The 57,671-nt window shown below is 37.6% G+C and carries 61 protein-coding genes (2 of these 61 cut by a window edge); 31 read left to right on the top strand and 30 right to left on the bottom strand.

Features of this window, described 5'->3' with window-relative positions; all coding sequences use genetic code 11:
- The 16 genes from gspI to ACLBWE_RS00495 all read right to left on the bottom strand — a co-directional run.
- A protein-coding gene (gspI, locus tag ACLBWE_RS00570; RefSeq protein ID WP_447600496.1) for a type II secretion system minor pseudopilin GspI crosses the window boundary here: on the bottom strand, positions 1-176 show its 5' end (the start). 205 nt of this gene lie to the left of the window's left edge; 176 of the gene's 381 nt are visible here — the first part of the coding sequence; the start codon lies at positions 174-176; its stop codon lies beyond the left edge, outside the window.
- Positions 166-720 (bottom strand): type II secretion system protein, encoded by a 555-nt coding sequence (locus ACLBWE_RS00565; protein ID WP_447600494.1) that lies wholly within the window; start codon positions 718-720, stop codon positions 166-168. Before ACLBWE_RS00565 ends, gspI begins: the two co-directional genes overlap by 11 nt.
- 9 nt (positions 721-729) lie before the next feature.
- Positions 730-1,338: a TetR/AcrR family transcriptional regulator gene (locus tag ACLBWE_RS00560; protein ID WP_447600958.1), complete on the bottom strand. Its 609-nt coding sequence runs from the start codon at positions 1,336-1,338 to the stop codon at positions 730-732.
- 36 nt (positions 1,339-1,374) lie between these two features.
- Positions 1,375-2,148: a TatD family hydrolase gene (locus ACLBWE_RS00555; RefSeq protein WP_003651468.1), complete on the bottom strand. Its 774-nt coding sequence runs from the start codon at positions 2,146-2,148 to the stop codon at positions 1,375-1,377.
- Between the two features lie 17 nt (positions 2,149-2,165).
- Entirely contained in the window at positions 2,166-2,507 is a 342-nt protein-coding gene (locus ACLBWE_RS00550; RefSeq protein ID WP_003651467.1) for a PilZ domain-containing protein, read from the bottom strand.
- A 10-nt stretch (positions 2,508-2,517) separates the two neighbouring features.
- Positions 2,518-3,498, bottom strand: a complete 981-nt coding sequence (locus ACLBWE_RS00545) for a DNA polymerase III, delta' subunit (protein WP_005041101.1) — start codon at positions 3,496-3,498, stop codon at positions 2,518-2,520.
- Positions 3,499-3,511: 13 nt separating this feature from the next.
- The gene (kdsB, locus tag ACLBWE_RS00540) at positions 3,512-4,273 is read right to left on the bottom strand and encodes a 3-deoxy-manno-octulosonate cytidylyltransferase (protein WP_017390561.1); all 762 of its coding nucleotides are present in this window, start codon (positions 4,271-4,273) and stop codon (positions 3,512-3,514) included.
- 9 nt (positions 4,274-4,282) lie between these two features.
- Positions 4,283-5,293, bottom strand: coding sequence for a tetraacyldisaccharide 4'-kinase (gene lpxK, locus ACLBWE_RS00535; protein ID WP_447600490.1), 1,011 nt, complete (start codon positions 5,291-5,293; stop codon positions 4,283-4,285).
- A 2-nt stretch (positions 5,294-5,295) separates the two neighbouring features.
- On the bottom strand, positions 5,296-7,023 hold the full coding sequence (msbA, locus tag ACLBWE_RS00530; protein ID WP_447600488.1) for a lipid A export permease/ATP-binding protein MsbA: 1,728 nt from the start codon (positions 7,021-7,023) through the stop codon (positions 5,296-5,298).
- Positions 7,020-7,448: an ExbD/TolR family protein gene (locus tag ACLBWE_RS00525; protein WP_031948167.1), complete on the bottom strand. Its 429-nt coding sequence runs from the start codon at positions 7,446-7,448 to the stop codon at positions 7,020-7,022. Before ACLBWE_RS00525 ends, msbA begins: the two co-directional genes overlap by 4 nt.
- 14 nt (positions 7,449-7,462) lie before the next feature.
- The gene (locus ACLBWE_RS00520; RefSeq protein ID WP_005041113.1) at positions 7,463-8,098 is read right to left on the bottom strand and encodes a MotA/TolQ/ExbB proton channel family protein; all 636 of its coding nucleotides are present in this window, start codon (positions 8,096-8,098) and stop codon (positions 7,463-7,465) included.
- A 50-nt stretch (positions 8,099-8,148) separates the two neighbouring features.
- Positions 8,149-9,036, bottom strand: a complete 888-nt coding sequence (locus ACLBWE_RS00515) for a ParB/RepB/Spo0J family partition protein (RefSeq protein ID WP_016138313.1) — start codon at positions 9,034-9,036, stop codon at positions 8,149-8,151.
- Complete coding sequence (locus ACLBWE_RS00510) at positions 9,033-9,815, bottom strand: ParA family protein (RefSeq protein ID WP_003651453.1); 783 nt, start codon at positions 9,813-9,815, stop codon at positions 9,033-9,035. Before ACLBWE_RS00510 ends, ACLBWE_RS00515 begins: the two co-directional genes overlap by 4 nt.
- 21 nt (positions 9,816-9,836) lie before the next feature.
- Complete coding sequence (gene rsmG, locus ACLBWE_RS00505; protein WP_003651451.1) at positions 9,837-10,469, bottom strand: 16S rRNA (guanine(527)-N(7))-methyltransferase RsmG; 633 nt, start codon at positions 10,467-10,469, stop codon at positions 9,837-9,839.
- 87 nt (positions 10,470-10,556) lie between these two features.
- A complete protein-coding gene (gene murU, locus ACLBWE_RS00500) occupies positions 10,557-11,246 on the bottom strand; it encodes an N-acetylmuramate alpha-1-phosphate uridylyltransferase MurU (protein WP_447600484.1) in 690 nt (229 codons plus the stop codon).
- Positions 11,246-12,259, bottom strand: coding sequence for an aminoglycoside phosphotransferase family protein (locus ACLBWE_RS00495; protein WP_447600482.1), 1,014 nt, complete (start codon positions 12,257-12,259; stop codon positions 11,246-11,248). The genes murU and ACLBWE_RS00495 overlap by 1 nt, the downstream gene beginning before the upstream one ends.
- A 120-nt stretch (positions 12,260-12,379) precedes the next feature.
- Here ACLBWE_RS00495 and ACLBWE_RS00490 point away from each other — a divergent pair, with 120 nt between their 5' ends.
- Complete coding sequence (locus ACLBWE_RS00490) at positions 12,380-14,821, top strand: LPS-assembly protein LptD (RefSeq protein WP_447600480.1); 2,442 nt, start codon at positions 12,380-12,382, stop codon at positions 14,819-14,821.
- The gene (locus ACLBWE_RS00485; RefSeq protein WP_447600478.1) at positions 14,821-16,131 is read left to right on the top strand and encodes a peptidylprolyl isomerase; all 1,311 of its coding nucleotides are present in this window, start codon (positions 14,821-14,823) and stop codon (positions 16,129-16,131) included. The genes ACLBWE_RS00490 and ACLBWE_RS00485 overlap by 1 nt, the downstream gene beginning before the upstream one ends.
- Positions 16,132-16,249: 118 nt before the next feature.
- On the opposite strand, the gene fba is transcribed toward ACLBWE_RS00485, so the two are convergent.
- The 3 genes from fba to ACLBWE_RS00470 form a co-directional block, all read right to left on the bottom strand.
- Positions 16,250-17,287, bottom strand: a complete 1,038-nt coding sequence (gene fba / locus ACLBWE_RS00480) for a class II fructose-bisphosphate aldolase (protein ID WP_005304678.1) — start codon at positions 17,285-17,287, stop codon at positions 16,250-16,252.
- 121 nt (positions 17,288-17,408) lie between these two features.
- On the bottom strand, positions 17,409-17,654 hold the full coding sequence (locus ACLBWE_RS00475) for a hypothetical protein (RefSeq protein ID WP_447600476.1): 246 nt from the start codon (positions 17,652-17,654) through the stop codon (positions 17,409-17,411).
- Positions 17,655-17,779: 125 nt separating this feature from the next.
- Positions 17,780-18,967, bottom strand: coding sequence for a phosphoglycerate kinase (locus ACLBWE_RS00470; protein ID WP_005041130.1), 1,188 nt, complete (start codon positions 18,965-18,967; stop codon positions 17,780-17,782).
- 138 nt (positions 18,968-19,105) lie between these two features.
- On the opposite strand from ACLBWE_RS00470, the gene ACLBWE_RS00465 reads away from it, so the two are divergent.
- From ACLBWE_RS00465 to putP, 14 genes are all read left to right on the top strand, one after another.
- Positions 19,106-19,489, top strand: a complete 384-nt coding sequence (locus ACLBWE_RS00465) for a DUF2237 family protein (protein ID WP_003651438.1) — start codon at positions 19,106-19,108, stop codon at positions 19,487-19,489.
- Positions 19,489-20,082: a Maf family protein gene (locus tag ACLBWE_RS00460; protein WP_447600473.1), complete on the top strand. Its 594-nt coding sequence runs from the start codon at positions 19,489-19,491 to the stop codon at positions 20,080-20,082. Before ACLBWE_RS00465 ends, ACLBWE_RS00460 begins: the two co-directional genes overlap by 1 nt.
- Before the next feature lie 31 nt (positions 20,083-20,113).
- Positions 20,114-21,277, top strand: coding sequence for a ribosomal protein uL16 3-hydroxylase (locus ACLBWE_RS00455; RefSeq protein ID WP_447600471.1), 1,164 nt, complete (start codon positions 20,114-20,116; stop codon positions 21,275-21,277).
- Positions 21,278-21,650: 373 nt separating this feature from the next.
- The gene (locus ACLBWE_RS00450; RefSeq protein ID WP_003651435.1) at positions 21,651-22,214 is read left to right on the top strand and encodes a TetR/AcrR family transcriptional regulator; all 564 of its coding nucleotides are present in this window, start codon (positions 21,651-21,653) and stop codon (positions 22,212-22,214) included.
- Between the two features lie 466 nt (positions 22,215-22,680).
- Positions 22,681-22,992 carry an ArsR/SmtB family transcription factor gene (locus ACLBWE_RS00445; protein ID WP_002121379.1) on the top strand — a complete coding sequence of 104 codons (312 nt, stop codon included), beginning with the start codon at positions 22,681-22,683 and terminating at the stop codon, positions 22,990-22,992.
- Between the two features lie 410 nt (positions 22,993-23,402).
- Positions 23,403-24,605, top strand: coding sequence for a serine/threonine transporter SstT (gene sstT, locus ACLBWE_RS00440; protein WP_092705585.1), 1,203 nt, complete (start codon positions 23,403-23,405; stop codon positions 24,603-24,605).
- Positions 24,606-24,610: 5 nt separating this feature from the next.
- Entirely contained in the window at positions 24,611-25,291 is a 681-nt protein-coding gene (locus ACLBWE_RS00435) for a YoaK family protein (RefSeq protein ID WP_003651433.1), read from the top strand.
- Positions 25,292-25,294: 3 nt separating this feature from the next.
- Positions 25,295-25,831, top strand: a complete 537-nt coding sequence (locus ACLBWE_RS00430) for a DUF2058 domain-containing protein (protein ID WP_447600467.1) — start codon at positions 25,295-25,297, stop codon at positions 25,829-25,831.
- Positions 25,832-26,197: 366 nt separating this feature from the next.
- Positions 26,198-28,045, top strand: a complete 1,848-nt coding sequence (locus ACLBWE_RS00425) for an ABC transporter ATP-binding protein (protein WP_447600465.1) — start codon at positions 26,198-26,200, stop codon at positions 28,043-28,045.
- The gene (locus ACLBWE_RS00420; RefSeq protein WP_199990628.1) at positions 28,045-28,485 is read left to right on the top strand and encodes a MaoC family dehydratase; all 441 of its coding nucleotides are present in this window, start codon (positions 28,045-28,047) and stop codon (positions 28,483-28,485) included. Before ACLBWE_RS00425 ends, ACLBWE_RS00420 begins: the two co-directional genes overlap by 1 nt.
- A gap of 107 nt (positions 28,486-28,592) precedes the next feature.
- Entirely contained in the window at positions 28,593-29,618 is a 1,026-nt protein-coding gene (locus ACLBWE_RS00415) for an AraC family transcriptional regulator (protein ID WP_004642603.1), read from the top strand.
- 37 nt (positions 29,619-29,655) lie between these two features.
- A complete protein-coding gene (gene gcvH, locus ACLBWE_RS00410) occupies positions 29,656-30,030 on the top strand; it encodes a glycine cleavage system protein GcvH (protein WP_003651425.1) in 375 nt (124 codons plus the stop codon).
- Between the two features lie 99 nt (positions 30,031-30,129).
- Positions 30,130-30,837: an SIR2 family NAD-dependent protein deacylase gene (locus tag ACLBWE_RS00405; RefSeq protein ID WP_348949480.1), complete on the top strand. Its 708-nt coding sequence runs from the start codon at positions 30,130-30,132 to the stop codon at positions 30,835-30,837.
- Positions 30,838-31,246: 409 nt separating this feature from the next.
- On the top strand, positions 31,247-32,737 hold the full coding sequence (gene putP, locus ACLBWE_RS00400; RefSeq protein ID WP_045432757.1) for a sodium/proline symporter PutP: 1,491 nt from the start codon (positions 31,247-31,249) through the stop codon (positions 32,735-32,737).
- Positions 32,738-32,770: 33 nt separating this feature from the next.
- Here the strand turns inward: putP and ACLBWE_RS00395 are convergent, their stop codons facing one another.
- Entirely contained in the window at positions 32,771-33,259 is a 489-nt protein-coding gene (locus ACLBWE_RS00395) for an Lrp/AsnC ligand binding domain-containing protein (protein ID WP_003651419.1), read from the bottom strand.
- A gap of 125 nt (positions 33,260-33,384) precedes the next feature.
- Here ACLBWE_RS00395 and putA point away from each other — a divergent pair, with 125 nt between their 5' ends.
- From putA to ACLBWE_RS00375, 4 genes are all read left to right on the top strand, one after another.
- Positions 33,385-37,137: a trifunctional transcriptional regulator/proline dehydrogenase/L-glutamate gamma-semialdehyde dehydrogenase gene (gene putA, locus ACLBWE_RS00390; RefSeq protein WP_447600460.1), complete on the top strand. Its 3,753-nt coding sequence runs from the start codon at positions 33,385-33,387 to the stop codon at positions 37,135-37,137.
- A gap of 104 nt (positions 37,138-37,241) precedes the next feature.
- Positions 37,242-37,721, top strand: a complete 480-nt coding sequence (locus ACLBWE_RS00385) for a GrpB family protein (RefSeq protein ID WP_447600458.1) — start codon at positions 37,242-37,244, stop codon at positions 37,719-37,721.
- A gap of 98 nt (positions 37,722-37,819) precedes the next feature.
- A complete protein-coding gene (gene trmA / locus ACLBWE_RS00380) occupies positions 37,820-38,905 on the top strand; it encodes a tRNA (uridine(54)-C5)-methyltransferase TrmA (RefSeq protein WP_003651414.1) in 1,086 nt (361 codons plus the stop codon).
- A 249-nt stretch (positions 38,906-39,154) separates the two neighbouring features.
- Entirely contained in the window at positions 39,155-39,385 is a 231-nt protein-coding gene (locus tag ACLBWE_RS00375) for a hypothetical protein (RefSeq protein WP_003651412.1), read from the top strand.
- A 35-nt stretch (positions 39,386-39,420) separates the two neighbouring features.
- Here ACLBWE_RS00375 and ACLBWE_RS00370 read toward each other — a convergent pair whose 3' ends face one another.
- Positions 39,421-40,167, bottom strand: coding sequence for a phosphodiester glycosidase family protein (locus ACLBWE_RS00370; protein ID WP_447600455.1), 747 nt, complete (start codon positions 40,165-40,167; stop codon positions 39,421-39,423).
- 194 nt (positions 40,168-40,361) lie between these two features.
- Here ACLBWE_RS00370 and ACLBWE_RS00365 point away from each other — a divergent pair, with 194 nt between their 5' ends.
- Positions 40,362-40,952, top strand: a complete 591-nt coding sequence (locus ACLBWE_RS00365; protein ID WP_004642591.1) for a lecithin retinol acyltransferase family protein — start codon at positions 40,362-40,364, stop codon at positions 40,950-40,952.
- A 43-nt stretch (positions 40,953-40,995) separates the two neighbouring features.
- Here ACLBWE_RS00365 and ACLBWE_RS00360 read toward each other — a convergent pair whose 3' ends face one another.
- Positions 40,996-41,577, bottom strand: coding sequence for a YceI family protein (locus ACLBWE_RS00360; RefSeq protein ID WP_005041161.1), 582 nt, complete (start codon positions 41,575-41,577; stop codon positions 40,996-40,998).
- A gap of 218 nt (positions 41,578-41,795) precedes the next feature.
- On the opposite strand from ACLBWE_RS00360, the gene ACLBWE_RS00355 reads away from it, so the two are divergent.
- Positions 41,796-42,203 carry an OsmC family protein gene (locus ACLBWE_RS00355; RefSeq protein WP_017389479.1) on the top strand — a complete coding sequence of 136 codons (408 nt, stop codon included), beginning with the start codon at positions 41,796-41,798 and terminating at the stop codon, positions 42,201-42,203.
- Between the two features lie 58 nt (positions 42,204-42,261).
- On the opposite strand, the gene tkt is transcribed toward ACLBWE_RS00355, so the two are convergent.
- The gene (gene tkt / locus ACLBWE_RS00350; RefSeq protein WP_133746192.1) at positions 42,262-44,250 is read right to left on the bottom strand and encodes a transketolase; all 1,989 of its coding nucleotides are present in this window, start codon (positions 44,248-44,250) and stop codon (positions 42,262-42,264) included.
- Positions 44,251-44,787: 537 nt separating this feature from the next.
- Here tkt and metK point away from each other — a divergent pair.
- On the top strand, positions 44,788-45,954 hold the full coding sequence (metK, locus tag ACLBWE_RS00345) for a methionine adenosyltransferase (protein ID WP_016138342.1): 1,167 nt from the start codon (positions 44,788-44,790) through the stop codon (positions 45,952-45,954).
- 123 nt (positions 45,955-46,077) lie between these two features.
- Here metK and ACLBWE_RS00340 read toward each other — a convergent pair whose 3' ends face one another.
- Positions 46,078-46,326, bottom strand: coding sequence for a hypothetical protein (locus tag ACLBWE_RS00340; RefSeq protein ID WP_005041172.1), 249 nt, complete (start codon positions 46,324-46,326; stop codon positions 46,078-46,080).
- 258 nt (positions 46,327-46,584) lie between these two features.
- On the opposite strand from ACLBWE_RS00340, the gene ACLBWE_RS00335 reads away from it, so the two are divergent.
- Entirely contained in the window at positions 46,585-46,779 is a 195-nt protein-coding gene (locus ACLBWE_RS00335) for a hypothetical protein (RefSeq protein ID WP_080026927.1), read from the top strand.
- Between the two features lie 61 nt (positions 46,780-46,840).
- Here the strand turns inward: ACLBWE_RS00335 and ACLBWE_RS00330 are convergent, their stop codons facing one another.
- Positions 46,841-47,404 (bottom strand): FxsA family protein, encoded by a 564-nt coding sequence (locus ACLBWE_RS00330; RefSeq protein WP_017390537.1) that lies wholly within the window; start codon positions 47,402-47,404, stop codon positions 46,841-46,843.
- Positions 47,405-47,900: 496 nt separating this feature from the next.
- Here ACLBWE_RS00330 and blaOXA point away from each other — a divergent pair, with 496 nt between their 5' ends.
- On the top strand, positions 47,901-48,722 hold the full coding sequence (blaOXA, locus tag ACLBWE_RS00325) for an OXA-213 family carbapenem-hydrolyzing class D beta-lactamase (RefSeq protein WP_348949495.1): 822 nt from the start codon (positions 47,901-47,903) through the stop codon (positions 48,720-48,722).
- A 65-nt stretch (positions 48,723-48,787) separates the two neighbouring features.
- Here blaOXA and ACLBWE_RS00320 read toward each other — a convergent pair whose 3' ends face one another.
- Positions 48,788-49,333 (bottom strand): N-acetyltransferase family protein, encoded by a 546-nt coding sequence (locus ACLBWE_RS00320; RefSeq protein ID WP_447600450.1) that lies wholly within the window; start codon positions 49,331-49,333, stop codon positions 48,788-48,790.
- Complete coding sequence (locus ACLBWE_RS00315; RefSeq protein ID WP_447600448.1) at positions 49,330-49,923, bottom strand: helix-turn-helix domain-containing protein; 594 nt, start codon at positions 49,921-49,923, stop codon at positions 49,330-49,332. Before ACLBWE_RS00315 ends, ACLBWE_RS00320 begins: the two co-directional genes overlap by 4 nt.
- Positions 49,924-50,160: 237 nt before the next feature.
- Here ACLBWE_RS00315 and ruvC point away from each other — a divergent pair, with 237 nt between their 5' ends.
- A complete protein-coding gene (gene ruvC, locus ACLBWE_RS00310; protein ID WP_003651385.1) occupies positions 50,161-50,706 on the top strand; it encodes a crossover junction endodeoxyribonuclease RuvC in 546 nt (181 codons plus the stop codon).
- 7 nt (positions 50,707-50,713) lie between these two features.
- On the opposite strand, the gene ACLBWE_RS00305 is transcribed toward ruvC, so the two are convergent.
- Complete coding sequence (locus tag ACLBWE_RS00305) at positions 50,714-52,171, bottom strand: NAD(P)H-hydrate dehydratase (protein ID WP_447600445.1); 1,458 nt, start codon at positions 52,169-52,171, stop codon at positions 50,714-50,716.
- Positions 52,172-52,197: 26 nt separating this feature from the next.
- Between ACLBWE_RS00305 and queG the strand changes: the two genes are divergently transcribed.
- Together queG and bioB are read left to right on the top strand one after the other, a co-directional pair.
- Entirely contained in the window at positions 52,198-53,292 is a 1,095-nt protein-coding gene (queG, locus tag ACLBWE_RS00300) for a tRNA epoxyqueuosine(34) reductase QueG (RefSeq protein WP_447600956.1), read from the top strand.
- A 93-nt stretch (positions 53,293-53,385) separates the two neighbouring features.
- A complete protein-coding gene (gene bioB, locus ACLBWE_RS00295; RefSeq protein ID WP_209733422.1) occupies positions 53,386-54,375 on the top strand; it encodes a biotin synthase BioB in 990 nt (329 codons plus the stop codon).
- Between the two features lie 48 nt (positions 54,376-54,423).
- On the opposite strand, the gene ACLBWE_RS00290 is transcribed toward bioB, so the two are convergent.
- Positions 54,424-54,636, bottom strand: a complete 213-nt coding sequence (locus tag ACLBWE_RS00290) for a hypothetical protein (protein WP_447600443.1) — start codon at positions 54,634-54,636, stop codon at positions 54,424-54,426.
- 63 nt (positions 54,637-54,699) lie between these two features.
- Positions 54,700-55,050: a hypothetical protein gene (locus tag ACLBWE_RS00285; protein WP_003651376.1), complete on the bottom strand. Its 351-nt coding sequence runs from the start codon at positions 55,048-55,050 to the stop codon at positions 54,700-54,702.
- 445 nt (positions 55,051-55,495) lie between these two features.
- Between ACLBWE_RS00285 and ACLBWE_RS00280 the strand changes: the two genes are divergently transcribed.
- The 3 genes from ACLBWE_RS00280 to ACLBWE_RS00270 all read left to right on the top strand — a co-directional run.
- Positions 55,496-56,032: a fimbrial protein gene (locus tag ACLBWE_RS00280; protein WP_426453516.1), complete on the top strand. Its 537-nt coding sequence runs from the start codon at positions 55,496-55,498 to the stop codon at positions 56,030-56,032.
- A gap of 73 nt (positions 56,033-56,105) precedes the next feature.
- Complete coding sequence (locus tag ACLBWE_RS00275) at positions 56,106-56,849, top strand: fimbrial biogenesis chaperone (protein WP_447600440.1); 744 nt, start codon at positions 56,106-56,108, stop codon at positions 56,847-56,849.
- A 140-nt stretch (positions 56,850-56,989) separates the two neighbouring features.
- Positions 56,990-57,671, top strand: partial view of a fimbria/pilus outer membrane usher protein gene (locus tag ACLBWE_RS00270; RefSeq protein ID WP_447600954.1) — the beginning only. Its footprint extends 1,775 nt past the window's final position; only the first 682 of its 2,457 coding nucleotides appear in the window; the start codon lies at positions 56,990-56,992; the stop codon falls past the right edge of the window.

Below are 57,671 nucleotides of genomic sequence, written 5' to 3'. Positions count from 1 at the left end.
TTTATCTCCATTAAGGCTACTTCATTCATTGCCACAAACTGAGCTTTAGTTCTAAGAATTGCATTTGAAGTAGATTGGGTATATTGCATGGCCACTTTAGTTAACGCGACAGCAGCTACTGCAAAAATTGCTAAAGCTACCATTACTTCTAATAGAGTAAAGCCTTTAAATTTCATTTATTTTACCCAAATGATCAATTTGTATTTCTGAACCAATTGGTTTTTGTTCAAAGTAAAACTGTATTTTAACTGTTTTAGCTTCACCATTTCCAAACCAGATTAACTGAGGAGCCTGTCCTCCAACTAAATCGGTATTAGTCGCTTTTGAATAGTTCTGCCCATCTAGAGGTTGTATTGTAAACGATACATGTTTAGGTAATTGGCGCGTAGTAAATTCTGGGTATTTCTGCCAGCGGTTTTTTAAATCTTGGACCTGTAATTTACTCTGATCGTGGTATTCATACAGTTCATAGGAAAATGGGGAAACGTCAGTCTCACTCAGAGTAGATAAAGCTAAAACACGAGATTGATCAAGTGACTCTTTACCAATTTTATGTACATCAAGCAAAAATAATTCTCTTGCTTGCATCGCTTTCTTTTGGTCAACCCCACCTATGTTGAGTACAACTAGAGAGGTCATAATCGTCATAATAACAATCACCACCATCACTTCAATGAGGGTAAAACCTTTTTGTGATTTAGGCGGTGATTGAGATTTCATATCGACCTATTAAGCATATTGTTCAACAGCTTGTTTAGGTAAGGCTAATGCCTGATCAATATAAGCCACTCTTAACGTGTCTCTTGAACCTAAATACCGTTGGTAAAAACTTGAATTGAGAATAGCTGCTGCACCATGAGTTAATGACCAAATAGATGCCAAATAATCTCGAGTAGGCATATTGCTTTGGATAGATTCTAAATAGTGATCTGTCATGCGAATGATAATTCGTAATCGCTGTTTACGCACCTGATAAAGTTCATTAAAAAGGTGATGCACACTTTGAGCTGTAATCGAAAGTTTTTCCTCAATTTGATGAAATAAAACTGTCCGCTCAGGATGATGTAAATGATGTAACATGAAAAAGGCTAAGTGTTCTGGAAAGGCCTTTTCAGTATCTTGAACCATTTCTAGTAACATACGTTCATTACGAATAATCAATAGCATGTACAATTCATCTTTACTTTGAAAGTGTTTATACAAAGTTCCTTTTGCTAAATCAAGCTCAGCAGCCAAGACATCAAGTGTCATTCCGGCTTCGCCATTTTCTAGCAATAATTGCTCCGCAACCTGAAATATTAATACTTCTCTTGCTCGGAACTGAGCCTGACGATCCATCTTCACGCAATTACTCTCTTATATAGTTTCTATAACCTAAATCGCTTTTAGCAAGTTCTCAAAATTTTGTGAGGTGATCATTGCAATTTCCTCAACCGATTTATCATATACATCACTGAGTGCTTTGGCTACATAAGGCACATATTTTGGTTCATTTGTTTTACCGCGGTATGGAACAGGTGCTAAATAAGGACTATCTGTTTCAATTAAAAGTCGATCTAGCGGAACTTGTTTAGCTACATCACGCAAGTCTTGTGCATTTTTAAATGACACAATACCTGAAAAAGAAATGTAATAACCGCAATCCAGAACAGCCTTAGCTGTTTCCCAATCTTCGGTAAAACAATGCAAAATTCCATGCGTGGAATGTTCAGCACGGATAATATCTACCGTATCATGCTTTGCTGAACGCGTATGAACTACGACTGGTTTTTTTACAATTTTCGAAGCTTGGATATGTCTTGCAAAACATGCCTTTTGTTCTTCAATAAAATCTGTACTGTGATAATAGTCCAGTCCCGTTTCACCCAGAGCCCATACTTTTTCTGATTGAGCTAATTCAATCAAGTGCTCGGTCGTTGCACGTGCCATCGTATCTACATCTTCACAAGGATGCACACCTACCGTATAACCAACGTCTTCATGCCTATTTGCAATTTCTGCTAGTGCAATATGGTCATCAAGATCAACAGAAATTGCCATAAATTTAGACACTCCTTCTGCTCGTGCTGCAGCGAGCGCAAGGTCCAGATCACCGTTATAAGGCGTTAAATCTAACATCGTTAAATGGCAATGCGTATCAACAAACACTTTTCTATCCTATTTGATTACATGGTATAACTTGGACGATCTAGAGACATACTACCAGCCAAAACTCTTTCTGCCTCAGCTTTATAGTAAATTCCCTTATCTCCACTTAATTGAATAGCAAAACCTTGAGGTTTAAATCCACTTTGCTTGTGCGATATCCAAATCACCTTACCAGTGAGAGGAATTTTTTGAGACTGCTCAGGCAAAGTAGCTAAAATGAAAATTTCTTGTCCCATCTTTACCTTTTGTTTTGATGGTACAAATAGGCCTCCACCTTGCACATATCCCATATAGCTTGCTTGCAAAGTAGCTCTATCAGGAATATTTACCTGAATAATCCCCCCCATTTGCGGCTGCATAATCTTCCCCTTAAATATTCATTAACGTTATAAACAATTGATCTATAATAAGTTGACTTTGTACATTTTGCTCAACAAGCTTTTTTGCTTGTTGTACTTCACTATAAATATTAAATAAGCTTTCTAAATCATAATATGGACTTAATTGATCAAAATCTAAATCAGTATTTTTTTGTGGCTGATTTAGCTTGACACAAATTAAATCTCCCAACAAGTATTCAAAAAGTACGATAAAATCATTAAAACTTAATTCTTTTTGCCATTTTCCTGAGAAAAATAGAGGCATATTTTTTTGAGCTACAATTTTTAGCCAGTCATTTAAGAAAATCTGTCGTTTAGCAAACCAATCACTTTTTGCAATTTCTATTGCTTGCAAAGGCATATCATTAGATAGGCCAAGTAATAAATCAGGTTGTACTTCTGCAAGTTCAGATAAATGCTCATCCAAATATGAAGTAGCCTGTTCATATGAAATACGATCTAAAGCAAAATGCTGCAATCGGCTACGAATAGTGGCTGGTAATTTAAGATAATGATCAGCCAATAAAATTAAAACAACACGTTCACCGGGTTCTTCTAAAGTTTTTAGTAGCGCATTCGATGATGCCAAGTTAAGAGCTTCAGCAGGCTCAATAAGAATAACGCGCCAGCCTTCTCCAGTTTGTTGCACGAAAGGCAGTAAATCTCGGATCTTTTCTATTTTTATTTTTGCATTCTGCTTTTTATTTTCTTCATCTGTTGTGATATGGACATAATTGGGATGAGTGTCTGATTTTAACCATTGACAACTGCTACACTCACCACAAGCGCCATGGGGCTGCTTATTAAGGCAAAGCACCCATGCCAAAAAATGCTTAGCAAAAGCATGTTTCCCACAGCCTTGCTTGCCATAAAATAATAGGCCATGTCCAATATTGGGAAACCTTGTTGTTAAGGTATCCCATGTTGTTTTTTGCCAAGGATAAACCTTTGAGGTTACATTCGGATTCATTAAAAATTAACGCTTATTCAAAAGATTCGACAGGCATTTTATTTAAGCGATCAAGATCAGCTTGAGTGTCTACACCAGGGGGTAAATTTGCTTGAGCGACAGCAATCGCAATGCGATGTCCATTTTCTAAAACACGTAATTGTTCAAGACTTTCTAACTTTTCAAGCTTACCCATATCCCAAGTCACATATTCTTGCAGTAAGCTCACTCGATAGGCATATAAACCTAAATGGCGAAATGCTTGGTTATGTAAACTTGGCTCTGCCTGCGCAGCCCCATCACGGTCGTACGGAATGGTTGCCCGGCTAAAATATAACGCTTCATTTTGCTTAGACATGACTACTTTTACAATACTATCACGCTGAAATTCATCTAAGGTATGAATAGGCTCGCATAACGTAGACATTGAACAATTTGGTTTATCAACCAAGAGTTTTGCAACTTGTTGAACAAGCTGAGCTGGCAATAAAGGTTCATCCCCCTGAACATTCACAATAATATCATCTGCTGCCCACCCCTTAATACGAGCAACTTCGCTTAATCGGTCTGTTCCTGACGGATGATCAGGACTCGTAAGCACAACGTCCACACCATCTGCACGGCAAATCTCAGCAATACGCTCATCATCTGTTGCCACACATAGATCATCAAAGCCTTCGACTTTTTTTGCTTGATCCACCACACGCAAAATCATAGGACGGTCATGAATAAGCAACAATGGTTTACCTGGCAAACGCGAACTTGAGAAGCGTGCTGGAATGACGATGTGTTTCATTTTTTCTTCCTAAGATAATTGGATATCAAGTTTTTGCAGTTGCTGTTTTAAAACCTGATAACACTCTATAGACAGGATAGCTTTAACAGGAACAACCCAAATAGGCTGTTTAAATTCCGGATTTTTTTCAAGCAATGGTAATAATTTAACTGCATCTTTTTCAGTTGTAATAAGTGGCAGTTCATCATTAAAAATTAAATCATTGATTGAGTAATCATGATGGTCACGAAATGCATGTTCTTGAAACTGTTTCAGGCCTAAATCTTTAAGTGTTTGATAAAAACGCTGTGGAAAGCCAATACCCACTACAGCATGATAATTACTTTGAGGATTAAAGCTGTGCTCGGCCCTTGACGAAGGATTGAGTAAATATGGCTGTCCAGTCTCAAGATGCATATTTAATTCTGTAGTTGGTTTATACGCATGTTCAATTACTGTTCCAGTTTCTAAACGCTCAACTGGCTCTCTTAAATATCCTTCAGGCAATAGTTTTTTATTTCCTAAGCCACGATTCTGGTCGAGTACAATCCACTCGATTTGTCGCCCCAATGCCCAATGCTGCAAACCATCATCACTAACAATTAAATCTAGTGGTGTTGATGCAATCAAGAGCTCTATTGCAGCCTGCCTATTAGGACCCACCGCCATTGGTACACTCGTCGATTGAACAATTAATGCAGGCTCATCTCCGACCTGAGTTGCTTGAGCACCCGAAGTAACCAACATTGGAAAAGGACCAGTACCACCATACCCCCGACTAATTACCCCAACTTTGACATTATGCTGTTGTAGATAATTCACCAGTTGTATTAATAATGGAGTTTTTCCGCTGCCACCCACCGTAATATTGCCAATCACCATGATAGGTACAGGTGCTTTATAGACTTTCTTTAAACCAGCAGTATAAAAATTACGATTTAATAGAAACCCAGCACGATACAAACAAGATAATGGACGTAAAGCAATCAACCAACTCGATTGCTTATTCCATGCATTCTGGATCAGCTGGGCCAATGACATGCTTAGTTATCCTCAAAATTACGCTGATGTAATTGATAATAAGCACCATGTTTTTCAAGAAGTTCTTGATGAGTACCTTGCTCAACAATTTGTCCTTGATCCATCACTACAATACAATCAGCATTTTCAATTGTTGATAAACGGTGTGCAATAACGATCGTTGTACGGTCTTGCATTGCTTCATCAAATGCTTGCTGAATAAAATGTTCAGATTCATTATCAAGAGCACTTGTAGCTTCATCTAAAATTAGAATTGGAGCATTCTTTAAAATTGCTCGAGCAATTGCAATTCGCTGACGCTGACCACCTGATAGGTTTAGACCTTGTGCCCCTAAAACAGTATCATAACCATTTGGTAAATTCATAATGAAGTCATGTGCATAGGCTGCTTTTGCTGCTGCATAGATTTTTTCATCTGATGCACCTTCCAACTGACCATATGCAATGTTTTCACGAACAGTACGGTTAAACAATATAACTTGTTGATTTACCATTGCAATTTGCGTGCGTAGACTAGAAAGCTCAATATCATTAATTGGCAAATCATCTAAATAAATTTGTCCACTCGATACTTCTTGAAAACGTACCAACATATTCACTAATGAACTTTTACCTGCCCCTGAACGACCAACTAATGCTACAGTTTGACCTGGACGGATATCTAAAGAAAAATCTTTAATAGCTGCTACGCCATCAGCATAATTCAATGTCACATGATCAAAACGAATTGCCCCATTTAATTTAGGTTTCAGTTGACCACTATTCTGCTCTTCAGGTAAATCTAGTAATTCAAAAACAGAATGAGCTGCTGCTAAACCACGTTGTAACTTTTCATTAACATCAGTCAAGCTTTTAACTGGCTTTGCTAACAGACCAGCTGCTGTAAGGTAAGCTACAAATTCACCAGCACTTGTAGTGCCTAAAATCTGAGGTCGTAAAGCCAACCATACAATAAGAGCCATAGCACAAGCCATTACCACCTGAACAACCGGACTATTCAGGTTTTGTACAATTACCATTTTTAAGCCGCGTTTTAAGTTCTCTTCCGATGACTTATAGAAACGTTTTTGTTCAGATTCTTCACCAGCAAAACTTTTTACTACAGCATTACCATTAATACTTTCTTGGACGACGTGGTTCACATCACCCATAGTATCTTGTACCTGTAACGAAAGCTTTCGCATACGTTTCGAAGCTTTACGCACTAATACGCCAATCACCGGTAAAAATACAAAAATACATAACGTAAGACGCCAATTGGTATAAAACAGATAGCCTAACAACCCCAGAGTAATCATCCCATCCCTAACAATGGTTCTTAATGACTCAGAAGAAGCAGCTGTTAACTGTTCAACGTTATACATAATTTTGGCAGTAATATGGCCAGATGAATTATCTAAGTAATATTGTGCTGGGAGTTTTAAAAGTTTCGCATAAACTTCCTGGCGAATACTAAAAACTAAACTGCGTGAAATCACCGCAGTATAGTAGCCGCCCATAAATAGGCCTAAGCCGCGAAAGAATACTAATAAAATAATTAATAACGGGAACCAATCCAAATCTGCTCTACTGTTGTTTTGGATTGCATCAATAATAAATTTAATCAATTTAGCAACGGAAACTTCTGTTGCTGAGTTAATACCGAACCCGATAAGTACTAATAAGGCCACGCCCCAATAAGGTTTTAAATAGGCTATGAGACGCGTATAAACCTTAAAATCTTGATTCACTCAGAAAAACCTCTAGAAGGAACTTTGGTACTAATATTGATGTTAACAAAACCGAGTTGTCCTGCCACATCCATAACGCGAATTACATCCTGATGAGACGCTTTGGCATCCGCAGCAATGATGAACATAAAATCACGGCGCTCTTGAGCAACTTGCTTAATCGCAGTACTCAGATCAGCAACCTCTTTAGACGAAAGTGCTTGACCATTCACAGCATAATGACCAGCAGAGTCTACCACGACTTCAATTTTATGATCGTACTGTTTTGGTGGAACACCTTGTGCATCTGGTAATGTTAGATTGATGCGACTTGGCTGATTAAAAGTGGTCGACAGCAATAAAAAAACCAAAATGAACAACAAACAATCAATCATAGGCGTTAAATTGATATGAATGTCTTCAACCTGAGAACGTTTAAATTTCATCTGACTTTCACCTCCTAACCAACACGGCGGTGTTCAGCTACAGACGAAGAACGCTTATAGAACAATGAGGCATGAAATAAGGTCGATTGCTGTTCTAATTCGGCAATATAATCTTGCACTACTCTTTGAAAGTAGCGATAAGCAATTAAAGCAGGAATCGCAATTAACATTCCCACAGCTGTGGTAATGAGTGCTTTAGAGATACCAGGGATCATTAAACTTGGACTACCAGCCGATCCAAAATCAATAACAAGAAATGACTCAATAATTCCCACTACAGTACCAAGCAACCCTAGCAGCGGCGCTACGGCACTTAGAGTACCCAAAAAATTAATATTTTTTTCCAAATAAGAAATTTCTTGAGAAGCTGCTACTTCCATTTGCGCACGAGCAAATTGCTCACCATGCTCGCGATGCTCAAAACCTGCTTTTAAAATGTGTCCCAATGCGCTACTTTGCGCTTCTACATTTTGCTCTAAACTTTCCACGATATCTTCAGCTCTTAAAGAGCCCTTACCGCTTAATGCTTCGGGTAGAACTTGTGAACGTCTTAACCGAACAAAACGTTCAATACTGATCGCAACAGTTAAAATCGAGCATAGAATTAAAGGCAGCATCAACCAGCCACCCGCTCTCACAAGTTCCCACATATGTTCTTCCCCAAGAATATAAAATTAGAAATACATGACCCAACTGCAAATTATTCTGGCAAACAAATATTTAAAATGCCATCTAACTCATCCAAGGTATGATAATGAATAACAAGTTTACCCTTACCTTTTTGGTTATGATCAATTTTTACATTAGCGCCAAAACGCTCTGATAGTTTTTGTGTCAATTGCTCAATATCTGGTGCTACAGGCGCTTTTTCTTTCTCCTGCTTAGGCTCACTTCTATCACGCACCAATTGCTCTGTTTGACGAACTGACAATCCTTTCTCAATTACAATTTTAGCAACTTCTAATTGATCTTTACCTTTCAATGTCAAAATTGCTCGAGCATGCCCCATATCAAGCTGGCCTTGCTGCATGAAATCTTTAATATCATCAGCCAAACTCAATAATCGCAATAAATTACTTACAGTAGTACGTGCTTTACCAACCGTGTCAGCAATTTCTTGATGACTTAGACCAAATTCATCATGAAAGCGCTGTAGAGCTATTGCTTGATCAATTGGATTTAAATCTTGACGCTGAATGTTTTCAATTAACGCCAATGCAATTGCAACCTGATCATTTAAATCACGAACAATTGCTGGAATTTCAGTTAAGCCCGCAATTTGTGCTGCACGCCAACGACGTTCACCCGCAATGATTTCAAATGGATGAGCTTCATCATCAACTGGACGGATTACAATAGGCTGCATCACCCCATGTTTTTCAATAGACGATGCCAACTCTTGTAAATCATGCTCATGAATAAAACGACGTGGTTGATATTCACCACGTTTTAGTAAATTCACATCAACTTGTTTTAACTGTCCGTGGTCTAACGCCTGTGCTTCAAGTTGTAGTTTTTCTTTTTGAATTGAACCAAGTAATGCATCTAAACCACGTCCTTTAGCCAATCCGCGTTTTTTGATGCTCATACTTTACTTCCTTTCTTCACTTTACTTCTCTTTAACATCTCAGCTGCAAGATTTAAGTATGCAACTGCACCTTTAGAACTTTTTTCGAAATAGATAACAGGTAAACCATGTGCTGGTGCTTCTGCTAAGCGAACATTCCGTGGAACAACAGTATCATAAAGTTTTTTACCGAAATATTGCTCTAGTTCTGCAGATACATCACGTGTTAAAGCATTTCGTGCATCGTACATCGTACGCAGTACACCAATAATCTCTAAATCGGGATTGAGTGCTTTTTGAATACGATCAATGGTCTGAGTTAAATCAGCCAAACCCTCTAGCGCATAATATTCGCATTGCATTGGAATAATTACACTATCTACAGCTGCCAAAGCATTGACAGTAATCAAGCTCAAGCTTGGAGCACAATCCACAATGATATAGTCAAATGAGTTTCTGATTTCATTCAAAGCATTCTTTAGAATGAATTCACGACCTTCTTGCTCTGCGATAGCGAGCTCTACACCTGAAAGCTCACGATTAGAGCCTAGAACTTTATATCCAACTTCTGCTTTTTGAATGGCTGTTTCAATTGGAACTTCGCCAAGAAGAACATCTGTAATTGAATACAAAAGATCGTTCTTTTGAATACCAGACCCCATCGTAGCATTACCTTGTGAGTCCATATCTACAAGTAATACACGTTTTTTTAATACAGCTAGAGACGCTGCAAGATTTACTGCAGTCGTTGTTTTACCAACACCACCCTTTTGGTTTGCAATCGCAATAATTTGAGCCATGGTAACCTTAATACTTTTTATTTAGATACGTTGAAGTAAAAGTAAATGACGTTGTTCATCAAGTCTTGGTACGCGCAGTTCAATCACTTTACATGAAAAGTCCTGCTTGAGCTGCTCAATTTCCTCAACTGGCACTACACCTTTCATCGCTGCGATTATACTGCTCTGATGAAGGTATGGCTGAGCCGCATCTACAAAGTCCGTTAAAGAAGCAAAAGCTCGACTTGTTATGACGTCAAACTGGCCAAGCTCATCAATTGTATCTTGATTCTCAACACGTGTTTGTACTGCCACAACGTTACTCAATTTAAGATCAGCAATAAATTGCTTCAAAAAACGAATTTTTTTACCATTAGAATCTAAAAGAACACATTGGCGTTGTGGCTGACAAAGAGCAATAATCATGCCAGGCATACCACCACCTGTACCCACATCAAGCAATCTACCTTCAGGTAAGTCATTTAAAATACTTAGACTATCCAACAAATGCTTCACTAACATTTCTTTCGGATCACGAATTGCTGTCAGATTATATGCTTTATTCCAAAGTACCAAAGCATCTTGATACTTTAACAATAATGCCAAAGCTTCATCGCTAAGCGATAAACCTAATTTTTGACTACCCTGTTGTAACTCTTGAAAAAACGGATGCATAAACAGATAACATCTAAGTAAAATTTAAAACAAAGTATACCCATTTATGCATCGTGGAACACTAGTTAACGATTAGGGATTACACAGTTAATCGTAGAAGCCTTCACGAATTTGCAAATCTAGCTCCATTAAACGCTCAGGCGTTCCAACATCTACCCATGCACCTTTAAGTTTTTCACCAGATATTTTTTGATTCTGCATCGATTGCTTCAACAATGGAGCTAAAGGACGTTTACCAGGTTCCAATCCATCAAAAAGTTTAGGATGGATAACAGACACACCACTAAAAGTTAGATTCTCACCCGTCACATCTTGATCGAATGTAAAAGCGCGTCCATCGAACAATGTAAAGTCGCCTTCAGGATGCTGTTTAGGATTATCAACCAACACAAGATGTGCTAAATCATCATTTAGCTTAATATGGCGTAGAGCTTCAAAATCCATTGTGGTCCATACATCTCCATTTACCAGAATAAAGGGATCTTTTCCAAGCAGTGGCAAAGCATTAATAATTCCACCAGCTGTTTCTAGCCCTTCATCCTCTCGTGTCCAACGTATATCAACACCAAATTGGGAACCATCCCCTAAGCTGCTGATGAGCTTGTCGGCCAACCACGCAGAATTGATGACGATTTCGGTCACACCAATTTTCTTAAGTTTTTCAATATGCCACACAATAAGCGGTTTACCACCTACCTCAAGCAGAGGCTTTGGTGTATATAGCGTAAGTGGACGCATACGATTACCCAAGCCAGCAGCAAGAATCATTGCTTTCATTATGCTGCTACCTCGTAGTTACCATATTTCTCGATAAACTTCGGCATAACTATGTCATTTATGAATAACATAAACTCATCAAGTTCAGCATAACCACGGCTTTCTTCAATCAAATACCACATTACACGTGGTAAATCTTTTAAATAACCTGATTTACCATCACGCTCAAACAGCCGCACAAAAATGCCCAAAATTTTAATATGGCGCTGAATAGCCATTAAATCTGCATCACGTTTGAACTGCTCAAAACTACGGTTCTGTTTAGCAGACTCAGGTAATAAGTCATAAAAAACTCTAAACCATTGATACACATGCTCTGCATTCCACTGAACATAAGCATCACGAGTAATCGAGATTAGATCATAAGTATCTGCACCAATCACCGCATCCTGAAAATCAATAACTCCAAGCTCTGGTTCATTTGCAATTTTCATCAAATTACGACTGTGAAAATCACGATGTACAATCACTTGCGGCTGAGCCAATGCAGTTTTTGCTAACACATCGAAAGCATCATCAATCACCTGTTGCTGTTCCACACTCGGAGTAATCTGCAAAGATGGTAGCATCCAGTCAGTCAACAGCTTCATTTCAGTTAACAATTTCTCATAGGAGTATGCTGGAAATTGCTCCTGACCATTCACAGACTGCAAATGAATCAGCTGTTTAAAGCTTTGTTCATAATATTTATCGACTGTTTCATCATTTAATAATGTCGACAACAGCACATCACCAAAATCTTCTAATAACAGAAAACCCTGAGCTAAATCTTTCGCGACGATCTGAGGGACGCGTACACCATGGCCTGCAAAAAATTCGTCAATGGTCACAAACGGAACACAGTCTTCTTTTTCTGGAGGGGCATCCATGAGCATATACGTTTTATTTTGTAACTGGATACGCGCATAACGGCGGAAGCTTGCATCACCTGCCAAAAAAGCGATCTTAAATTGATCATTTTCAAGAACAGATGTAAGCCATGTATATATCAATTGTTCACGTTGTGTATTCATTTGCAATAAAATCTAAAACAAGCTGAGATTTTTGAAGGGTTAAGTGTAGCCACTTATAAACTTTTTCTCTATGATGCGACAATAATTAATTGTGAATTAGCATACTTGGTTAATGAGACAATGAAGCATCAGTTTAAATTTAATCCTTTAGCGACAGCTATTTTTACGCTCTTATGTGGCTCCATACAATCAAGTTATGCTGAGTCAGCTGATGTTGTCTCCAATATAGACAATAATCAACTTAAAGCGAGCATCAAAGAAGCCTACCCGGGTCAAGAATTCTTTCAACAGTATTATGTTGATAAATCGGCACCTGAGGCACAGCTTCGTGACAATAAATATTTAAGCTCGGCATTTTGCCAGGGTACATGGGTTACACCGATTAACCCTGAGACCAAAGCTCTAGATGCCGACAAAACGACTTCTGTCGTTACGGCTAACTATGGACATTATAATCCTGCCGGTGACTCTGTTTTAGAAGGCGACGTCGTTATTGATCAGGAAGGACGCACGGTTCGTGCTGACAAGGTTACGATTGATAAGACCCAAACCTTTGCACATGCACAAGGCCGAGTACAACTCGCTCAAGGCGGATTACTTTCACAGAGTGACGAAATTAATTACAACCTAAAAAACCAGACTGGTAATTTAGAAAATAGTTTTTATATTTCTGAACAACAACATGCCCATGGTCATGCAGGCAAAATCGAAAGAACATCGCCAAATGTCATGATTCTTAACGATGCAACCTATACGACTTGCCCACCAGGCCAAAAACCGGGTTGGAAAATTCAGGCAAATAAAATCGAGTTAAATCAGGAAACTGGGCGTGGTGTAACTCGCGGGACAAAACTGTATGTTAAAGACGTTCCTGTTCTAGCAGTTCCTTACTTTAACTTCCCGATTGATGATCGCCGAACCACAGGTATTCTCAACCCACAGTTTGGTTTCTCAAACGATGGTGGTATTGAGCTTTCTGTTCCAGTTTATTTAAACCTTGCACCTAACTATGATCTGACACTGACTCCGCGTTATTTAGCAGACCGTGGTGCAATGCTAAAAGGTGACTTTCGATACTTAACCGATGGTTTTGGTGCGGGTGAAATGTGGGGTGGCATGTTGCCATCTGACAAAGAATATGATGATAAAGATCGTAAAGATTTCCATTTCTTACATAACTGGGATATCAACGATCAATGGTCAACTAATCTCGAATATAACTACGCTTCAGATAAAGACTATTTTTCAGATTTAGATAGCAGTCCTAACTCTAAAACAGACCTAAACTTACGTAGAGCATGGGAACTTAACTACCAACATGGTATTCCGGGTTTAAAAGCTCAGCTTAAAGTCGAAGATTTCCAGACACTTGATCCAGAAATTGCGGATGTTGATAAGCCTTATGCGCGTTTACCACAATTCTTATTGAATTATGTCACAGGCAATCCATTAGGCTTACAGTACGAATTCAATAACGATACTGCATACTTTAAGAAATCAATTACTGATGATTCTGCTCAGGAAAGTAGTGGTACACGTATCTACAACCAGTTTGCAACGCGCTACAACTACCGTACACCAGCAGCATTTGTAATCCCTGAAGTTTCAGTACGCTCTATTCAAACATTCTACGATAAAGACAGTATTGATTCTCGAGGTCTAGATGGCGGTTCTGAAAATAAATCAGTAGTTGTACCTCAATTTACATTGGACACTGGACTGAATTTTGAACGTGAGGGCAAGTATTTACAAACCCTTACCCCTCGTGCATTTTATGCATATGCTCCATACAAAAACCAAGACAGCTCTCCAAACTTTGACTCAACTTCAGCATCAGTAAGTTACGATCAATTATTTAATCCTTACCGCTTCTATGGACATGACCGTCTTGAAGACAACAACTTTCTATCACTTGGCGTAAGCTACAGTCTTTTTGACACAGTAGGCTTAGAACGTTTACGTGCAAGTGTTGGTCAAAGTTATTATTTTGAAGACCGTCGTGTCACTTTGACGCAACAACAAGATGAAAGTGATACTGAAAGTAACACTGGTCCGGTCGTTAGCATATCAAGCCAGTTAAACCAAAACTTCACCATTGCTGCTAACTCAGCATGGATGTCGAATGGTGATAATGCTCAGCGTGATTTCCAAATTTATTATACTGGAGATAAAGGAAATCTTTATAACTTAGGTTATTTCTATCGCAAAAACATTGAAGGACGTCAAGCTACTTACGATCAGGTTGTTGCATCGTTTATACAACCAGTTAAAGATAATTGGCGTATTATGGGCCACGTACAATACGACATGGATAGCGATGTTGCCCGCGAGATATTACTAGGGGTTAACTATGAGTCATGTTGCTGGGGCATTTCAGTCTATGGTCGCTCATATTATAACGATCTAGATGATCCAAAAACTTCAGATGTTAGTGAAAAACGTGCCATTATGGCCGAAATTACACTAAAAGGTTTAGGCGGGTTAAATAATAAACTCGCGTCTTTACTTGAAAATCGCGTTTTAGGTTTTAACAAAATTAATCAATCTTGGACACAACGTTAATGAAGACAAAGCATCTTAAACAGTTTTTTAAAGCAACGACCCTTGCTGCCCTAATCTCTTCATCAATGCATAGTTTTGCCCAACCCGCTGATGAAGTTGTGGCAATTGTGGACAATAGCGTAATTTTAAAAAGCGATCTTCAACAAGGGATGGCTGAAGCCGCTCACGAACTACAAGCACAAAAAAAAGAGGTTCCACCTCAGCAATATTTACAATTTCAGGTGTTAGATCAACTCATCTTGCGTCAAGCACAACTTGAACAAGTTAAAAAATATGGTATCAAACCTGATGAAAAAAGCTTAAATGAAGCAGTCTTAAAAGTAGCAGGTCAATCTGGAACTAAAAGTTTAGAAGCCTTCCAGCAAAAGTTAGATGCTATGGCACCAGGGACTTATGAAAGTTTACGCGGTCGAATCGCCGAGGATTTAGCGATTAGCCGTTTGCGCCAACAACAAGTCATGTCTCGTATTAAAATTAGTGATCAAGATGTAGAAAACTTCTTAAAATCACCACAGGGACAAGCTGCTTTAGGCAACCAAGCACATGTAATCCATATGCGTATTGCTGGTGATAACCCACAGGAAGTTCAATCTGTGGCTCAAGAAGTACGTTCAAAGCTTGCACAAAGTAATGATATAAACGCATTGAAAAAACTTTCGACTGCAAATGTAAAAGTTGATGGTGCTGACATGGGGTTCCGTCCACTTTCAGACATTCCTGCTGAACTTGCAGCACGTATTACTCCATTACAAGACGGCCAAACAACTGACTTAATTTCAGTACGTGATGGTGTACATGTTTTAAAGCTTATTGAGCGTAAACAAAATGAGCAAAAAGCTTTAGTACCTCAATTTCAAACTCGCCACATTCTCATTCAACCATCTGAAGTGGTTAGCCTTGAAAATGCCAAGCAAATTATTGACAACATCTATAAACGCTTAAAAGCTGGCGATGATTTTGCAACACTTGCAGCTACCTATTCAAATGATACGGGTTCAGCGCGCGATGGTGGTAGCTTAGGTTGGGTAACTCCGGGTACGATGGTCCCTGAATTTGATAAAAAAATGCAGGAAATTCCTGTAGGTGAAATCAGCGAACCTTTCCAGACTCAATTCGGCTGGCATATCTTACAAGTAACTGAAAAGCGTGAAAAAGATATGACTCATGAATATCAAGAGCGTATGGCACGTCAAATTTTAGGTGAACGTCAATTTAACACCGAAATCGATAGCTGGTTACGTGAAGTGCGTGCAAATGCATATGTAGAAATCAAAGATCCAAGTCTAGACAAAAAGAACTTACAGAAATAAGTTCTTTTATCGTCATCAAAACCTGTGTTTATCACAGGTTTTTTTATGAATAAAATTTAACTAATAAAAAACCGGTTATATAAATAACCGGTTTCTATAAATTAAACCCTAACGGGAATTATTTATAACGATCAACCATTTTCTCTAAAGAAATTGGACGGATCTTGTCAGCATTTCCAGCTGTACCAAACGCTTCATAACGATCGATACAAATTTGCTTCATTGTATCAACTGTTTTAGCAAAGTATTTGCGTGGATCAAACTCAGATGGATTCTCAGCCAAAAATTGACGAATCGCACCAGTTGAAGCTAAACGTAAATCAGTATCAATGTTGATTTTACGTACACCGTGTTTGATTGCTTCTACAAGCTGCTCAACAGGCACACCATAAGTTTCGCCAATATTACCGCCAAACTCATTGATTACCTTTAACCATTCTTGCGGAACAGAACTCGAACCATGCATTACAAGGTGAGTATTTGGTAATGCCGCATGAATTTCTTTAATGCGGTCAATTGCCAAGATATCGCCTGTAGGTGGACGCGTAAATTTATACGCACCGTGTGAAGTACCAACTGCAATTGCTAATGCATCAACATTTGTATCAGCAACGAACTGAGTCGCTTCTTCAACAGAAGTTAGAAGTTGAGAATGGTCAAGTACACCTTCAGCACCCACACCATCTTCTTCACCAGCCATACCAGTTTCAAGGCTACCTAAACAGCCAATCTCACCTTCGACAGAAACACCACATGCATGTGCCAAAGCAACAACATTACGAGTTACATCAACATTGTATTCGTAAGACGTAGGTGTTTTACCATCTACACCTAATGAACCGTCCATCATCACTGAGCTAAAGCCAAGCTGAATTGAACGCTGACAGATATCAGGGCTTGTACCATGGTCTTGGTGCATTACCACTGGAATATGTGGCCATTCTTCAATTGCAGCCAAAATAAGATGGCGTAAGAATGGAGCGCCTGCATATTTGCGAGCTCCAGCTGATGCTTGAACAATTACAGGTGAATTGGTTGCATCCGCGGCAAGCATGATTGCGCGCATTTGTTCTAAGTTATTTACGTTAAATGCTGGTACGCCGTAGTTATGTTCAGCAGCGTGATCCAAGAGCTGGCGCATTGAAATGAGTGCCATAATATCCTCCCAGGTAGTGCGGGTTATTCTACCCTTTCATTTATTTCAATTCAGCAACAAATCACAGTATTTCAAAAAAAATCCCCGCATATGCAGGGATTTTTTAACAAAAAACAACAAATTAATGTGTTTCTGAAGCAGCAGCCTCACTTGGTGCACTGCCTTCAACCACATCGGTATTCTTTTCATCTAAAACTGGCTTATCAATCGCATCAATTGCTGCTTGTTGCTCAGGTGTTACTTTGTCAGAAACAGCAGTAGAAACAGCCGATTCTTGTCCAGCCTGAGATGCTTCATCTTTCTTAGCACAAGCAGTCAACATCATCGGTACAATTAACAAAGCAGCAAATGTAAGCTTTAAATTCATCACTATTGTCCACAGTTGGTGATTTAATGCTCGCTATTTTATTGCAGATATATGACAGTTTAATGACCTATCCATGAAAAAAGGGATTGGCAACCCAATCCCTTCTTATTTTTTAGATAACAGTATTAAGCACGCTCAAGTAAAACAGCGACTGCTGGCAAAGTCTTGCCTTCAACAAATTCAAGGAATGCACCGCCACCTGTAGAAATATAACCAATTTGATCAGCAACGTTATATTTATCAATCGCAGCTAAAGTATCTCCACCACCAGCAATCGAGAAACCAGCAGATTGTGCAACGGCAAGAGAAAGTGCTTTAGTACCTTCACCAAACTGATCAACTTCAAATACGCCTACAGGACCATTCCAAAGAATCGTTTTTGATGTTGTTAAAATATTTGCAAATGCTTTAGCTGTTTCCGGACCAACATCTAAAATCATATCATTTGATGTTACATCTTCTACTTTCTTCACAACTGCTTGCGCTGCTGCTAACGAACCTAAGAAATCGTCAAAATTAATTTGCGATGCATCGGCAACCACAACATCTGTAGGCAGTGGAACACTTACTTTCGCAGCAATTTGTTTTGCAGTTTCAACCAAATCAGCTTCGTATAATGATTTACCAACATTAAAACCAGCAGCTGCCAAGAATGTATTTGCAATACCGCCACCAACGATAAGTTGATCACAAATACTAGAAAGTGAGTTTAAAACATCAAGTTTAGTTGAAACTTTAGAACCTGCAACAATTGCAACCATTGGTTTTTCAGGAGTTTGCATTGCACGGCCAAGTGCATCTAATTCAGCTGCCAATAAAGGACCAGCTGCTGCAACAGGAGCAAAACGAGCTACACCTTCAGTAGATGCTTCTGCACGGTGAGCAGTACCAAATGCATCCATAACAAATACATCGCATAATGCAGCATATTTTTGTGCAAGGTCTGGATTATTTTTCTTTTCACCATGGTTAAAGCGCACATTCTCAAGCAGTACGACTTGACCAGCTTCAACTTCTACGCCATCTAGGTAATCTGTTAACAATTTAACTTCTTGGCCCAATACTTCTGTTAAATAAGCAGCAACTGGCGCAAGTGATTGTTCTGGCTTTGGTTCACCTTCAACAGGACGACCTAGATGCGAAAACACCATCACAGCTGCACCTTTTTCTAAAGCAGCTTTAATAGTTGGTAATGCTGCGCGCAAGCGAGCATCGCTAGTAATCACACCATTTTTGACAGGAACGTTTAAATCTTCACGAATAAGGACGCGTTTACCTGTTAAGTTAAGGTCAGTCATACGCTGAAAATTCATGTAAAGCTCTCTTTATGATTTTAAAAACGCGCCAATTTTAAATGATTACATCAAAAAAGGTTAGTTTTTTTGCATAAAAGCTGTAGAAAGCCCCAGTTTTGATTATGATAGAGATAGTCATTTGATATTTCATCCATTATGTCTATTCATCCAGATCCACAAATCAATCGTTTAAATGTTTTAGGGGAACCTTTAGCAAGTTGTTGTTTCGACCCTATTACTGGCTATTTTAGAAATGGCTTTTGCCACACAGCAGTCACAGACCTTGGTCAGCATACTGTATGTGCGCAAATGACCTCTGATTTCTTAAATTTTTCACAAAAAATTGGGAATGATCTTATTACCCCTTTACCAGAAGTAGATTTCCCAGGCCTAAAGCCCGGTGATTTCTGGTGTATCTGTGTAACTCGTTGGGTAGAAGCTTATCAAGCAGGTCAAGCCCCTCCCATTAAAATACATGCATGTCATCAAGCTGTATTAAGCTATGTACCTTTAGATGTTTTAATGGAATTTGCAGTGTAATGGTACAGCCACAAATTATTTTGGCATCAAGCAGTCAAACACGTAAAGCCTTAATGGATCGCTTAGGGATTAACTATATCTGTGTTAGTCCAGATATTGATGAGAGCCCTCGGGATGAGATCCATGCGGATGAACTTGCGAAAAGGCTGGCTTTCACAAAAGCCCAAGTGATTGCTGCACAAAATCCACATGCAATTATTATTGGTTCCGATCAAGTCGCATGGCGAGAACATGCTCCCAATGACTTTATTGGTAAACCGATGACCATTGAAAATGCCAGATTACAGTTAGCAGAAAACTCAGGTCGAACTGTCTACTTTAGTACCGCACTCAGCGTGCAATGGCTTGACGGAAATTTTGAACAAACGCTTGTTGAACATTATCAAGTTAAATTCCGAACCTTGAATCAAGCTGAAATTGAACGATATATTGCATTAGATCAACCACTCCATTGTGCTGGTAGCTTTAAGTGTGAAAGTTTAGGAATTAGTTTGTTCGAAAAAATGACAGGCCAAGACCAGACGACTCTTATGGGTTTACCTATGATTCAACTTTGCCATATTTTAAGGCAGCTTGGTCTACAGATTCCTTAATTTTAGATATTTTTATAAATAGGTTATTTCCATGACAGAACCTTTAGCAGTTTTAGGCGGTATTACTGCCGAACAATTTTTAGCAGAATATTGGCAGAAAAAACCTTTGCTGGTACGTAACGGATTGCCAGAGATTGTAGGTCTTTTAGAACAGCAAGATGTGCAAGAACTTGCTTTGGAAGAACATGCGAGTGCCCGACTCATTCGCCAAAAAGATAGAAATCCAAATGAATGGCACGTCAAGTCTTCACCTCTAACCAAAGGTGACTTTCAAAAGCTACCAAAATTATGGACGCTTTTAGTACAAGCAGTAGACCACTACTCTTTTGACCTTTCTGAGCTTTGGAAAAAATTCCCTTTTATTCCTCAATGGCGCCGTGACGATATTATGGTGTCTTATGCACCTAAAGGCGGTTCAGTTGGAAAACATTTTGATTTTTATGATGTGTTTCTAGTTCAAGGTCACGGACACAGACGCTGGCAATTAGGACAAATGTGCGATGTAAATACTGCATTTGTACCTAATCAACCATTAAAACTTTTACCAGAAATAGACGTACAATTTGATGAAGTACTAGCACCAGGTGATTTACTGTATGTTCCGCCTGGAATGGCACATTATGGCGTTGCCGAAGATAATTGCTTAACTTTCTCATTTGGCTTTCGCATGCCAAACGTTGCAGGAATGATGGAACGTATTAGTGATCAATTTTCAGCTAATACTTTATTGCAAAATCCTGTTGTAGACATTGCACGCAAACAGATGGGGCAAATTGGTGAAATTAACGCAACTGAACTGAGCCACTTAAAAGACTTAGTTTTAGCTCAATTAAAAGATTCATCAGCACTTGATGCCGCTATTATGTCTTATATGAGTGAACCTAAATATCCAGATAATATTCCAGAAGCTGATGAAATCGAAGCAGACGACTTAAAAGAAATTTTACACGAAGGATACGAAGTTCTTTTAGAGCCAGCCTCTCGACTACTTTATACAGAACAAAACGGAACCCTAAACTTTTGGGGAAATGGTGAAGTTCTATTTATAGCTGAACCCTTTGAGCAAAAATTAAAAGCGATTGCCAATGGAGAGAGTCTGCCATTTGATAGCCAATTTAATGATGACGAGACACTAGAAAACGTTGCTCACTTATTAAATGAATCTATTCTGATGCTTTTACCCCCTGCAGAGTAAATGTTTTAATAAAAGTAGGTTTTTCCATGAAAGGGAAAAACCTACTTTTTAAATTAGCAAGCAAACTCAACAATATATTCAATTATTATTCGTTAAATTTATCTAAAAAAATCTTAAATAGTATGTGGTTAAGATTATTAAACTTTAAAGAAATCTTGAAATGAGAATTTAAAAAAGAAAAGCTTCATGATTAAAAAAACGACATATCTCTTACTTACTTTTGCCTTAAAATTTAAACATTACAGTTTAAAAAAATAATATCTTTTTTCTATCAATAACAAACAATACCTTGTAAAATTAAAGATCCAGATTTTCATTAATACAGATCACAGTTCACAAGCTAATAGCAATTCATTTGTGAGAGGCTAAAAATATGTCGAAGAAAGATGACATTATTAACACCGCATTAAGACTTTTTAACTCGTATAGCTACAATTCTATAGGTGTGGATCGCATCATTAATGAATCTGGCGTTGCAAAAATGACTTTCTACAAGCATTTTCCATCAAAAGAAAAATTAATTGAAGAATGTCTACTTCTACGAAACACGCTTTTACAGAACTCTCTTACCTCGGCCTTATCAAAACATGATGAGTTAGACCCTCTTGCGAGAATTAAAGCAGTATTTTTATGGTATTCCGACTGGTTTAATAGTGAAGACTTTAATGGCTGTATGTTTCAAAAAGCTTTGGAAGAAGTTTTAAAACAATATCCGTCAACGCATCAACCTGCCACTTTGTATAAAGCTTGGTTGACTCAACTCATGCAAAACCTTCTCAACCAATATGATGTGAAAGAACCAGGTCCTTTATCTTTACTACTCGTTAATATATTGGAAGGTATGACCATTCAAGCTCAGGTCGAGCATGGCTCAATAAAAATTTATGATTATTGGAATCGAGTTGAAAAATTAATCGACTTTGAAAGAGCTGCTTAAAAATAAAGCGTGACATTCTTCTTCTTATATTAATATTCTTCTTATCTATCACGCTGCGTCTGAAAGTCATTTTGGTTCAAAATTAGACGTTTTTTTCGACCTTACTAAACCAAAATATACAGACCTGTCTGTACAAAACAGATTATATATTTAAAAAATAAAAACTCAATCATTTTTTTTGTTTCATTCAAAGATAAATTAGATTTAACTATTTATCGGAATGAAATATGGCTTATTTCATGTTGACTTCAATTCACTTATACTTAACAATTAAACTTATAACACAATGCAACATTTTAAACACAAAAGAAATACAAACAACTGTTTTTAATTAAAAATACTACTTATTTATCAGTTCCCCTTATATTGCTTTTCAACAAAAACAATTGGATTGATTAGTTTTGCTACATTCATTTCAGTAAGATCAATCTATACTATGCCCGCTATATTGATATAGGTATAAAGTATGAAAGATGGACTCCAAATTGAAGAAATGAAAAATGCGGCTGATTCAGTCGTGGGAATTCTAAAATCTTTGGCTAATACAGATCGTTTATTAATTTTATGTCACTTAGCTTACGAGGAGCTAAATGTCTCACAGATTGAAGAGAAGACCCAAATTACACAGCCCACTCTTTCACAACAGCTTATGATGTTACGTAAAAGTGATGTTGTATCAACTCGTCGTGATGGCAAGCAAATTTTTTATTCTATTAAGGATGACAATATGCATTCAATTTTAAATACGCTTCATCAGCTGTACTGTGCAAGTAAATAATATTTTTAAATTATAATTTTATAATAATAGTAGTAATTTCCTGAAATATGCGATTTTTCAGCTTGAAAGCTTAGAGCCTAGTCGAAGCACAAAGTTTTGAAAATTCGCGTAGCTTTTCCAAAGCCTCACCGATGCCATTTAATCTGTTATCAATTTATTTCTTCGGAGTTCATTCGGCACTTTCACCCCTTTTGATATAATTCGTTTTCTTGACGAACAATTAACAAGCAAAGCCTCCAATAAAAAAAGTTAAAATTAAAAATTAACCAAAACTAAAACAATGACTTAATATTACCATCTACTATAAAAACGTCTAGTTGATATAAAAAAGCTTAAGATTCCCATAACTTAAGTATAAAATACTCCGCTTGTTCAACCTTTAGCCATGAATAGGTTAATAAGGTCTTTATATGCTTGAATTCTTTTCTCGATTAAGCTTGGTAGCCAAGATTATTATCGCCATTATTTTAGGTATTGGCGTTGCATTACTATTTCCAGACATTACGCCATATTTAAGTTTATTTGGTGAGCTTTTTATTAAAGCATTAAAATCTGTTGCCCCTATTTTAGTCTTTGTATTGGTACTCTCTTCTATTGCCAACTTTCAGGTAGGCCATAGTGCGAATTTACGTCCAATCATGATTTTATATGTGGTAGGTATGTTGCTTGCTGCTTTCACAGCTGTGATTGTTAGCCTTTCTTTTCCAAGCACTTTGTTCCTCAACACAGTTTCTCATAATGATTTGCAATCACCAGGAAGTTTAGCTGACATTCTGAAAAATTTGCTTTTAAGCTTTATTGCTAACCCTGTTCAAGCCATTAGCGAAGCAAACTTTATTGGTATTTTAGCTTGGGCAATTGGCCTTGGTTTAGCGATGCGCCATAGCTCAGACACTACAAAAGAAGTCATGCAAGATGTTGCACATGCTGTTAGTGCTATTATTCATAAAGTAATTGCTTTTGCACCTGTCGGTATTTTTGGTTTGGTTGCAGTGACTTTTGCAGATGCTGGTCTCGCAACGCTTGAAAGTTATGCGCAATTATTAGTAGTACTGTTAGGTACGATGTTCTTTGTTGCTTTAGTTATCAATCCAATTCTTGTTGCACTTACTATACGTGGGAACCCATACCCTCTCGTGTTTAAATGCCTTAAAGAAAGTGGGATTACTGCTTTCTTTACACGAAGCTCAGCAGCCAACATTCCAGTTAACTTAGATTTAGCAGAGCGTTTAGGTGTTAATCCATCTACAGCAAGTGTCTCTATTCCATTAGGTGCGACAGTAAATATGGCTGGTGCGGCAGTGACAATTACTGTACTCACACTAGCCACTGTTCATACGCTTGGAATTCATGTTGATTTTGCAACAATGCTCATCTTATCAGTTGTTGCTACAGTTTCAGCATGTGGTGCTTCTGGTGTAGCTGGCGGTTCTTTGCTTCTGATTCCAGTAGCTTGTAGTTTATTTGGCATTTCAACTGAAATTGCGATGCAAGTAGTGGCTATTGGTATGATTATCAGTGTATTGCAAGACTCTACAGAAACAGCGCTTAACTCTTCTACGGACGTTTTATTTACCGCAGCTGTAGATATTCGTTCCAAACAAGCTTCATAAACGAAATGCCATTTCAACGTCTACCAAACTGGTTCCAACTTGGGGCCTTTTTACTGGCATTCAATGCTGGAATGATTAATGTATTAGGGTTAATTACCCTTTTGCATCAATCAATTTCACACATGACTGGCAACGTTAGTATGCTAGCTATGAGTTTGGTAGAGTGGCAACCAGAACATATCATTTTCTTGCTTCTGGTGATCATTTGTTATGTTTGCGGTTCATTTTATAGTGGTTTTATTTTAGGCAGCAGCCATTTTCGTCTAGGTCGTCGCTATGGCTTACCTTTGAGTCTTGTTGCTTTATTCATTTTTCTTTGTTGGCTATTACTTCCTTATTTTCCACGCTATGGATTATTATGGGCTTGTACAGCGATGGGCCTACAAAATGCAATGGTTAGCCACTATAAAGGAACCATTATTCGAACTACCCATCTATCTGGCGTTTTAACAGATATTGGTTTAGCACTTGGATATAAAGCTAGAGGCTTACAGGTAGAAAACCGGCGTATAGTTTTACACTTACTCATTTTTGCGGGTTTTCTGCTGGGTGGAATTCTCGCCGCGCTGGTACATCCGCAATTAAAGTTACAAGCATTTTTACTGCCAGCAACTTTAAGCTTAGTCTTAAGTATTTCTTACTGGGTAGTTTACTTCTATAGCCCTTCAACTTCACATAAGGATTAAGTCATGGTTAAAAATGCCTTACAAGCACAGCTACTAAAAGCTGGGTTAGTGGATAATAAAAAAGCAAAAAAATTAACAAAACAAGCTCATCATGAACAACGTATCGGTCAAAGTAATGAGGCCGAAATCAAAGCAAATATTGAAAAAGCTCAACAAGAAAAGTTAGCTAAAGATCAGGCTTTAAACTTAGAAAAACAACAACAACTTGAGGAAAAAGCCCTCAAAGCGTCAATTATTCAAATGATTAAACATCATAAAATTTCAAATACTGATGGTGATAGTGTTTATCAATTTATTGATGAGAGTAAGATCAAGAAGATATATATTTCTCAGCAAGTATATAATGCCCTTGTTTCAGGCAGTCTAGTCATTGCTAAAGATCAAAATCAATATGCTTACTTACCTAAAGCATTAGCTGAAAAAATTGATCAGAAGATGAAAGGTTTTATTTTATTGAACAATGCTGAGTCCAATGAACAGATTACAGATGAAGAAGATCCATATGCAGCTTATGTTATTCCTGATGATTTAATGTGGTAAGACATACAAGGGCCTTTATAATGCAAATATAAAGGCCTTTTTCAAATGGGTTTAAAAAGTATTAATTTAACAATTGTTCAAAATAGTAAGAAAAATACTTAAAGAATAAATTCCTTCACCACTTTATCTATTAATCCCGATATAATAAATCATAATTTTTTAAGTCTTCGCGACATTCTTGAAGATTTCTTCAAGCATCCAAATTTACGTCATGTACGAATGAATGACGTACAACATAATCAGTTCATGTGTATTTGTGCATATTCAAAAGATCGAAAACCGAAGTGATATTGATCTAACTGACTTTTTTGTAAATTTAATTGCAAAGACTTAATGAAGTGGCTTTTGTCTTAAAGGTAGTAATTCATGCTGAAGTGGTTTGAAAAACTTGTAGATCCCTACCCAACAAAAGGTCTGGATGAACCTTTACCGACTCGTTTTTTTCCATTTGTCTGGCAAGCAACGGAAGGCTTACGCCCATACTTATTCTTACTTATTCTTTTTACAGCAGGTGCGGCAAGCTTTGAAGCCTTACTTTTTTCAAAGATTGGACAACTCGTAGACTGGTTAAGTAGTAGTCGCCCTGAAAGTTTTTTAAGTCAGCACACGACTGATTTACTACTTTTAATTGGTGTTTTATTTACCAATATCTTTTTTGTAAATATTCAATCTATTGTAAAACATCAGATTTTATATAGTACTTTTCCAATGCGTTTGCGTTGGCGTTTTCATAATCTTTTATTGAAACAAAGCTTAGATTTTTTCCATAACGACTTTGCTGGTCGACTTTCTGCAAAAGTTATGCAAACGGCTCTAGCCATTCGTGAATTCTGGATTATTTTGGGCGATATGTTGGCTTATGTCGCTATTTACTTTATTACCGTTAGTATTGTTCTGGGCTCAATTTCAACAATTTTGCTAATACCACTTTTAGTTTGGTTAACCTTATTCTTATTAAGTGCTTGGTTCTTTATTCCTCGTTTAAGTAAAGTATCTCAGCAGCAAGCCGATGCCAGATCAATTATGACTGGTCGCGTTACCGACGCTTATACCAACATTCAAACTGTTAAATTGTTTGCACATGCTGGACGTGAGAGCCAATATGCAAAAGCATCAATGAAAGAGTTTATGACAACAGTCTATGCTCAGATGCGTTTAGGCACTCTTTTTGAAATAAGTATCAACATGCTATCAGCCGTCTTATTTATTGGCGTTATTGGTACCTCAGTTTGGCTATGGACTCAAGGTTTAGCAGCATTAGGTGTAATTGCAGCGACTACTGCCATGATTTTAAAACTTAATAGTATGGCTGAGTTTATGATGTGGCATATGTCTGCATTATTTGAAAATGTTGGAACCATTCAAGATGGTATGCAAACATTAGGTAAAAAAATTAATATTCAAGACAAACCTGATGCAAAAACACTTGAAGTAAGCCAAGGTGAGATTGTATTTAAAGATGTTAGCTTTGCTTATAACAATAAAAATGTGATTAATCACTTCAACTTAAAAATTAAAGCTGGTGAAAAGATAGGAATTGTTGGACGTTCTGGAGCAGGCAAATCTACGCTTATTCAGTTGCTTTTACATTTTTATCATCTTAAGCAAGGTGCAATTTTAATTGATGGGCAAAATATTGAAGATGTGACTCAAGATAGTCTAAGAGCGAATATTGCCTTAGTAACACAAGATACGTCTTTATTACATCGCTCAGTGGCTGAAAATATTAAGTATGGACGTCCAGATGCATCTGATGCCGATATGAAAAATGCTGTAAAGAAAGCAAAAGCCGCCGAATTTATACCTCAATTGGTAGATTTAAAGGGTCATAATGGATATGACGCTCAAGTAGGTGAACGTGGTGTAAAACTTTCTGGTGGTCAAAGACAACGTATTGCTATTGCACGTGTATTTTTAAAAGATGCCCCTATTCTCATTTTAGATGAAGCCACTAGTGCATTAGATTCAGAAGTTGAAGCAGCTATCCAGTCAAGTTTAAATGACCTTATGGTTGATAAAACTGTTATTGCAATTGCACACCGATTATCTACTATTGCACAAATGGATCGTTTAATTGTTCTTGATGAAGGTCAAATTGCTGAACAAGGAACACATGAAGAGTTAATTGCGCAAAATGGAATATATGCCCAATTATGGAAACGTCAAACAGGCGGCTTCCTAATTGAACAAAAAGTTTTACAGGGTCAAGATTAATGCTTTATTTAGAAGATTTGAAAATTGGTGATCGTTTTATTAGTCGTGAGTATGAAATCACCTTAGATGAAATCAAAAAATTTGCAAATTCCTATGACCCTCAAACATTTCACATAGATGAAGAGCAAGCTAAGCATGATCCTATTTTTCAAGGGATTGCTGCCAGTGGTTGGCACACTTCTGCCATCACTATGCGTTTATGGACCGAATGCATGCCTATTCATGGAGGCTTGATAGGTTCAGAATCTAGTTTGCGGTGGCCACGCCCCACTCGACCGGGTGATAGAATTCATGTTGAAACTGAAATTTCAGCTATCACCCCATCCAAAACAAAATTAGATCGTGGTATTGTAAGTTACGTTACACAAGCCTTAAATCAGCATGGGGATGTCTTACTTATTTCAACAACAAAAATTGTTGTCTTTAAAAAGAATGTTTAAAAATGGTTGATATGATTGTCTAACAGTTTTTATAAACTCAGATTATATTTCATGACAAGATGTGTAAGAAATGCATGTGAAAAATTGATGAGAGCAATGGAACGCATATGAAAATTACCTCAGCTCGTCAAGATCAGGGTATTCCGGGTGTCTATGGCTTATTGCTATTAGATGTCGTTTCACGTTGGGGATACAACGACGAAACATTATTTGCTCCATTTCATCTTACAAGCGAGCAACTGGCTGACCCTGACTATCGTATTTCTACACCTGTAGCAAATGAACTGGTTAAACACGCTCTTAAACTAACTGGTGAAACTACTTTGGGTTACCATCTTGGTACTCAAATGCGTATTTCAATTCATGGTTTCATTGGCTATGCAATTATGACAGCCAAAGATATTACAGAAGCAATTGCACTCGCAGCACGCTTTATTCAGCTACGCTTGCCCTTTTTACAATTATATTTCTCAACTTTTGGACCCAAAGCGACCTTACAATTACAGTGTGATATTGAACTTGAGCCTTTACGTACAGAAATCGTTTTAGGTTTAACCATTGGTATCATGAGCATGGCGAAAGCTATGACTGGCATTGAAGATTTAGCTGGAGATGTAGACTTAGATTTTCCAGAGCCAGAAGGTTTTGACAAATATAAAAATAAACTAAGCAGCACAATTCGCTTTAACCAACCACATTTAATTTCAAGTTTTGATAAAAAGTATTTAGGACTTAAATTAGTCAACGCCGACCCTATTGCAAGTCAAGTTGCGATTAACCAATGTGAAGCTGAACTTTCTGCTTTGGGTGAGCGCCGACGTTTAGCAATGCGAGTTCGTGATATTTTAAGTAATTCTGAACAGCATTACTTAAGCATAGAAAATGTAGCAGAATGCTTACATATGTCGGACCGCACACTTAAACGTCAATTGGCAGCAGAAGGAACTTCCTTTTCTACATTAGTTGATGAAGTACGCTATCGACATGCAACATCTTTGCTTTCGCGTACAGATTATAGTCTTGAACAGATTGCAGATGAACTTGGCTATTCGGACGTTGCAAATTTTAGCCGTGCTTTTAAACGCTGGAGTGGCCGCAGCCCAAGCAACTGGCGTAAAGACCCATACTTATAATGTTTAAAACTATTGGACACAAGCTTAAGGAGTTACCATGAATCACCCTTCGGAACTGAAGTATGCACGTACACATGAGTGGGTAAAAATTGAAGGTGATCTTGTTATTACAGGGATTACTGACCACGCACAAGATGAGCTTGGCGATTTGGTGTATGTCGAAACTCCTGAAGTTGGTAGTCAAGTTACAGCTGGCGAACAAGCTGGAGTTGTTGAATCAGTGAAAACTGCTTCAGATATCCATGCTCCTGTTTCAGGCACTGTAGTAGAAGTAAATACTGACCTTGAAGATGATCCTGATTTTGTAAATGACGATCCATACGGCAAAGGCTGGATTTATAAAATCAAACCAGACAATATTGCAGATGTTGAAAAACTTTTAACAAATGCAGAATATGAAGCTGGCCTATAAGATAGGTATAGTTTTCAAGATTTAATAAAAACCAGTTTAGATTTAGACTGGTTTTTTTCTTTGTTTATGCAGTTAATTTAAAATCAGTTATCTGATTCGGTGACCTATATGACAAAACTTGTTGTATTCTCTGGCGCGGGTATGAGTGCCGAAAGTGGAATTAGCACTTTTCGTGACAGTAATGGTCTATGGGAAAATTATGACATTCAGCAAGTTGCCACACCTGAAGCATGGCAAAAGAACCCTGCTTTAGTTCAACGCTTTTATAATGAAAGACGCAAAAATATTTTAGAATCTCAACCTAATCAAGCTCATCAATATATTTCTAAACTACAAGATTATTTTGAAGTACAAGTTATTACTCAAAACATTGATGATTTGCATGAACGCGCAGGAAGTTCCAACGTTTTACATTTGCATGGAAACATTCGGTTAGCAAAAAGCTCGGGGCCAAAGGCACAATTCACAACTCAGTTTTATGACATTAACGGTTGGAAATTAGATTTAGAACACGACCTTTGCCCAGATGGATATCCTCTTCGTCCACATGTTGTTTGGTTTGGTGAAGCTGTACCTGCTTATGAAGAAGCAATTAGAGTCGTGCAAAGTGCAGACATTTTTATTGTAATCGGGTCGACATTAAGCGTATATCCTGTTGCAGGTTTAGTGCATGAAATTGCAGCTCAATGTAAAGCTTACTATATAGACCCCAAAGCAGATCATGTGCGTGTTCCCCAACAATACGAATTGTTAAAGATGTCAGCTACTCAAGGAATGCATGAACTTTTTAAGAATTTAACCAATTGACTCCTATTTTTAAGTACAAAATCAATTTAATTTGAATAAAAATTATTATTTTTTGGACAAAATTTTGTCAAATTTTCTAACTTTGTTCTAATTTCGCACAATAAAATTTTTCCCTCCACTCACTTTGTAACTAAAAATAGAGTTATTTTTTTAAAAAATTTATTCTTCTCAAGAAAATTAAAAAAAACAGAATATTAAAAAATTATAAGTAAATGATTAATAATGTATTTTTTAGATTGTAATTTAAATTACACTGGTTTACACAAAGATACAAAAATATAATATAAAAATAACAGAGCAAAAAAATTCTTTTGTGGTTGAATCTCAACCTCTTGAATGCCGTACAAGAAAACAGCGACCTGGATTAGGTTACAATCACGGATTATGGATATAAGGACACACATCCATCATGAGTTATTTTGATCCCACCCTCATCATGTTTATGGTGTACATCGTAGCAATGGTACTTATTGGCTTATTTGCCTACCGTGCTACAAGCGACTTCTCAGATTATATTCTTGGTGGTCGTAGTTTAGGCAGTTTCGTTACTGCGTTATCCGCAGGCGCATCAGACATGAGTGGCTGGCTACTCATGGGCTTACCAGGAGCAATTTATCTTTCTGGTTTATCTGAAGCTTGGATTGCAATTGGTCTTATTATCGGTGCTTGGCTTAACTGGCTACTGGTTGCTGGTCGATTACGCGTTCATACTGAAATTCAAAACAATGCATTAACTTTGCCAGATTATTTTACAAGCCGTTTTGATGACCAGAAAAAAGTACTTCGTATTTTCTCTGCCGTTATCATCTTGGTTTTCTTCGCTATTTACTGTGCTTCAGGCATGGTGGCGGGCGCCCGTTTATTTGAAAATTTATTCGGTATGTCATACAACACTGCAATTTGGCTTAGTGCTATTGCGACCATCAGTTATGTTTGTATCGGTGGATTCTTAGCAATTAGCTGGACTGATACATTCCAAGCTGGATTGATGATTTTTGCCCTGATATTAACGCCAATCGTGACTTACCTTGCGATCGGGGACACAACTCATTTTGTTACCCTCATTGAGACTGCACGTCCGCATGCATTTAATCTCATCTCAGATTTTGGCGTGGTAGCAGTTTTATCCTCCATGGCGTGGGGTCTTGGTTACTTCGGTCAACCACACATCCTTGTGCGTTTCATGGCGGCTGATTCAGTAAAATCTATTCCTGCTGCACGCCGTATCGGTATGACATGGATGATTTTATGCTTAATGGGTGCTGTAGGCGCTGGTTTCTTCGGTATTGCTTATTTTGAGCAACACCCTGAATTAGCGGCAGTTGTGAGCAAAAACCCTGAAACTGTCTTTATGGAATTGACTAAAATTTTATTCAATCCATGGATTGTAGGTATCATTTTGGCTGCAATTTTAGCTGCTGTTATGAGCACGTTAAGCTGTCAACTTTTGGTATGTTCAAGTGCTTTAACTGAAGATTTATACAAAGGTTTCTTTCGTAAAAATGCATCTCAAAAAGAACTTGTATGGGTTGGCCGTGTAATGGTTCTTGTCATTGCTGTTCTTGCCATTGCTCTTGCAGGTAACCCAGACAGTAAGGTTCTTGGTCTTGTTGCTTATGCATGGGCTGGCTTCGGTGCAGCGTTTGGTCCGCTTATCATCTTGTCATTGTTCTGGAAACGTATGAATTTACAAGGTGCTTTAGCGGGTATGATCGTTGGTGCAGTTGTGGTTATTGGCTGGAAAAATCTTTTCGCAGACACTGGTGTTTACGAAATTATTCCTGGCTTTATCCTTGCATTTATCAGCATCGTTGTTGTGAGTCTTTTAACTAAAGCGCCAAATACGACAGTAACTGGACGCTTTGAACAAGCAGATAAACTCTACAAAGAAAGCGTATAATCCATCTAAATAAACTAAGGGGCTTCGGCCCCTTTATTTATTTTTAGTTTTGATTTTAATTTTTGAAGTATCCTTCACAACTTGCATCACTGGGTAACTACGGGTTTCTTTTACCCCAGGTAACTGCCATAACACTTGCCCTGCAATACGTCTAAACTCTTCCATACTGGCACTTCGTAATTTAATTAAAAAATCGAAGCCCCCACTGACCATATGGCACTCAACAATTTCCGGATAATGCACCACAGCATCAATAAACTCATCTAAAACATTAGGTGTCGTTTTATCCAGTAATACTTCAACAAACACCAAAAAATTAGCATTTAACTTAACAGGGTTTAACTTAGCCTCATATCCCAAGATGAATTCATCCTTCGTTAGCTTTTGGACTCGTGCCATCACAGCAGTTGGAGATAAATTCACAAGTTCGGCTAATTTACTGTTTGAAATACGCCCATCTGTTTGAAGAATATCCAAAATTTTTAAATCAGTGCGATCAAGGCTTAATAATGGGCCATTCATCTGAATTTTCCTCTAAAAAATTGGATAAATATAGTGAGTTATTCGGTGTTTCTTCTGTAATGATAAATTATCTAAACCTCTCTACTCAAGATAAATAGTACGAGAGCTAGTTGGCGGAAACAGATATGAATACAATGGATACTTTTCATCAAATGGATAAATCTCACCAAGGCTATATCACCGAATTCAACGATAAAAGTGAGTTTGAACAACGCATTAATACAGCTTGGCGTCGTGCTGAACCAGAAGCTGTAGAAGAGCTATTACAAGCTGCCGCGGTATCTGATGATTTAGATCATAAAATTTATGACCTTGCCTTTAATCTTGCCCATAACTTACGTGAACGTAAAACCTCTTCAGGTAAAGCAGGTATTGTTCAAGGGTTACTACAAGAATTCTCCCTTTCTTCACAAGAAGGCGTGGCTTTAATGTGTCTTGCTGAAGCTTTGCTTCGTATTCCAGACTCAGCAACACGTGATTTACTTATTCGAGATAAAATCAATCAAGGCAACTGGAAAGAACACGTTGGCCAAAGCAGCTTAATGTTTGTAAATGCTGCTGCATGGGGTCTCATGTTAACTGGTAAGCTCATGGAAACACCAAAGCAAACTAGTCTTTCAAGTGTACTTACTGGCCTTTTAGCACGTAGTGGCCGTGGCATTATTCGTAAAGCAGTCGATGTTGCAATGCGTATGATGGGTGAACAGTTTGTTACTGGTGAAACCATTGAAGAAGCTGTAGACCATGCAAAAGTACTTGAAGACAAAGGTTTCCGCTATTCTTACGACATGTTGGGTGAAGCTGCTCTAACCGAACATGATGCTGAACGTTACTTCAATGATTATACGCAAGCTATCCATGCAATTGGCAAAGCGTCTAACGGTAAAGGCGTTTATGATGGCCCAGGTATCTCAATTAAGCTTTCTGCTTTACACCCTCGCTATCAACGCGCGCAAATTGAACGTGTTCATCAAGAACTTTATGGCAAAGTATTTGAACTCGCTCTTTTAGCTAAAAAGTACAATATTGGTTTAAATATCGATGCAGAAGAATCAGAACGTTTAGAAATTTCTCTTGAGTTACTTGAACGTCTTTGCTTCGAACCAGAACTTGCAAACTGGAAAGGCATTGGTTTCGTTATTCAAGCGTACCAAAAACGCTGTTTCTTCGTAGTTGATTATATTATCGATCTTGCTAAACGCAGCCAAAAGCGTCTCATGATCCGTCTTGTGAAAGGTGCGTATTGGGATAGCGAAATCAAGAAAGCACAAATCGAAGGTATGGATGACTATCCTGTCTTCACTCGTAAGGTGCATACGGATTTATCTTATATCGCTTGTGCTAAAAAATTACTTGCAGCACCAGAGTTCATCTATCCGCAATTTGCAACTCATAATGCTCAAACGTTAGCAACAATCTATCATTTGGCTGACCCAAGCAAATATTATGCTGGTCAGTACGAGTTCCAATGCCTACATGGTATGGGTGAGCCACTTTATGAACAAGTTGTTGGCCCACGTGAACAAAATAAATTAGGCGTACCATGCCGTATTTATGCTCCTGTTGGTAACCATGAAACTTTGTTGGCTTACTTAGTTCGCCGTTTACTTGAAAATGGTGCAAATACTTCATTTGTTAACCGTATTGCCGATAAAACACTTAAAGTTGAAGATCTGATTCAGTCTCCAATTTACGATATTCGCAATGCAGCCAAACTTGAAGGTTCAGTTGGCTTAAAACACCCATCTATTCCGTTACCTTTAGACATGTATGGCTCGCTCCGTAAAAACTCTAAAGGATATGATTTAGCTAATGATGCTCCACTTGAAGCTTTAGACAGCACAGCTCAACAACTGCGTAGTCGTATTTGGCAAAGCTATCCATTATTGGCAGATAACGGTTCTTTAGAACAAGGTAATTCTGTTGCAATTACAAACCCAGCACAAAATGATGAAATTGTTGGGCATGTACAAGAAGCTGATCTAAAGCATGTAGAAGTTGCACTTAATGCAGCTGAACAAACTCAGTCTGAATGGGCTAATACACCTAAAGATCAACGTGCTCAATACTTAAAACGTGCAGCTGACCTGATGGAAAGCCGTATTGAAGAGTTAATGGTATTGCTTTGCCGTGAAAGTGGTAAAACCTATGCCAATGCGATTGCTGAAGTTCGTGAAGCTGTAGATTTCTTACGTTACTACGCAACTCAAGTTGAGAACCTTCCAGCTAATACAATCATTCAGCCTTTAGGTACTGTACTTTGCATTAGCCCATGGAACTTCCCTCTTGCGATTTTCTCAGGCCAAATCGCGGCTGCATTAGTCAGCGGTAACTGTGTTATTGCTAAACCTGCCGAACAGACTCCATTAATTGCAGCTCAAGCAGTGCAAATTTTATGGGAAGCTGGTATTCCTCATGGCGCTGTGCAGTTATTGCCAGGTCGTGGTGAAACAGTTGGAGCTCAACTCAGCCAAGATAGCCGTATCGATGGCATCATGTTTACAGGTTCAACTGAAGTTGCAAAAATTTTACAGAAGACTGTTGCAAAACGTTTATCTGAAAATGGCCAGTCAATTCCCCTCATTGCAGAAACTGGTGGTCAAAATGCAATGATTGTGGACTCATCTGCATTAACTGAACAAGTCGTACTTGATGTTGTAAGTTCAGCTTTTGATAGCGCTGGTCAACGTTGCTCTGCTTTACGTATTTTATGTGTACAAGAAGACAGTGCTGCAACAGTTATTAAAATGCTTAAAGGTGCAATGCAACAGTTGAGCGTAGGTAACCCTGCGATTTTAAAAACTGATATTGGTCCTGTTATTGATGTTGAAGCAAAACAGACGATTGATCAGCACATCCAAAAAATGAAGTCTAAGGGCTATCCAGTACATCAGCTAATGTTTGGCGCAACGAGCCAAAATGAATTAGATAAAGGAACTTTTGTTGTACCAACAGCAATTGAGTTACCTAACCTTGATGATTTACAACGTGAAGTCTTTGGTCCAGTTTTACACATCATTACCTATAAGTATGGCGAGCTTGAGCAACTCATCTCGCGAATTAATGCCAAAGGTTATGGTTTAACAATGGGTTTACACACCCGTATTGATCAAACGATCCAAACAGTGATTCAACATGCTGAAGTTGGTAACCTTTATATCAACCGAAATATTGTTGGTGCTGTTGTTGGTGTTCAACCATTTGGTGGTGAAGGTTTATCTGGTACAGGTCCAAAAGCTGGTGGTCCGCTTTACATGTATCGCTTAATGCAACATTGTTCAAATAAAGTATTGGCAACACCATTTGCCATGAAAAATGAACAAACTGCTTTTGAAGGCTTTAACCGAGAGGTTTATCAGAGCTTACAAAATTGGGCGAAACAGCATTTACCGCAAGCAAATCACGAAATTGAACCATTTGGTGTTGGTAAGTTTTATGAGTTACAAGGTCCTACCGGAGAAAGTAACCAATATATTATTCTGCCGCGTCACCGTGTTCTTTCAATCGCTGACACAGAACAAAATCAGTTGCATCAATTGCTCGCAATTTTTGCAGTTGGTAGCCAAGCTGCGGTAATGCCAAATAGTCCATTATTGGCAAAATATAAACAAACCTTGCCGAAAGATGTGCTTGCCGCAATTACTACGGTTAAAAACATTAGTTCAGATGATTTTGATGCAGTTTTACATCATGGTAACCGCGAAGAAATCTTCTCATTACAGCAAGAAGTTGCTACTCGTTCTGGTGCAATTGTGGGTATTACACATGTTGAGCCAAATGAGACTATTCCACTTGAACGTTTAGTAATTGAACGTGCAATTAGTGTGAATACAGCTGCGGCTGGTGGTAACGCAAGCTTAATGACAATGTCTGATTAATACGTAAGTTTCTAAAAAAGCCCAAATCTAGCATTTGGGCTTTTTTATTTAATAAAGTAATCTTTTCTTAAATATATAAATTTTATCAATTCGAGATTCTAATAATGATTTTTTTAGAACCAGAACAATATCAACAAAAATGCGCTCATCTTTTTAATTTATACCAAAAAGATATTTCCAAACTACTACCATTTGCCAAAATTGAGCATATTGGTTCATCTTCAATACCGAATGCAATTTCAAAGGGTGATTTAGATATTTATATTGAAGTTAAGCCTGATCAGTTCGAATTCGCAATCGAACAATTAAAAAGGCTAAACTTTATAGAAAAACAAAACACGCTGAGAACACATGAACTTTGTATGCTTGAGTCACTCAATAACGATGATGTTGCTTTTCAAATTGTAGTCACAGGTTCAAAGCTCACATTTTTCTTAACATTTAGAAATAAGCTTATCGCCTCTCCAGCACTGGTCGATGAATATAATCAATTAAAATTACAGTGTAGTCATTTAGATCACGATCAATATAGAGCAATAAAATCAGAATTTATTAGCCGTGTATTAAATCAACCTAAGGTTTAGCTACGTGTCGGTATTGATATCTAGCTAAAATTGGCTCCTGTAAGCCCGTTTTTTTTGATACCATTCACTATTTGATTCTGTCTAAATTTTCTTTGTCTATGACCTCTTCTTATCATCAACAACTTCAAACTAAAATTGACCGCATTACTGCCCAATTTTCTGAATTTACTCCACCTACATTAGAAGTGTTTGAGTCACCTGAACAACATTTCCGTATGCGTGCTGAGTTTCGTATCTGGCATACAGAAAATGACATGTTCTATGCCATGTTTGAACGTAACGATGATGACAAACAAAAAACCGTTTTACGCATTGATGAATTCCCCATTGCAGACCAAAGCATTAATGATTTAATGCCAAAACTTCTGGAAGAGCTCAAAGCAGAACCTAAGCTTTCTAGCCGTTTATTTGAAGCTGATTTTCTTGCAACACTTAGCGGGGAAATGTTAGTTACATTAATCTATCACCGTAAGCTTGATCAAGAATGGGAACAAGCAGCTAAAGCGCTTGCTGAGAAGTTAGACATTAAGATTATGGGTCGTAGTCGTGGTCAAAAAATTATTATTGGCGATGACTTTGTCGTAGAAGAATTTGAACTTTTAAATCGTTCATTTAAATACAAACAAATCGAAAGTAGTTTTACTCAGCCTAACGCACAAGTTTGCAAAAAAATGCTGCAATGGGCGTGTGATGCAGCTGAAGGATCGAAAAAACACTTATTAGAACTTTATTGTGGTAATGGTAACTTTACTCTACCTCTTTCTTTAAAGTTTGAACGTGTTCTAGCAACAGAACTTGCGAAATCTTCCGTTTATGCTGCTCAATGGAATATCGAGCAAAACCAGATTGATAATATTCAAGTAGCCCGTCTTTCAGCTGAAGAATTTACTCAAGCCTATCAGGGTGAACGCGAATTCCGCCGCTTACAAGAAGCGAATATTGATATCCAAAGTTATGACTTTGATACCGTATTTGTTGATCCCCCACGCGCAGGGATTGATGATGAAACTTTAAAACTTTTACAAGGTTTTGAACGTATTATCTACATTTCATGTAACCCAGATACACTGTATGAGAACCTAAAAATATTAGGTTTAACTCATCGTATTACCAAGTTTGCATTATTCGATCAGTTCCCATATACACATCATGTTGAGTCAGGTGTATTACTTGAGAAGATTTAAACAAAATCTTTCATTGTAAATTTAAAATCAAAGGAGGTTACATACCTCCTTATTTTTTAATGTTTTTTTATTTAACTATTTAGATTTTCAAAAAATATCAAGTCATCTATCCGTCATAATTTCGTTTAACTCACGCATTCCTATCGAAAATTCTCGAGTTCAATTGGTGGATTTATCACTTATAGAGACTTGTATTTTATTTTAAATTGGCTATATTTCGAGCTATGTTAGATTGTATATGAAGGCTCTATGAGTTTTTGGCAAAAGCTGTTCTTAGCAGATCAACAGCATAACGAGCATAAAAACCAAACTGCTTGTGTTGAAAATGACTGCTCATGTAAAACAAATGAACAACTTCTAAGTGCTCTTGCACTAGCAACAGATGAAGATGTCATTAAGGGAATAAAAAAAGTTCTTATTTCCCGTGGTTATAGCCGAAAAGAGTTAAATGAACTCACTCAAAAACCATCTATCCATTAATTAAAAAGCCAGTCTTGTACTGGCTTTTTTATATTTCACTTTAATCTACACTCTGTCTGATCTACCCAACCAACAATTGGTCCCATTTCAAATTGTTGATCATTACGCTTGTCTTTTTGAACATATAAACTAGAAATAGAACCATCAAGATATAAAGCCTGCTCCACCCTAAGATTTCTTTGAAAAAACTGAGCAAACTTGTAAAAACTCACGCTATTCTTCGATATTACAAAGTAGAGGTTATTATTTCTAATACCGACTCCATTACGAATTTTATTTGATTGAGAATCTGGTAAAAAAAGGGAATTTATCTTTCCATCAATCACTAACATCGGGCCTGATTGTGTCGCATAATCAACGTCGAAATCTCGTCGACTATATTGCTGCGTTGTTAAAATAAATGCCTGTTTTTTATTCCAACTTAACACCCCATTAGGCTGTAAAAAGAAATTTCCCAATCCTTTACTTTTATTTAGTGGCTGAATCACCTTAGCTCGTTCAACATACAGCCCTACTGGAGAAAATCCCGGATGGAACATCCCAGCATTCATTGCAAAAGAAAGTCGCTCACATTGCTTTAAATGTTCCTGAACATTGTTAAAGCTTTTGTAATACTGCTGATTATTAGAATTCTTAAGGAACAAGCGCAACTGTTTTAAATTGCTAATTGAAACCACATCATATTGGTCGCCTTCCGCTGTTTTAACTTGCTGGTGTTCTATCGCATAGACAGACTGAATCAGAAGCCCATATATAGTTAAGCACCACATCAACCATTTCATTTAATACCACCAGACATGACATTTTTTCTTCATATTAAATCTTTAAATTAGATACAATAAATACAATTATAATTGGATATGTACCAAACTCATCCATTCGACGTAATCAATACACTCCACATTGCTAATATTGGTTATAATGATGAGCAGCTTTTCAATAAAAGCCTTTTACACTTTATTGGATCAGCGTAAGCATGCAACAACCAAATAAGCGCTACCCTTTAGGGGCTCATCTCATCGTAAGGCATCTCGGCTATAGCCATCATGGTATATACGCAGGGAGAGGTCGAGTCATCCATTATTCAGGCTTAGCGCATTTCATCAAAAAACGCCCCATTGAAATTACCTCAATAGATGCATTCTCGCATGGAAAAAAAATACATGTTCGCTCTTATGACACGCCACGCTATAAAGGAAGAGCTGTCGTGCGCCGAATGCGTTCACGTATGCATGAAAACCACTACCATCTAATTATTAATAACTGTGAACATTTATGTAGTTGGGCAATTACCGGAATCGAAAGTAGCACCCAAGTTGAACGTATGATGCATCGATTAACGACCATTGGTTATGTAAGTTCAATCATGAGCTATATGAATGGGATGATGCTCACTGTTGCAACGACATGTTTTGCTCTTGTTCTTTATATTAAAAAGAAATTGCGTGATCAGGCAAAAATGAAGGTCCCTACTTATCAATTTCTCAGAGAAAAATCTGAAAAAAGGAATATTGATCCTTCAGTCCCTTTAGTCTTTATAGATCCAGACAAAAAAGAACCAATATAATAAAAAAGCCCTCAAATATGAGGGCTTTTAGAAAACTTAAAACTTATTTTTTATCAACTTTTGCTTCAGTCGTAATGTTTACAGTGATCTTATCACCAACGTTCGGAACGTAATTACCTAAACCAAAGTCAGAACGCTTGAATGAAGTAGTAGCATTAAAACCAATCGCTGGAACTTTTGCCATTGGGTGTTCGCCCTGCTTGTTTAAAACAGCATCAAGTACAACAGGCTTAGTTACACCTTTAACAGTTAAGTCACCAGTAATTTTAAAGTGCTTTTTGTCTTTAGTTTCAACTTTAGTACTTTTAAACGTAATGTTTGGATATTTAGCTGCATTAAACCAAGCTTCTTCTTGGAACTCTTTATCTAAAGCAGGAACATTTGTATTTACACTGCTTAAAGGAATAGTCACATTAACAGATGAATTTGCTGGTTTAGCATTATCAACTTTAATTACACCTTGGATATCCGAGAAGTTAGCGCTTGGAGTAGAGAAACCAAAGTGATTCCACGAGAAAACAGTAGCTGTATGTGTAGGATCAATTTTGTAGTCCACTGGCGCAGCTAAAGTAACTGAACTAGCCAATGCTACTGCCAAACCAAAGCTTAGTGTTTTAAGATGCATTTTTCGTATCCTTTATTGATATAGTCGTTAGTGTATACATCAAGTAATTTAATTCACTATTCTTTATAAAACGATATGTTTCATCCATGCAACAATAAAAGCGTTACAGTTATTATTTAAAAACAATATTATAAGATATCGGTGTTGTCATACCGTTTCCGAACTCTGAAATTAATTCGTTTTTACTTCGATTTTATTGATCAATAACAAGGTAAAACATGGCTAATACTGCTCAAGCACAAAGTACTTCCACTCCATATCGAGTAACTCTGACCGATCCTTCGGGTCACCAATGGTTTGCTGATGAGCCTACAGACAAAGGTGGTCTAGATACTGCTCCAAACCCAGTTCAAATCTTACTGTCTGCTTTAGGTGCTTGCACTACCATCACATTAGAGATGTATGCGAATCTTAAAGGTATCAAGATTGATCATGTTCAAGTGGACTTAGCATTAAACCCGAATGGCGATCCAGAGAAAGGCCAAAATAATATTGAACGCAAAATCACACTCAAAGGTGAATTCAGTGAAGATCAACACAAGCGTTTATTAAAAGTTGCCGAGAACTGCCCCATTCATAAGTTACTCACTTCTCAAATTAATATTCAAACCGAACTTAGCATTTAACCTTTCAAATATAAAAAAGCGCTCCCTAATGGAGCGCTTTTTTAAACTACTTCAATATTTACGCAGTTAATTCTTTTACTGCTGCAACAACAGCTTCAGTTGTAATACCAAAGAATTGGAACAAATCTTTTGCTGGTGCAGATTCACCATAAGTTGTCATACCAATTACTTTGCCATCAAGACCAACAAACTTCCACCAGTAGTCAACATGAGCAGCTTCAACTGCAACACGCGCACGGATATGAGCTGGTAATACAGCTTCACGATATGCAGCGTCTTGTTTCATAAATTCTTCTGCACATGGCATAGAAACTACACGCACACCGTCAAGTTGAGCATAAGCTTCCATTGCTAAAGAAATTTCAGAACCAGTTGCAATAATAATTGCTTTTAATTCGCCTTTTTCTTGAGCAAGAACATAACCACCTTTTGCAACATTTTGAATTTGTTCTTCAGAACGTGTTTGGAATGGTAAGTTTTGACGAGAGAAAATGAGTGCTGTAGGGCCATCTTTACGCTCTAAAGCAGATTTCCATGCAGTAGCAGTTTCTACAGTATCAGCAGGACGCCATGTATTTAGGTTAGGTGTACCACGTAAAGAAGCAATTTGTTCGATTGGTTGATGAGTTGGACCATCTTCACCCAAACCAATTGAGTCATGTGTATAAACATGAATTACACGTTGTTTCATCAATGCAGACATACGTACTGCATTACGCGCATATTCCATAAACATTAAGAATGTTGCAACGTAAGGAACGAAACCACCATGTAATGCAACGCCATTGGCAATTGCAGTCATACCGAACTCACGTACGCCATAATATACGTAGTTACCAGCTGGGTTCTCTTGAATACCTTGGCAACCTTTCCAAAGCGTTAAGTTAGAACCAGCCAAGTCAGCAGAACCACCTAGCAATTCAGGCAATAAAGGACCAAATGCTTGTAATGTGTTTTGGCTTGCTTTACGTGTTGCGATTGTCTCGCCTTTCGCATTTGTTTCACGAATGAATGCATCTGCTTGCGCTGCAAATTCAGCTGGTAAATCACCGCTAATACGACGAAGTAACTCAGCTGCTTCAGTTGGATATTTTGCTTGATACTGTGCAAATACCGCATCCCAAGCTGCTTCAGATTCAGTACCTTTTGCTTTCGCATCCCATGCAGCATATACATCAGCAGGAATAACGAATGCTTCTTCTTTCCAGCCTAATGCTTCACGAGTTAAAGTAATCTCATCTTTACCTAATGGCGCACCATGACAGTCTTCTTTACCTTGTTTATTTGGTGAACCTAAACCAATAATGGTTTTACACATAATAATGGTTGGTTTTTGAGTTTCAGCTTTTGCTTCGATTGTTGCTTGACGAATCGCATCAGCATCATGACCATCTACACGAAGAACTTGCCAACCATAGGCTTTAAAACGCTCTTCCGTATCATCGCTGAACCAGCCTTCTACTTCACCATCAATTGAAATGCCATTGTCATCATAATAAGCAATCAATTTACCAAGTTGTAAAGTACCAGCTAAAGAACATACTTCGTGAGAAATACCTTCCATTAAACAGCCATCACCTAAGAAACAGTAAGTGAAATGGTCTACAACTTTTAAATCATCTTTATTGAACTGGGCAGCTAAAGTCTTTTCTGCCAATGCAAAACCAACAGCATTAGCAATACCTTGACCTAAAGGACCAGTCGTTGTTTCGATACCTGGTGCATAACCATATTCAGGGTGACCAGGAGTTTTTGAATGTAATTGACGGAACTGTTTTAAATCTTCAATTGAAAGATCATAACCTGTTAAATGAAGCAAAGCGTATTGCAACATTGAACCATGCCCGTTTGATAAAACGAAACGGTCGCGGTTTGCCCATTGTGGATTAGTTGGGTTGTGATTTAAAAACTCGCGCCAGACGACGTCAGCAATATCTGCCATCCCCATTGGAGCACCAGGATGCCCTGAGTTTGCCTGTTGCACAGCATCCATTGCCAATACACGAATTGCATTTGCAATACGACGTTCGTTTAAAGGGGTCGCCATAAGATCAGAATCCAATTTTAATAGATTGATGAAAAGAAGAAGATGAATAACAATTCAATGCCGCTATATTGTCTTAAAAAAAAGGCTGAGGGTAAACCCCAACATAGTATATTTCTTTATTTTTAACCGTTTCTTGGTTACACAAAAAACATTTGCACCTTTAAGTTATACAAAACAGTGCTCATTTCTTAAATACTACTCCAATATGCGAGCAGGCAGTTCTATTAGACTTTGATATATAGATAAAATATTGTGAAATCTCTATCTAGATCGATCATGTTTCTTTTCTTTAAAATCCGACTTATAAGACATCATCTTTTTGTTAAACCATATGTCTAAAAAACGTACTAACAACAAATTATTAAAATACTAATACTTTAAACAAATACTCTTTATATCAATTTTACTAATACACTTATCAATTAAAACACAGTATAAATGAAACAAATTCATGCTTTTTGGTCAGTATGAACTGGTCCTCAAGCTCAAGTCGATGTAACATATTATGTCTTTTGAAATAACCAAGATAGGACTTTCATGCGCGAGTACGCTGTTTTTACCTCGGAATCTGTAAGCGAAGGTCATCCTGATAAAATGGCCGACCAAATTAGCGACGCTATTTTGGATGCAATCTTAAAAGAAGACCCATACGCACGTGTTGCTTGTGAAACACTGGTAAAAACAGGCGCTGTTGTACTTGCTGGTGAAGTAACAACGACTGCTAATATTGATGTTGAAGCTGTTGTTCGTAATACCGTTAACGGTATTGGATACCACCACTCTGATCTTGGCTTTGATGGATCAACATGTGCTGTAATCAATATGATTGGTAAACAATCACCAGAGATTGCACAAGGTGTAGACCGTCAAAAACCTGAAGATCAAGGTGCCGGTGACCAAGGTTTGATGTTCGGTTATGCAAGCCGTGAAACAGACGTGTTAATGCCTGCTCCGATTTCTTATGCTCACCGTTTAATGGAACGTCAGGCTGAACTTCGTCGCTCAGGCGCACTTCCATGGTTACGCCCAGATGCAAAAAGCCAAGTTACTTTTGCATATGAAAATGGCAAGCCTGTACGTCTAGATGCAGTCGTTTTGTCTACTCAACATGATCCTGAAATTACTCAAAGCCAGCTTAAAGAAGCGATCATTGAGGAAATTATCAAGCCGATCATTCCTGCTGAAATGTTCCATGCTGCTACTAAATTCCACATTAACCCGACTGGCATGTTCGTTATTGGCGGACCTGTGGGTGACTGTGGTTTAACAGGCCGTAAAATTATTGTTGATACATACGGTGGTATGGCTCGTCACGGCGGTGGTGCTTTCTCTGGTAAAGATCCATCTAAAGTTGACCGTTCTGCTGCATATGCAGGTCGTTATGTTGCAAAAAATATTGTAGCAGCTGGTCTTGCTGACAAATGTGAAATTCAGGTGAGTTACGCAATTGGTGTAGCGGAACCTACTTCAATTTCAATTAATACATTTGGTACAGCAAAAGTTTCTGATGAGTTGATTATTCAACTTGTACGTGATCATTTCGATTTAAGACCGTTTGGTATTACTCGTATGCTGGATCTTATTCAGCCAATGTATAAACAAACTGCGGCTTATGGCCACTTTGGTCGCGAAGGATCAGATACTGCATTTACATGGGAAAAAACTGATAAAGTTGAAGCTCTTAAAGATGCTGCTGGCCTCTAATAGAATTTCATAAAAAAGCCCGCCAATGAGCGGGCTTTTTTACAATTCAAATTTCATAGTATGTAGGGTTTACTCTTCTAGCAACCATCCTTGATGCCATATCATTTGTATCTGTGAACAAAATTATTGTCTTGTCGTTTTATCATCCTGATTTAGCACATCAAGTATTGTTGACTGTGTAGGAGTATCTTGATGGTTCTGTACATATATATGGACAACTTTAAATACGACGACAACCGCTAGACAAGCCATCACACAAAATATCCACAAACCATACGGGCTTCGAATATGCTGCGAACCACAATATGGACATGATTTATCAGTTGATGCCACAACTTTGTCGCAACACGCACAATGGTATTGATATAGCATAGGTAACCCTCCTTCCCTCATTTCAACCGTTGTTGTTTTAATAGGTTTGCTACATTTTTAATTTATACATCCTTTATATTTATCCTATGTGAAATGAAAAGATAATTCAATCTGAATGAACAATTGAGTCAATTAAAAAATATTATTAAAATACAAAAAGATAAGTTAAATATTATTTTTTTGGCACTATTTTTCTTATTTTGATATTTTGTCAAATTTGCTAAAATAAGCGAATAATCTCACATTTTAGGTCAATGCATGTCAGATACACAGCTCATTAATAAAGGTGGCTTTCGCGAAAGAGCCAACCGAAGTCGAGGTTATCAACAATCTGAAAACAAGCAAACTGCTCTACCTTCAAATAAATATCAACCGCAGTCGAAACCACAAGAAGAAACTAAATTAGAAATGGATGATATTGATTCATCGAGTTCAGATTGCCAGAATAAATAATAATTTAAGAATAAAAAAAAGCTTAAACCCATGAGGTTTAAGCTTTTTCATAATACACTTATTAATCTTTATTTTTATGCTCTATTTTTTTGTGGTCTGGGGTAACGTCTCGCGCTTCACCATCGATAATATTTGAATCATGGTATTGGCCTTGACCACCACCCTGCTGGTTCTGCATATCTTGCATTTGACGCATTAAATCAGCAAATGGGTTTTGTCCCGAAGCATTACCGCCCATACCACCCATCATTTTATTCATCATAGCTTGCTGGCGTTTTGCAAGAGTTCTCATCGCTATATTACGAAATGCGGTTTGAACACCAGGAATCAAAATTAAAACAGCCAAAACATCTGATACAAGACCCGGCAACATTAATAAGAAACCTGCAAAAGCATAAGCAAGTTTTTTAGTTACTGTTGGATCACTACCTAGCTGGCCTGTCATCTGCATTTGCTGTAATTGAGGCATAATACCGGCAGTACTTCTGCGAATAAGCCCCAAACCAATAAAGAAAGCAATAATGAACCAAAAGAACACATACCATCCACTGATGAACTGTGCTACGCCAATCCATACGGCAATTTCAACAATCGCGCCCAGAACTACAATAAGAAGTAAATTCATGTAAAACTTTATCTATCTCAAAAAGAAAATTCATTGCAGTTTTATTTGACCTAACCTTATCTAAGTTGCAAATAAGAATTAAGCATTCCTCTTAGCTCTAATTGTTCTGTCTAATTTCTAAAAATTAACAAAAACTATCGCATCAGCAAGAGTCTGCAATACTGGAGTACATTTGATTTTAACTCGATAAAAACAAACATGCTTTATTATTAATGAGTGCTGTATCAACTTTATCAAGTGCCACTTCAATCAGATTTTAATTTTTTTACTCTATTTAACTGAGAATTCGTTCAAAAAAGCACTTCTTTAGTCAAATAAAGTCTTATTTGCTTAGCAAAGTTATGAGCATTCCTTTGTTTATGCGTTACTTTTAGAGGACTTTAAAAGCAATACCGATATATCAACCTTACTAGATAGCTTACATTTTAGCTATCTAAAGACAGTTCTATTCAAGTTAAATTAATTAGCAATACTTTAAATTAAACTTAGTCAGATTATGTATAAAAAAGCCCTTATCGTTGCAACAAGTATCCTATTTTTATCCGCCTGTTCTTCTAATTCAGTAAAACAACATCAAATACACTCTATTTCTGCCAATAAAAATTCAGAAGAAATTAAATCACTGTTTGATCAGGCACAAACCACGGGTGTTTTGGTGATTAAGCGAGGACAAACAGAAGAAATTTATGGCAATGATCTTAAAAGAGCATCAACCGCCTATGTTCCCGCCTCTACCTTTAAAATGTTAAATGCTTTAATTGGACTTGAACATCATAAGGCAACTGCAACTGAAGTATTTAAATGGGATGGGCAGAAACGTTTATTTCCTGATTGGGAAAAGGACATGACACTGGGTGATGCCATGAAAGCTTCTGCAATCCCAGTTTACCAAGAATTAGCCCGACGAATTGGTCTGGATCTTATGTCTAAAGAGGTAAAGCGAATTGGTTTCGGTAATGCTAACATTGGCTCAAAAGTAGATGATTTCTGGCTTGTTGGTCCTCTAAAAATTACACCTCAACAAGAAACCCAATTTGCTTATCAATTAGCCCATAAAATGCTTCCATTTAGTAAAGATGTACAAGAACAAGTTCAATCAATGGTGTTCATAGAAGAAAAAAATGGACGTAAAATTTATGCAAAAAGCGGTTGGGGATGGGATATTGAGCCACAAGTTGGTTGGTTAACAGGCTGGGTCGTTCAACCACAAGGAGAAATTGTGGCATTCTCACTTAATTTAGAAATGAAAAAAGGAACTCCTAGCTCTATTCGCAAAGAAATTGCTTATAAAGGCTTAGAACAACTGGGTATCTTATAAGTTGAACTCTATAGCCCAAGCATAGACTGGGCTACTATTCTGTTTTTTAGAATGTGATGTTTTATTTATCCATCGATTGGATGAAATGGTGTGCTCAAATTTAACTGATAAAAAGCAGCATCAAGCCATTCCCCAAACTTAAAACCGACTTGTTTAAAAGTGCCTGCGTGAGTAAAGCCCATTTTTTCATGTAAACCTATACTTGCCTGATTGGTCGCATCAATACAACCAATCAATACATGTAACTCGGCCTCTTGAGCTCGCTCAATCAATTCTTGCATTAAAATTTTGCTTAGTCCGCTACCACGATGTTCATGATGAATATAAATACTATGTTCAACGGTATATTTATAGGCAGGAAAAGCCCTAAAGGTTCCCCAGCTCGCAAAACCCAATAACTTGTCAGTCTCATCAACAATACCAATGACGGGAAAACCGTTTTCTTTTTTAACTGAAAACCAGTTTTTCATCGATTCTTCAGAGCGCGGGAAATAATCATATAGAGCGGTAGAATTGATAATTGCTTCATTCAGAATCTCTAAAATAGCCACTGAATGTTCTGCTTCATTACAATCAATTAAACGAAAATTAGAATTGAGGGAAAAGGTCATAAAGATTCCTTAATGGCAGAGACGAGTTGACTAGAGACGACTAAAATATAGCGTGCGACTTGAGATGAATTATTACTGTATATAACGGGCTGGTTGAGTTGCATTGCCAAACAATCCCCTGTGCTTAAAGCATAAGAAGATTCACCTAGTTGAATATCAATTTTCCCTTCAACTACCCAAAGTTGCTGTTGTACCACCTTAGAGGTTTCACTAATTTCATAAGTAATTCGTGAGTGAGGGGGAAATTCAATTTCAACAATTTGAAATGAAGACTTCCAATTTGGAGGTGAAATTTGACGGCGAATATAGCCAGTTTCCGGGTCTTTCCATTCTGATTGTTGACTACGCCGAACAATAGGCTGAGGTGATTGATTACCTTGTTGATTAGCGAAGAGTTGAGTCAAAGGCACACCTAAACCATTTGCTAGCTTTTCAAGGACAACCGCTGTTGGGCTGGCCTCACCTCTTTCAATTAATGAAATAGCAGAACGGCTCACCTGACATCGTGTAGCAAGAACATCAAGGGTATATCCACGAGCTAAACGCAGTTCACGTACTTGCTGTGCAATACGGATATTAATATCTTCCATGCACCCAAAATTCCAATTCCAAAATTATAGATAAATATTCCACTAAACTAGAATTCTGTCAATTATTAAAGAATTTTATCTTTTTTAGAAATCTTGAAAACTATTCTTTGTAGTAACCCAAATAGAATCTATTTAAAAACGAAAAATAACCATTCATTAGTGACTTGCTTAAATAACTCATGCAGATCATATTTTGGTATGTAACAATAGCTTTAAATTATTTATGTAAGCCTTCACATGTCTTTGATTATTGGGATTGACCCTGGTTCACGCTTAACAGGTTATGGAATCATAGAAAAAGATGGTAGCAAACTACGTTTTATCGATGCAGGTACTATTCGAACAGAAACTAAGGAAATGCCCGAACGCTTAAAACGTATCTTTGCTGGTATTGAACGTATTGTTAAATTTCATGGTCCAACTGAAGCTGCCGTTGAGCAAGTGTTTATGGCTCAAAACCCCGATTCGGCCCTAAAACTTGGTCAAGCACGTGGTGCAGCGATAGCCGCTTTGGTCAATTTAGATTTGCAAGTTGCAGAATATACTGCGCGCCAAATTAAACAATCTGTTGTAGGTTATGGAGCCGCAGACAAAGAACAAGTACAAATGATGGTCATGCGATTACTTAACCTCACCATCAAACCTCAAGCAGATGCCGCAGATGCACTAGCAGCAGCAATTTGCCATGCTCATGCATCTGGAAGTATGAGCAAACTGTCGGTCCTTAATGCCTTAGGTGGTATGGCACGTGGACGAAGTCGCTCTAGCAGTCGCAGACGTTAAAGCTTTATTAGTTCACGACTTGAGTAATTGCCTGATTCATCTCAAAAGCCTGTAAACCACGCATACCTTGTTTTGCAAGTTGGTCACCAGCCTGAGCATGAAAGGTAACAATTTCATGTAATGCAATTGCCTTATGGAATTGTGCTTTTAGACTTGCAATCATTCCTGCTAGCACATCTCCCATCCCTCCAGTTCCCATACCAGCATTCCCTTGGGTACAAATATAAAGAGCATCTTCTAAAATCAGACTACCCGCTCCTTTAAGCACCCACTGCCCTGCATATTTTTGTTGTAAGGCATAAATTGCAGAGATTCGGTCATTCTCAATCTGAGTAGTAGAACACTCAAGCAATGTTGCAGCTTCTCCAGGATGAGGTGTTAAATAAATATGTGCATTCAATTTTTGAGGCTGTTTTGCTAGAAACCATAAAGCATCTGCATCTAAAACAATTTCCAGATGTTCACTCTGATTTAATAAATTAAACCATTGTCGGTAGATCTGCTGTGCCCAATCATCACGCCCCAACCCCATTCCAAAACACACTGCATCAACCTGAGATAAAATATCTTTAATAGACTTTTCAGTTAAGGCATTAATATCACGGAGCATAATATTTGGTGAACGAGACAGAATAGCCTGATGATGGTTTTGATGACAAACCACCGTGACTTTACCTGCTCCTGCATGAAAAGCAGCCTCGGCAGCCATAATTACAGCACCGCCCATTTGTTGATGCCCACCAACGACTAAAACATGCCCATAACTCCCTTTATGACCAAATGCTAATCGCTTAGGAAGTTTAATATTTTTTGATGTTAAATAAGCTAACGGTTTCAGCCCTTGATCTATAGGTATTAAATCAATTAAATGAAGCTCACCTGTGTATTCTTTGCCTTGACCTGTAAATAATCCAGCTTTAAGCCCTAAAACTGTAAATGTATGATCAGCCCTTATTGCACAAGGTAAGGTACATCCTGTATTTGTCTGCAAACCGCTGGGTATATCAACAGAAATTTTTAGGCCAGTTTGTTCATTAAATTGTTGAATAGCCTGTTGCCAATGAATGTTTAATTCTCGATTTAAACCAATACCAAATAAAGCATCAATATGACAATCAAAATGCTTTGCGAGTTCAAAACCTTGATGAATTTGTACCAGTTGATCTTTTGCAAATTGCACAGCTTGATGTAAATCTGCTGAAGCCCCTACTTCGGATGCAAAGATTTGAACATTCCAACCTGCTTGCTTTAAATAAGCTGCTATAAAATAACCATCACCAGCATTGTTGCCTTGCCCACACCAAACAGCAATATTTTTAATAGACTGCTCTTTAAAAAGTTCAATTAACTGTTGAGCAATTGACCAAGCCGCTTGTTGCATTAAACCTAATGATGAGTTTTGCGCAGCAAACCAGCGTTGCTCCCATGCTTGAATATCATCGCTATGGTAAACTACCGTCTGCATATTATTATCCTCTTCTGTTTTGGTTTATGACATCTTCCGATACATCACGCATTGCGTTGCAACAACTTGATCTTCACGAATTAAAAGCATGGATCAAGGCTCAAGCTTTAGACTTGGGTTTTGCTGATTGTGTCATTGCAAAACCAGATGCTCAAGATCAAATGCCACGTTTTTTAGAGTATCTTGAACGTGGCTATCATGCAGATATGACCTATTTAGAGGAAAATCTAGAAAAGCGGGCTGATCCAACATTATTAGTTCCTGGCACAAAAAGTATTATCTGCGTTCGCATGAACTATCTGGTTGAGTCACCAAAACCTCGATATGTACCTTACGAACCAAATTCTGCGATTATCGCCCGTTATGCACGTGGTCGAGACTACCATAAGGTCATGCGTGGTAGATTGAAAACTTTAGCCACACGAATTCGTGAAAAAGTTGGTGATTTTGAATCACGTCCTTTCGCTGATTCAGCCCCTATTTTTGAAAAATCATTGGCTGAAAGTGCTGGAATGGGTTGGACGGGTAAACATACTTTGCTCATTCACAAAAAGTCAGGTTCTTTTTTTGTATTGGGTGAACTATTTACATCACTCGATTTACCTTTTGATGGCCCAACGACCTCTCACTGTGGTTCGTGTAGTGCTTGTATTGATATTTGTCCTACACAAGCAATTGTGGAACCTTATATGCTCGATGCACGGCGTTGTATCGCATATTTAACCATCGAATATAAAGGAATTATTGCTGAAGAATTACGTGCTGGTATTGGTAACCGAGTTTTTGGTTGTGATGACTGTCAATTAATCTGTCCATGGAATAGTTTTGCCAAAACTGCGTCCATTAGTGATTTCAATCCTAGAAATGGTTTAGACAGCATCAGCCTACTCGATATCTGGCAATGGGATGAAGCTACGTTTTTGGCAAATACGGAAGGCAGTCCAATCCGCCGAACAGGTTATCAGTCATTTAAACGTAATATTGCAATCGGTTTAGGAAATGCTCCTTATTCAAAGGAAATTGTAGCTCAACTACAAAATGGCAAGATTTTGCATGATGATATTGTCAACGTGCATATTGATTGGGCAATTGAACAACAACTTAATCAACTTCAGTCATGAAATTAAAAAAATGATGTTTTTTGCCCTATAGCTTTAATACGAATTCTGTATGATTATGTATAGTGAATTAATGCCATCATCATGGATATGACAATGACTCTACGTAATGATTGGAATCGTGAAGAAATCCAAGCTTTATATGAACAACCCTTTTTGGATTTAGTTTTCAAGGCTCAGCAAGTACATCGCGAGCACTTCACTGCCAATGCGATTCAGGTCAGCACCCTTTTATCGATTAAAACTGGTAAATGCCCTGAAGATTGCAAGTACTGCTCACAATCAGCACATTACGAATCAAAACTAGAAGCAGAAAAACGTATTGCTGTAGAAAAAGTGATTAGCGAAGCAAAAGCTGCAAAAGATTCAGGTTCTTCTCGTTTTTGTATGGGTGCAGCTTGGCGTAACCCCCATGAACGCGATATGCCTTATGTTTTAGAAATGGTACGTGAAGTAAAAGCTTTAGGTTTAGAAACCTGTATGACTTTAGGCATGCTTAACCAATCTCAAGCAGAGCGCCTACAAGTTGCTGGTTTAGATTATTATAATCACAACCTAGATACATCTCGTGAGTACTACTCACACATCATTAGCACTCGTACTTTTGATGATCGTTTAAATACCTTAGATTATGTTCGCCAAGCTGGAATGAAAGTTTGTAGTGGCGGCATTGTAGGTTTAGGCGAAAGCCGTGAAGACCGTGTTGGCTTATTACATGAATTAGCTACCCTACCAATTCATCCTGAATCTGTACCAATTAACATGCTTGTTCCAATTGAAGGAACGCCTTTAGCTGATGTTGAAAAGCTGGATGTAATTGAATGGATCCGCACTATTGCTGTTGCGCGCATTATTATGCCGCATAGCTATATTCGTTTATCCGCTGGTCGTGAGTCCTTAAGTGATTCAGATCAAGCATTAGCATTTATGGCAGGCGCAAACTCATTATTCTCTGGTGATAAATTACTCACCACACCAAATGCAGGTGAAGGTAAAGACCAAGCGTTGTTTAACAAACTCGGCTTAACCGCAGAAAAACCAAAACCAACAGTTGCTGACTTATCAGTAAATGCTATGAGCGCATAACTCAAAGCAGTAAAATAAAAAAGCCCTGAAGAATCAGGGCTTTTTTATTTAAATAGAAGTAACTAAAATTCCATAAGTGGCATTAAGAAATGTCCCGACTCGAATAATGTCTTTTCCTGCTGCATGTGTTACAGACAGCTCTTGGCTCAATACATCAAAATTAAAAGCATCAAAAACATCCTGATGATGTAAAAGCCAAGTCATTGTATCTGCTATATTATCATCCGCAATATAAGTTAAGGCCTTAAAGTCTTTACTCATAAATCACTCTTAAAAATAAATTTTATGAATTTTATATGAGTTAACTCTACCTTAAAAGAGAATCTAAGCTGCTTTAGGGTTCACTAAAGAACGACCCGACAATAAGCTTGTCAAAGCTTGTGGTGAAAATTCCAAAGAAAGTACATGATTCTTGAGATTAACAGAGTGTTTACTGATCAATGGAAGTAAACCTTCTTCTGTTTCAAAGACGTATTCATCTGCAATATTTAAGATACCCTCAAGATTAGTTGTACTTGAAGCAAGATCATGACTAAAGATGTCATAAATCGTTTGTAAGTTAAATGTTGTCTCCTGCTCAGTTGGGTGCTTAATGAGATAATCCTTTAAAAACAAAACTAGCTTATGAGCAAAGAAAAAGTAATTAGGTTTATAGCTATACTTCATACTATTCATGGAACGGAACTCCAGATTATCTTTTATTAAATTACAACTAAAACAGTAGGAATTGAATCTTAAAAAATTCTTAAAAAAACAAATATATTCACAAGATAAATTAAAAATAATTTTATTGTTAAAAAACATTAAGTTAAATCAAAAACATAGACATCTCTCATCTTAAATTCTTTAAAGTTAGATTAATTTAATAAAATACAATTACTTAAATATTACGAGTTTTTTCATTTTATTTTAAAAATGAATCACACATTATTTTACCAACCGATAAAAAATATATTCCCAAATTTTTTCTTAATAGAAACAACCAATCAAAATATATATAAATATAATGTTTTTCTTGTTTTTTGGTTGAAAAGTGATATATTTCCTTCGCCTTACTTAAGCAGAATAAACTTGCTAAAAAGTAATGGATTTTATTTTAAAAGGCTATTCTGGGGATTTTATGAAAAGATTTATTTTTATGGCGGCGGTTTCTCTCTTAAATATAACAAATGCACAAGCTGCAGATGGCACAATTACTATTAATGGTCTTGTCACGGATAATACTTGTACGATTGATACTGGAGATAAAAATCTAACAATTAACCTACCTACAGTTTCATCTCAAACCTTAAAAAATGCAGGTGATGTAGCTGGTCGCACCCCATTTCAAATTAATTTAACGAACTGTGCTTCGGCTGGTAAAGTAGCCACCTATTTTGAGCCGGGTGCTACCGTTGACTTTAATACTGGTCGGTTATTAAACCAAGCAACTTCAGGCGGCGCAACAAATGTGAATATCCAGTTGCTAGGCAGTAATAATGCTGTAATTCCTGTACTCGCTACAGGCACGAATGCGACTCAGACCAACTCACAATGGGTGAATGTTTCGGCAGGTGGTGATGCTGACCTTAACTATTATGCTGAATACTATGCTACAGGTGCTTCTACTGCGGGTACGGTAACATCGCAAGTAAAATACACCATTATTTATCAATAAAATTAAAATTGAAGCTTCTATTTAAAGATAGAAGCTATCTCCTATCTATTATTCATTATTGAGAATATGACTCATGCTTTTTCGTGGTCGTAAGTTTTTTTGGGGATTAGTTTGTCTACAGGTAGCACTGACTACCACAGGCCATACTGAAATTGTTTTACATGGAACTCGTGTCATTTATCCTTCAAATGCACGTGAGATCACTTTACAACTGAGTAATAACGGTACAGCTCCCTCTCTTGTTCAAGCTTGGATCGATGATGGAAATGCAAAGTCGACTCCCGATGAAGCAAATGTGCCCTTCATTATTACTCCCCCGATTTCACGAGTAGAAGCGACTAAAGGCCAGACCTTAAGAATTACAGCTCTACCTAATACGTCTCAATTAAATCAGCAACAAGAATCTATTTTTTGGCTTAATGTTTTAGATATACCTCCTAAACCGGAAGGAAAAACTAAACAAGAACAAACCACCACTATTTCTAATAATTTTTTACAGCTCGCTGTTCGTTCGCGCATTAAATTTTTTTATCGCCCTATAAATCTAAAAGAAAATATTGAGCAACTAAGTGAGAAAGTTCAATGGAAAATGAATGATCAATATCTAGTAGTGAAGAACCCGACTCCATTTTTCCTGACTATTAGCTCCATTTTTCAAGGAAGTGAAGGCCATAAAACAGACTTATTACAGCAAGGATTAATGGTTGCCCCTTTTTCCGAAGATAAAATAAAACTAAAAACTAAAAATTTAGCAGATATGAGCTTTGTATATATCAATGATTATGGTGGAAGAGTTGAGCACCCCATAAAGTTCTAACCTTACTGTATTACTTAAGAAAACCTAAATACCTATCATGAATAGGCTCTAAAACTATGTCTAAATGGTTTATACCTTATATATGTTTAAAAAGCCCTTTTACTTGTTATGTGGCCTCAAGTATTGCGGTATTTATGCCTTTGGCTGCATATGCCGAAAATAGTACCGATGTTTCAGGTTTCTCAAAAGCAGAGTTTGATAGTAATTTTTTAGTAGGTAATGCGCAAAAAATTGATATTGGTCGTTTCAAATACGGAAACCCCATCTTAGCTGGTGAATATAGCTTAGATGTCTATATTAATGGTCAATGGCTGGGTAAACGACGTATGCGCTTTAATGCTCGCTCTCCTAACGTAAATGCCGAAACCTGTTTCACAGAAGCCATGTTACTAGAATATGGCGTAAAAGCCGATGTGCTTAACCAACATTCTCATACATCCTCTCTTTCTTGTGACGCGCTAGGGACTTGGATAGATAATGCTTTTTATTTATTTGACAGCTCTCGTTTAAGAATTGATATTTCTATCCCCCAAGCCACATTAGAAAAAAATGCACAAGGCTATATCGACCCACATTTTTGGGATCGAGGTATTAATGCAGCTTTTTTGACATATAACGCGACTGCTTATCGGATAGTTAACGAACAAAATGAAAGTACATATGCTTTTATGGGGACGAATCTTGGAGCAAATTTAGCGAGTTGGCAATTGCGCCATAATGGACAATGGAAATGGCAAGACCATACTGATTTTCAAACTGATAATTCTTCTTATACTTCAACGAATACATATATACAAAAAGCATTTCCGAAAATTCATGGCG

The organism is Acinetobacter sp. M5A5_2a, from assembly GCF_053345265.1.
Note: the sequence above shows the minus strand (reverse complement) of the source record. Positions and strands in the feature narration are given on the sequence as shown.

Excerpts from the sequence above, each read along its gene's own strand:
- rsmG (WP_003651451.1), bottom strand. The coding sequence starts at position 10,469 with ATGCATCCGTTTTTTCAAGAGTTACAACAGGGTAGTCAAAAATTAGGT.
- ACLBWE_RS00545 (WP_005041101.1), bottom strand. The coding sequence starts at position 3,498 with ATGAATCCGAATGTAACCTCAAAGGTTTATCCTTGGCAAAAAACAACA.
- ACLBWE_RS00560 (WP_447600958.1), bottom strand. The coding sequence starts at position 1,338 with ATGGATCGTCAGGCTCAGTTCCGAGCAAGAGAAGTATTAATATTTCAG.
- murU (WP_447600484.1), bottom strand. The coding sequence starts at position 11,246 with ATGAAAGCAATGATTCTTGCTGCTGGCTTGGGTAATCGTATGCGTCCA.
- fba (WP_005304678.1), bottom strand. The coding sequence starts at position 17,287 with ATGGCACTCATTTCAATGCGCCAGCTCTTGGATCACGCTGCTGAACAT.
- ACLBWE_RS00490 (WP_447600480.1), top strand. The coding sequence starts at position 12,380 with ATGAAGCATCAGTTTAAATTTAATCCTTTAGCGACAGCTATTTTTACG.
- ACLBWE_RS00425 (WP_447600465.1), top strand. The coding sequence starts at position 26,198 with ATGCTGAAGTGGTTTGAAAAACTTGTAGATCCCTACCCAACAAAAGGT.
- ACLBWE_RS00445 (WP_002121379.1), top strand. The coding sequence starts at position 22,681 with ATGAAAGATGGACTCCAAATTGAAGAAATGAAAAATGCGGCTGATTCA.
- putP (WP_045432757.1), top strand. The coding sequence starts at position 31,247 with ATGAGTTATTTTGATCCCACCCTCATCATGTTTATGGTGTACATCGTA.
- sstT (WP_092705585.1), top strand. The coding sequence starts at position 23,403 with ATGCTTGAATTCTTTTCTCGATTAAGCTTGGTAGCCAAGATTATTATC.
- ACLBWE_RS00450 (WP_003651435.1), top strand. The coding sequence starts at position 21,651 with ATGTCGAAGAAAGATGACATTATTAACACCGCATTAAGACTTTTTAAC.
- ACLBWE_RS00415 (WP_004642603.1), top strand. The coding sequence starts at position 28,593 with ATGAAAATTACCTCAGCTCGTCAAGATCAGGGTATTCCGGGTGTCTAT.
- ACLBWE_RS00525 (WP_031948167.1), bottom strand. The coding sequence starts at position 7,448 with ATGAAATTTAAACGTTCTCAGGTTGAAGACATTCATATCAATTTAACG.
- metK (WP_016138342.1), top strand. The coding sequence starts at position 44,788 with ATGCGCGAGTACGCTGTTTTTACCTCGGAATCTGTAAGCGAAGGTCAT.
- ACLBWE_RS00515 (WP_016138313.1), bottom strand. The coding sequence starts at position 9,036 with ATGAGCATCAAAAAACGCGGATTGGCTAAAGGACGTGGTTTAGATGCA.
- ACLBWE_RS00395 (WP_003651419.1), bottom strand. The coding sequence starts at position 33,259 with ATGAATGGCCCATTATTAAGCCTTGATCGCACTGATTTAAAAATTTTG.
- ACLBWE_RS00375 (WP_003651412.1), top strand. The coding sequence starts at position 39,155 with ATGAGTTTTTGGCAAAAGCTGTTCTTAGCAGATCAACAGCATAACGAG.
- ACLBWE_RS00455 (WP_447600471.1), top strand. The coding sequence starts at position 20,114 with ATGACAGAACCTTTAGCAGTTTTAGGCGGTATTACTGCCGAACAATTT.
- ACLBWE_RS00470 (WP_005041130.1), bottom strand. The coding sequence starts at position 18,967 with ATGAATTTTCAGCGTATGACTGACCTTAACTTAACAGGTAAACGCGTC.
- ACLBWE_RS00475 (WP_447600476.1), bottom strand. The coding sequence starts at position 17,654 with ATGAATTTAAAGCTTACATTTGCTGCTTTGTTAATTGTACCGATGATG.
- ACLBWE_RS00355 (WP_017389479.1), top strand. The coding sequence starts at position 41,796 with ATGGCTAATACTGCTCAAGCACAAAGTACTTCCACTCCATATCGAGTA.
- ACLBWE_RS00510 (WP_003651453.1), bottom strand. The coding sequence starts at position 9,815 with ATGGCTCAAATTATTGCGATTGCAAACCAAAAGGGTGGTGTTGGTAAA.
- ACLBWE_RS00320 (WP_447600450.1), bottom strand. The coding sequence starts at position 49,333 with ATGACCTTTTCCCTCAATTCTAATTTTCGTTTAATTGATTGTAATGAA.
- kdsB (WP_017390561.1), bottom strand. The coding sequence starts at position 4,273 with ATGAAACACATCGTCATTCCAGCACGCTTCTCAAGTTCGCGTTTGCCA.
- blaOXA (WP_348949495.1), top strand. The coding sequence starts at position 47,901 with ATGTATAAAAAAGCCCTTATCGTTGCAACAAGTATCCTATTTTTATCC.
- bioB (WP_209733422.1), top strand. The coding sequence starts at position 53,386 with ATGACTCTACGTAATGATTGGAATCGTGAAGAAATCCAAGCTTTATAT.
- ACLBWE_RS00485 (WP_447600478.1), top strand. The coding sequence starts at position 14,821 with ATGAAGACAAAGCATCTTAAACAGTTTTTTAAAGCAACGACCCTTGCT.
- tkt (WP_133746192.1), bottom strand. The coding sequence starts at position 44,250 with ATGGCGACCCCTTTAAACGAACGTCGTATTGCAAATGCAATTCGTGTA.
- ACLBWE_RS00315 (WP_447600448.1), bottom strand. The coding sequence starts at position 49,923 with ATGGAAGATATTAATATCCGTATTGCACAGCAAGTACGTGAACTGCGT.
- ACLBWE_RS00420 (WP_199990628.1), top strand. The coding sequence starts at position 28,045 with ATGCTTTATTTAGAAGATTTGAAAATTGGTGATCGTTTTATTAGTCGT.
- ACLBWE_RS00460 (WP_447600473.1), top strand. The coding sequence starts at position 19,489 with ATGGTACAGCCACAAATTATTTTGGCATCAAGCAGTCAAACACGTAAA.
- ACLBWE_RS00465 (WP_003651438.1), top strand. The coding sequence starts at position 19,106 with ATGTCTATTCATCCAGATCCACAAATCAATCGTTTAAATGTTTTAGGG.
- ACLBWE_RS00435 (WP_003651433.1), top strand. The coding sequence starts at position 24,611 with ATGCCATTTCAACGTCTACCAAACTGGTTCCAACTTGGGGCCTTTTTA.
- ACLBWE_RS00340 (WP_005041172.1), bottom strand. The coding sequence starts at position 46,326 with ATGCTATATCAATACCATTGTGCGTGTTGCGACAAAGTTGTGGCATCA.
- ACLBWE_RS00280 (WP_426453516.1), top strand. The coding sequence starts at position 55,496 with ATGAAAAGATTTATTTTTATGGCGGCGGTTTCTCTCTTAAATATAACA.
- ACLBWE_RS00290 (WP_447600443.1), bottom strand. The coding sequence starts at position 54,636 with ATGAGTAAAGACTTTAAGGCCTTAACTTATATTGCGGATGATAATATA.
- ACLBWE_RS00385 (WP_447600458.1), top strand. The coding sequence starts at position 37,242 with ATGATTTTTTTAGAACCAGAACAATATCAACAAAAATGCGCTCATCTT.
- ACLBWE_RS00520 (WP_005041113.1), bottom strand. The coding sequence starts at position 8,098 with ATGTGGGAACTTGTGAGAGCGGGTGGCTGGTTGATGCTGCCTTTAATT.
- ACLBWE_RS00285 (WP_003651376.1), bottom strand. The coding sequence starts at position 55,050 with ATGAATAGTATGAAGTATAGCTATAAACCTAATTACTTTTTCTTTGCT.
- trmA (WP_003651414.1), top strand. The coding sequence starts at position 37,820 with ATGACCTCTTCTTATCATCAACAACTTCAAACTAAAATTGACCGCATT.
- ACLBWE_RS00360 (WP_005041161.1), bottom strand. The coding sequence starts at position 41,577 with ATGCATCTTAAAACACTAAGCTTTGGTTTGGCAGTAGCATTGGCTAGT.
- ACLBWE_RS00495 (WP_447600482.1), bottom strand. The coding sequence starts at position 12,259 with ATGAATACACAACGTGAACAATTGATATATACATGGCTTACATCTGTT.
- ACLBWE_RS00335 (WP_080026927.1), top strand. The coding sequence starts at position 46,585 with ATGTCAGATACACAGCTCATTAATAAAGGTGGCTTTCGCGAAAGAGCC.
- putA (WP_447600460.1), top strand. The coding sequence starts at position 33,385 with ATGAATACAATGGATACTTTTCATCAAATGGATAAATCTCACCAAGGC.
- gcvH (WP_003651425.1), top strand. The coding sequence starts at position 29,656 with ATGAATCACCCTTCGGAACTGAAGTATGCACGTACACATGAGTGGGTA.
- ACLBWE_RS00365 (WP_004642591.1), top strand. The coding sequence starts at position 40,362 with ATGCAACAACCAAATAAGCGCTACCCTTTAGGGGCTCATCTCATCGTA.
- ACLBWE_RS00565 (WP_447600494.1), bottom strand. The coding sequence starts at position 720 with ATGAAATCTCAATCACCGCCTAAATCACAAAAAGGTTTTACCCTCATT.
- ACLBWE_RS00275 (WP_447600440.1), top strand. The coding sequence starts at position 56,106 with ATGCTTTTTCGTGGTCGTAAGTTTTTTTGGGGATTAGTTTGTCTACAG.
- ACLBWE_RS00305 (WP_447600445.1), bottom strand. The coding sequence starts at position 52,171 with ATGCAGACGGTAGTTTACCATAGCGATGATATTCAAGCATGGGAGCAA.
- ACLBWE_RS00330 (WP_017390537.1), bottom strand. The coding sequence starts at position 47,404 with ATGAATTTACTTCTTATTGTAGTTCTGGGCGCGATTGTTGAAATTGCC.
- queG (WP_447600956.1), top strand. The coding sequence starts at position 52,198 with ATGACATCTTCCGATACATCACGCATTGCGTTGCAACAACTTGATCTT.
- ACLBWE_RS00370 (WP_447600455.1), bottom strand. The coding sequence starts at position 40,167 with ATGAAATGGTTGATGTGGTGCTTAACTATATATGGGCTTCTGATTCAG.
- lpxK (WP_447600490.1), bottom strand. The coding sequence starts at position 5,293 with ATGTCATTGGCCCAGCTGATCCAGAATGCATGGAATAAGCAATCGAGT.
- ACLBWE_RS00430 (WP_447600467.1), top strand. The coding sequence starts at position 25,295 with ATGGTTAAAAATGCCTTACAAGCACAGCTACTAAAAGCTGGGTTAGTG.
- ACLBWE_RS00550 (WP_003651467.1), bottom strand. The coding sequence starts at position 2,507 with ATGCAGCCGCAAATGGGGGGGATTATTCAGGTAAATATTCCTGATAGA.
- ruvC (WP_003651385.1), top strand. The coding sequence starts at position 50,161 with ATGTCTTTGATTATTGGGATTGACCCTGGTTCACGCTTAACAGGTTAT.